We start from the raw sequence: 56,712 nt of genomic DNA on the forward strand, positions 1-56,712 counted from the left end.
ATCCGTCCACCGAGATCCGGTTCTCCGAATACCTGGAGCTGGACCTGTCCACGGTGGTGCCCTCCATCGCCGGGCCCAAGCGCCCCCAGGACCGGGTCGCCCTGACCGAATCCAAGAGCCAGTTCCGTGAGGATCTGCGCACCTACTCCAACGACCCCGACCTCGAGATGCACAAGTCGGCCGCTGGAACAGTCGACGAAGCCTCGGAGCTCAGCTTCCCGGCCTCCGACGCTCCGAGCTACAGCGCCGACAGTGGCACCACCGTCGACGAGAACGCCCAGCCGCGCGAGACGGTGCCTGCACAGGCCGACCCTGAGAGCCGGCCTTCGAAGAAGGTCAGCGTCAGCATGAAGGACGGGCGCGAGTTCGAGCTTGACCACGGTGCCGTCAGCATTGCGTCGATCACCTCCTGCACGAACACCTCCAACCCCTCGGTCATGCTCGCCGCCGCCGTGCTGGCACGCAACGCCGTGGAGAAGGGCCTGAGCTCCAAGCCGTGGGTGAAGACCTCCGTCGCCCCGGGCTCGAAGGTCGTCACCGACTACTACGAGAAGTCAGGCCTTATTCCCTACCTCGAGAAGCTCGGCTTCTTCATCGTCGGGTACGGCTGCGCCACCTGCATCGGCAACTCCGGGCCGCTCGAGGATGAGATCTCTCAGGCCATCCAGGACAACGATCTCGCCGTGACGGCAGTGCTTTCGGGCAACCGGAACTTCGAGGGCCGGATCAACCCGGACGTGAAGATGAACTACCTGGCCTCCCCGCCGCTGGTGGTCGCCTACGCCCTGGCCGGCACCATGGACTTCGACTTCGACAACCAGCCCCTGGGCTCCGACAGTGACGGCAACGACGTTTTCCTCAAGGACATCTGGCCCAACCCCGTCGAGGTGCAGTCAGTCATCGACTCCTCGATCAATGAGGAGATGTTCACCTCGAGCTACGGGGCCATCTTCGAGGGCGACGAGCGCTGGCAGTCCCTGCCGACGCCCGCCGGCGCCACTTTCGCGTGGGATCCCGAGTCCACCTACGTGCGGAAGCCGCCATACTTCGAGGGCATGACCCTCGAGGCCGAGCCGGTCTCCGACATCGACGGCGCCCGCGTCCTGCTCAAGCTCGGCGACTCGGTGACCACCGACCACATCAGCCCGGCGGGTTCCTTCAAGTCGGACACCCCGGCCGGACGATACCTGCTCGAGCACGGCGTGCAGCGCAAGGACTTCAACTCCTACGGCTCCCGCCGCGGCAACCACGAGGTGATGATCCGCGGCACGTTCGCGAACATCCGCATCAAGAACCAACTGCTGGACGGTGTGGAGGGCGGCTTCACCCGCGACTTCAGCCAGCCCGATGCGCCGCAGGCAGCCGTCTACGACGCCGCGGAGAACTACAGGGCGGCGGGGATTCCCCTGGTCGTCCTGGCCGGCAAGGAATACGGCTCCGGGTCCTCCCGTGACTGGGCGGCAAAGGGCACCGCGCTGCTGGGCGTTCGGGCGGTCATCGCCGAAAGCTACGAGCGGATCCACCGCTCCAACCTCATCGGCATGGGCGTGCTCCCGCTTCAGTTCCCGCAGGGCGAGAACGCCGAGAGCCTTGGGCTGACCGGTACCGAGACGTTCTCGGTGAGCGGAGTGACCGAGCTGAACGAGGGCCGCACGCCGCGCACCGTCACGGTGACGGCGACGCCCGCCGACGGCGGCAAGCCGGTCTCCTTCGACGCGGTCCTGCGCATCGACACCCCGGGCGAGGCCGACTACTACCGCAACGGAGGCATCCTTCAGTACGTCCTCCGGCAGCTGGTGGGCTGACCCGGCCCCGTGACCGAGTCCACGGACGTGTCAGCGAAAGTTGACGGCGAGGCGATCTTCCGGGTCCTCCGGGGGGAGATCCTCGCCGGGGTCCACCCGCCGGGCACCGCCCTGCGCGAAGTGGTCATCTCCGAGCGGTTCGGCGTCTCCCGCACTCCGGTGCGGGAGGCGCTCAGCCGGCTCCAGCACGAGCGGCTCCTGGAGCGGGCGGCGCGTGGCCTTCAGGTGCCGCAGATCGACCCGCAGGAGGTCATCCAGATCTACGACCTGCGCGTGATGCTCGAGGAGGAGGCCGCGGGCCAGGCCGCCTCGGAACGCCGGTCGGCCGATATGATCCGCCTCGAGGCCCTCGTGGAGCGGGATAAGGCCCTGCCCGACCCGGACGACCAGACCAGGATCAACCTCAACCAGGAGTTCCACGTGGCGCTGTGGGCGGCCTCCCACAACCCCGTGCTCACCGACCTGCTGGCGAGACTCTCCACGCACCTGATCCACACCCCGCGCTCCACCCTGTCCGTCGGCAACCGCTGGCAGGAGTCGCTGGAGGAGCACGAGGCACTGGTGCACGCCGTGGCCGACCGCCGGGCCGAGGACGCCCGGCGGATCGCCCGCACCCACATGGAGACGGCCCGCGCCCTGCGGCTTGCGCTCTTGCGGACCTCGGCGGCCGGCTAGTGGGCCCGACCAGGTTGCTGCTCGACGTCGACACCGGCATCGATGACGCGGTGGCGCTGCTCTACCTGTGTGCAGTGCCCGAGGTCCGCCTCGAAGGCATTACCTGCACCGCCGGAAATGTGGACGCGGCGCAGGTCGCGGCGAACAACCTCGCCCTCCTCGAACTCGCCGGGCAGAGTGGGGTCGAGGTGGCCATCGGCAGCGAGGTGCCCCTCGTGGTGCCGCTGGTGACGACCGAGGAAACCCACGGGGACCAGGGGGTGGGCTACGCCGTGCTTCCGGCCGCCCGGCAGCAGGTCTCCGACCGTTCCGCGGTGGAGGTATGGGTGGAGGCGGCCCGGGCGAACCCCGGGGAGATCACGGGGCTGATCACCGGGCCGCTGACGAACTTCGCCCTCGCCCTGCGCGCCGAGCCGCGGCTGCCGATGCTCCTGAAGGGCCTGGTGATCATGGGCGGGGCGTTCAACTACCCCGGCAACACGACGCCGGTCGCCGAATGGAACATCCATGTCGATCCGCATGCGGCCAAGGAGGTCTTCGCGGCCTACCGCGGCCTGCCGGCGGACCGGCTGCCGGTGGTGTGCGCCCTGGAGTCGACCGAGCGGATCGAATGCCGCCCGGAGCACCTCGAGCGGCTGTCGCAAGCCGCCGGTGCGGGCGCAGAACTGCTCAGCCCCGCCGACCCCGAAGGGCTGCGCAGCACCAACCCCAACCGGATCATCGCCTGCGTCTCGGATGCGCTGCGCTTCTACATGGAGTTCCACCGCCGGTACGACCAGGGCTACCTCGCCCACCTCCACGACCTCTTCGCCGCCATGATCGCCACCGGGGAGGCGACCGCCACCACCCGGCCCGCGACGGTCGACGTCGAAACGGACTCGCCCCTGACCTTTGGGCAGACCATAGGCGACTTCGCCGGGTTCTGGAAGCAGCCGCACAACGCCCGGGTGGTGACCGCCAACGAGCCGGAAAGGGTCTTCGAGACGCTCATCGACCGCCTCGCCCGGCTGGCCGCCGAACGGGGCTGACCCGCCCCTGACCCTGCGGGTACACTTAGCTACTGCCCGCACCGCCGCGGGCCGCGCCGAGGTGACATGAGGTGCACGCCCCTGCCCCGCGCGCCCAAGGACTGCAATGAGCTCACCCCTGACCCTTCCCGCGACGAAGGCCACGCGCCCCCGGAGCGCCCTGGTCGCCGTCGGAGCCGCCCTGATCGCCGCCACGTACCTGTACCTCGTGCTGGTGCAGCCCGCGGAGATCGCCGAAGGGATCGGCGGAACCTCCTCGCTGATCACCCTGTTCGGCTTCCTCGGCGGCGGCGCCCTGCTGGTGGCGGGGATCCTGCCCTCCCTGAGCACGAGTTCCCTCGTCCTGATGCCGCTGGGTATCGCCCTCAATATCGCTATTGGGCAGACAGCGGGCAGCCTGGGGCTGCAGATCTACCTCGACGCCATCGGCACGGTCCTCGTCGCGGTCCTCGCCGGTCCGGCCGCGGGTGCGGCGACCGGGGCGCTGAGCAACGCCATCTGGGGTCTGTTCAACCCGCTTGCGCTTCCCTTCGCGGCCGGAGCCGCCCTCATCGGGCTGCTGGCCGGCACCGCCGCACGGTACGGCATGTTCCGGCGGGTCTACCTGGCACCGGTTGCCGGACTCGTCGTCGGTGCCGTCGGCGGCCTGGTGGCTGCCCCGGTGGCCGCCTTTATGTTCGGCGCCGCGGGCACGGTGGGCACCAACGCCCTCGTTGCCGCCTTCCGCGCCGTGGGGGACTCGCTGCTGGTCGCGGCGACGAAGCAGGGACTGACCTCGGACACCCTCGACAAGCTCGTCGTGTTCACCCTGGTGGCCCTTCTCGCCTACGCCCTGCCGCGCCGCTCGCGGGCCCAGTTCCCCTTCCTCCGGCGGTACGGGGTCCTCGCCGGGAGGACCGGGCCGGCCGCCGGGCGGTAATCAAGTGCCCCGGCGACGCGTCCTCAACCCGCTGACCGAACTCTCCGCCGCGGCGCTGCTGGTGGTGCTGGTCCTGGTGGTCAACACCTGGCAGTTCTCACTCGCCGTCCTCGTCGTCGCCGTGATGCCGGGAGTGCTGCTTTCAGGTAAACCGCGGCAGATCGCCCTGGCCATCGCGGTGACCGCCGGTCCGCTGCTGGTCTCCTCGTTCCTTCTGCACGGCTTGTTTTTTCCTGAGGGAACCACGGTCCTCGCCGAGTGGGGGCCCGCCCGCGTCACCGCCGAGGGGTTGCAGTTCGCCGCGCTCACCGGGCTGAGGCTCGCCGTTTTCACCGGAGTGCTGCTCACCGCGGCCCTGACCGTAAGCATTCCCGAGCTGGTGTCCACGCTTACCCACCGCGGCTGGAACCGCAGGCTCGTCTTCGTCGTTGGCTCGGCGGTGGGGCTGCTGCCGCACGTCGCCGAACGGGCCCGCCAGATCACCCGGGCGCAGCAGGCGCGCGGACTGGTGGTGGGCGGCAGTATCCCCTCCCGGGTACGGGGACTCCTGATGGTCAGCGTTCCCCTCGTCACCGGCCTGCTGATCGACGCCGCCGAGCGGACCCAGCTGCTTGAGGCCCGGGGGTTCTCCTCCCCGGGACCCCGCACCAGCTACCTTCCCGATACCGACACGGCGGGCCAGCGCACCGCCCGGTGGCTGATGGCCGCCGGGGTGCTCGCGTTCGGCTGCGCCTGGTACGCCGTGGGGGCCGGCCGGTGATCCGGCTCGAGTGTTCAAGCTACGCGTACGACGGCGGTCCCGTCGCCCTTTCCGGTGTGGATCTCGCCGTGGAACCCGGAGCCCTGGTGCACGTCGTCGGGCCGTCGGGGTCCGGAAAAACCACCCTTGCCCGCCTGCTGGCAGGGCAGACCGGGGCCGGGAGCGGAGCGCAGTTCCGCGGTGCGCTGACCCTCGGAGGGGACCGGCTCGGGTTCGCGGGCGGCCCGGGGGATCCGCTGATCGATCCCGCCGCGTGGAGTTCCACCGTGGCGTATGCGGCGCAGCGGACCGAGGGCCAGCTCTCCATGATGTCGGCCACCGTCGCGGAGGAGATCGCCTTCGGGCCGGCGAACCGGGGCGTGCCCGCCGGGGAGCTGCGGGCGGCCGTGCAGGCCACAGCAGCCCGGCTCGGGCTGACGGACCTCCTGGACCGGGATCCCCGCCGGCTCTCCGGCGGCCAGCTCCGCCGCACGATCATCGCTGCTGCCGTCGTCGGGAACCCCCGGGTGCTGATCCTCGACGAGCCCTTCCAGGGGCTCGATGCCGGCTCCCGGGCCGAGGTGGCCCGGACCCTTGAGGTGCTGCGCGCGGCTGGCACCGCTCTGGTGATCTGCGCCCCGATGCTCCCCGGTTCGGCCCCGCAACGTTCCCGGGTCCTGGCGCTTGTGAGCGGCCGGCCCGTGTTCGACGGCTCTGTCGCGCAGGCCCGCACTGCGGGGCTCGAGCGGTACGCCATCGGCACTGAAGGCTCAGCCCCGGACCTGCGGCGGGTGCCCGCCGCCCCGGCGGCCCCGGACGTGCGGCAGGTCCAGGCCGCGGGTCCGCTCGCCGAGCTCGCCGGCGTCTCCTTCTCCTACCGCGGAGAGGGTGCCCGCGGGCGGGCCGAGGTCCTCCGGCGCGTCGACCTGAGGGTCAGTCCGGGCGACATCGTCGGACTGACGGGGGCGAACGGGTCGGGCAAGTCGACGCTCCTGCAGCACCTTAACGGGCTGTTGAGGGCGTCGTCGGGCACGGTGACCGTCGCGGGGCAGCCGCTGGGGCGCCGCACTCCCACCGGGCAGCTGGCCGGTGCGGTGGGATACCTGTTCCAGGACACCGACCAGCAGCTCTTCGAACGGACCGTGCTGCGCGAGGTGACCTACGGGCCCGCTGCGGCCGCGGCCGGCCGGGAGGCGGCCCAGGAGCGGACCCGGACGGCACTGGCGGCCGTTGGGCTCGGACACGCCGCAGGAGAACACCCGTACGAGCTGGGGTTCGTTGAGCGCCGGCTGGTGGCGTTTGCCTCCCTGATCGCCTCGGGACCGGCGGTGTGGGTGCTCGACGAACCGACCGCCGGCCTTGACCTGCGGGGCCGCAACCGGGTGGCGGAATTGCTCCTCGGCCACGCCGCGGCAGGCGGCGCCGTGGTGCTTGCCACCCATGACGGGGCGTTCGCCGACGCCCTGTGCACCCGGATTCTCGAGCTGAAGGACGGCAGGATCCTCTCCGGCGGGGCCCGCCGGGGAGCGGACGGGGCGTAGGGTTGCCGCATGGAACGCCCCGACGCCTCAGGCCCGAACGCCGGTCCGTCCGGTGCGCCCGCCCCGGCCGCCGGCCGGAGCGGCAGTCCTGCTAAAAGAAGCGGAGACTCCAGCGACGTCCGAGACACCGCCCGCCGCCGCACCGTGGTCGTCGGAACGCCGGGGCAAGGCGCGGAACTGGAGGTCTTCGAATACGGCAGGGAGCCGGGGCCGGGCGTGCCCACCCTGGTGCTGGTGCACGGCTACCCCGACGACCACCGCGTGTACCTCCCGGCCATCGCCCTGCTGGCCGCGACCCATCACCTCGTCGCCGTCGATACCCGCAACGCCGGCCAATCGGTGGCCCGTTCGAGGGACTACCGGATCTCCGTCCTGGTGGATGACCTCTTCGCGGTGCTCGACGCCGTGGCCGTTCCCGGGGTGCACCTCGTCGGCCATGACTGGGGCTCGATCCAGGGCTGGGCGGCGGTGGCCGACCCCCGCTCCGAGGGGAGAATCGCCCGCTTCACGAGCATCTCGGGGCCCGACCTCGGGCACTTCCGCCGCTGGACGCGCGAGCGCCTCCGGACCCCGGGCCGCTGGCCGGAACTCGCCGGGCAGCTGCTGCGCAGCTGGTACATTGCGGCCTTCCAGCTGCCGGTCCTCCCCGAACTCTTCTGGCAGGTGGCGCTGCGACGGCGCTATGAGCGAACGGCGCGGCGCCGGGTGGGAGCCGATCCCATCCGGGGCCTCGCCCTGTACCGGGCGCTGCGCTCGCGCTCCGGCCTCCGGCCGCGGCTGCCGGCCGTGACGGTGCCCGTTCACGTCGTGGTGCCGGTGAAGGATCCCTTCCTTTCACCGGCGCTGGTCGAGGGGCTCGGGGAGTGGGTGGAGCACCTGAGGGTGACGAGGGTCGACGCCGGGCACTGGTGGCCGGAAACCCGGCCAGCCGACTTCGCCGACCTGCTCCGCGGAGAGCCGTAGGAGCGGCCGGGCGGCGGACTCAGGAGAGGGTGAGCCGGTGCCAGGACCGCAGCGTGAGGCCCGCGGCAAGACCACCCAGCGGCAGCGACAGCAGCACCTGGACCGCAGTCGTGACGTCCGCGCCGGCGCCGCGCTGGCTCGCCCACAGCCCGGGGGCGGAGAACGGGAACCAGCCGCCGAGCCCCACCATTGCCGCCAGCTGTGCCAGGACAACGATGACGATCACCGCGCCGATCGCGGAGAGGTAGCCCCGGCCCAGGGTGGCGGCCCACGCGCAGGGCAGGGCCAGGAGGGCCGTGGCGGCAGTGATCAGCAGGAACTTGGCAGCGAGGGCAGGAATGCCCGGATCGCCCGGATTCCCGGCCGTTCCGGTGAGGAGCCCGGCCGCGACCAGGGTGAACGTCAGTGCGACGGCGACCGCACCGGACCAGGCGAGGATCAGCAGCAGCTTCGCGGCGGCCGTGGCCGTCCTGGAGACCGCCGCAAGGAAGAGGGAACCGACGGTTCCGTCGGTGAACTCCCTGCCGAATACCCATCCGGTGACCACCCCAAACCCGAGGAGGCCGCCGACGGCACTGATGGTGCCGGCTCCCGTGAAGAACCCCTCCCAGCCTCCGGCACCGATGACGCCTTCGGCCTTGACCGCCAGCAACGGGTTGGCGCCGTTCAGGGAGAGTACCGATGCCACCGTCATCACCGGTACGCCGAGGACGAGGAAAAAGCTCGTGAACACCACGGGGCGGGCGCGGCGGAACTTGAGCCATTCCGCGGCGAGGGCCGCCCCGAGCTGCGCCGGGCCGGTCACTGCCCGATCCCGGAGTCGGCGTAGATCATGTCGAAGAAGCGCCGCTCGAGGTCCATGGCATCGGGCGGGAGGCTGCCGATGATGCGTCCTGCGTTCAGGACACTGATGCGGTCGGCGACCCGCGCCACCTCGTCGAGATGGTGGCTTGAGACGAGCACCGCTGCGCCGCGCGTGTGGGCGCGGTCCAGGAGCATCCGGCGCACGATCATGACCCCGGCAGGGTCAAGCGCGTTCGTGGGCTCGTCGAGCAGAATTGTGCCCGGCGAGGCGGTCAGGGCCGCCGCGAGGCCGAGGCGCTGCTTATTGCCCAGGGACAGCCTGCGGCCCTGCGTGGATTCCCATTTCGTGAGCGCGAACTCCTCGATGAGCTCAAGGGCCGCGGCGCGGGCACGTTCCGGCCGCAGCCCGGCCAGCCGCCCGGCCAGCGTGAGGTTCTGCAGGACGGTGAGTTCCGGATAGGCAAGCGGGTGTTCAAGCAGGTAGCCAACGCCGGCGCGTTCGCCCGATGACAGCATCGAGGGTTCGCGGCCCGCCACCAGGACCGACCCGCCGTCGGGCCGGAGCATGCCCAGGAACAGGCGCATCAGCGTCGTCTTGCCTGCTCCATTGAGGCCCACCAGGGCATGGATTTCGCCCCCGCGCACCTCGAGGCTGACCCGCTCCAGGACCGGCTCGCCGCCGAACCGCTTGGAAGCGCCGGCGCACTGCAGCCGGGCGGTGCCGGCCGCTGCTCCGGCGGCGTCGTGCCGTTCCGTCTCCACCGCCACCTCCATCCGCCCGGGGACTGCAGCGGAGCCCGAGCCCGCCTGCTGTTCATTGTGGACGCTGCGGCCGGGGCTGGGAAGCTCAGGCCTCGAGCAGGCCGCGGATGTCTTCGGCGGTGAGTGCCGAGCTGAACACGGCGTCGTCGTCCATGACGGAGCTGAAGAGCTGGGCCTTCTGCTCCTTGAGCTTCATCACCTTCTCCTCGATGGTGCCCTTGGAGACCATCCGGTAGACCATGACGTTCTTTGTCTGCCCGATCCGGTGGGTCCGGTCGACCGCCTGCGCCTCGCTGGCAGGGTTCCACCAGGGGTCCAGGAGGAAGCAGTAGTCCGCCTCGGTCAGGTTGAGGCCGAAACCGCCGGCCTTCAGGCTGATCAGGAACACCGGTGCCGAGCCTTCCTTGAACCTGTCGATCACCTCGCCCCGGCTGCGCGTCGAGCCGTCGAGGTAGGCGTACTCGATCCCGCGGGCCTCGAGCTGCTCGGCGGCCTTCTTCAGGTAGGACGTGAACTGGCTGAACACCAGCGCGCGGTGGCCTTCGGCAAGGACGTCCTCGAGCTGTTCGAAGAGCACTTCAAGCTTGGCCGAGGGAACGTCCGAATGGTCGGGGTCGACAAGTGAGGCGTCGAGGCTCAGCATGCGCAGCAGCGTCAGCGACCGGAACACGATCATGCGGTTGCTGTTGAGGTCATCGATGAGGCCCAGCAGCTTCTGCCGTTCCCGCTGCAGATAGGTCGAATAGATGTGCCGGTGCTCGGGGGTGAGCTCGACCTCGAGCACCTGCTCCTGCTTGGGCGGCAGGTCGGAGGCGACGGCCTCCTTGGTGCGGCGCATCATCAGGGGGCGGATGCGCCGGCGCAGCCGCGCCAACGGGCGGTTGTCGCCGATCTTCTCGATCGGGGTGCGGTAGTCCTCGGTGAACCGGCGGGCCGAGGGGAACAGCCCGGGGGCGACGATATTGAACATCGCCCACAGCTCCATCAGGTTGTTCTCCATGGGCGTGCCCGTGATCGCCAGCTTGAACGGGGCGGCGAAGTCCTTGGCGGCCTGGTGGACCTTCGAGGTGCGGTTCTTGACGAACTGCGCCTCGTCGAGGATCAGTCCCGCCCACTCGGTTTCTGAGTACGCCTCAAGGTCGAGCCGGAACAGGGTGTAGGAGGTCACGACGACGTCGGCGCCGCGCACCTGCTCGCGGATCGGCACCCCGGAGGCGCCCTGGGTGTCGGAGATGCCGACGACATGGAGCCCGGGGGTGAAGCGGTGGGTCTCGTTGATCCAGTTGGGCACCACGGAGGTCGGTGCGACGATGAGGAAGGGCGCGTGCGGCCCGCCGGCCTCGTGGGCGTGCTGGATCAGGGTCAGGGCCTGAAGGGTCTTACCGAGGCCCATGTCGTCTGCGAGCACACCACCGAGCTGATGCCGCCAGAGGAAGGCGAGCCAGTTGAACCCCTCCTTCTGGTAGGGCCGCAGTTCGGCCTTGACCCCCAGGGGAACCTCGACCGGCGCCAGGTCGGGAAGCTCTAGCAGCCCGGCGACGGCGTTCCGCCAGGACTCGGCCTGCTCCGTCTCATCGGCGAGGTCTTCGAACTCGGCCCACAGTCCGGCCTGGTAGCGGCTGATCTGGAAGCCGGTCTCCCACTCCGTGAGGCCGCGTGCCTCCTCGATGAGTTCGCGCAGCTGGTCAAAAACGGGCTGCTGGAGGGACAGGTAGCTGTTGTCGACGAGCTTGAGCTTCGTCCGGCCCTGCGCGAGGGCGCGGAAGATTGAGTCGAAGGGGATCTTGCGCCCGCTGACCGTCACCATCACACCCAGGTCGAACCAGTCCCGGTCCTCGGTCTCGACGGTGCTGATCACCAGCTGCGGGGTTTCGGTCAGGTGCTCGTAGTCGGGTTTGTCCCCGACGACGTCGACCTCAAGGCCCGGCTCCACCTCGATCCGCGGAAGCACCGACTCGGTGAACTCCACGGCCTGCATGTCCTCAAGGATGGTCTTCCGCAGCGGCAGTGGGCTGATCACGGCCCGGGCCGCCGCTTCCAGGGCGTCCTCGGCGTCGGCGTCGCGGTAGCCGTCAGCGGCCGCCGGGCCACCGCCCAGCGGGTGACGCTGCACGGCGGTGCCGAAGGTGTACCGGAAGTCCCAGGAGAGGGTCACCGCGCCGTCGGGCCGGTAGGCGGCAGTGAGGACGAGCGCCGGCGGCTGGACCTCGGGCAGGTCTACACTTCCATCGCTGCTGGCCACCTTGAGCGACCGGCTGAGGCGGGGGTAGTACTCCTCAAGGAAGATCGAGGTCTCCCCGGCCGGGATGTGGAGCGGACGGGAGCGACGGAGCAGTTCAAGGTCCTGTCCGCTGAGCTTCCTGCCGGTCGGGGCGAGGGTGATTGTCGTGTCCGGTGCCACCGCGTAGATCCCGTGGTCGCTGATGATGTGGGCGGTCTCCGGCGGGTGGATCCGCCCATCGATCTCCAGGACGGGGGAGAGCTGGACCGAGTCATCAGCCGCCGCTGTCGCGTCAAGGCGCAGGGTGGCCCGGTGGGCGAGGACGACGGTCACTGACTTCTTCGATCCGACAAACTCGATGCCGAGCCGCCCGGCTTCCTCGAGGAGGTGCCAGAGCAGGGGATTGCTGAAGTCGTCGAGGTACAGCCACGAGTCGTTGTTGCCGAAGTAGTTGACGCCGGTGCCCCGGTGCAGGGCAGGGAACTGGGAGAACCAGCGGTGCTGGTCGGGGTCGAGCCGCAAACCATAGGTCTGGTAGCTGATGCTTCCCCAGGAGAGGTTGTTCTTCACCCACTTGCCCTTGGAGTTCTGGCTCACGGGACGCACCCCCAGCCGGGCGTTGAGGGTGCGCAGGCCCTGCCTGTCGGCGGCTGATCCCCAGCGCTGGACCGCCACTTCGGGGGTGCGCACCTCGAATTGCAGGCCCAGTGGCGTCGTCGGCGCTGCAGGCACTTCGGCAGTGCCGGGTGCCGGGGCGAGCAGTTCGCTCAAGGAGGCCTGCCAGCCCGCCGCCGGCCGCGGAGGCGGCGGTGCCGCGGTGGTCTCCTGGCGGGCCAGGAGGTGTTCGGTGTTGCTTTGGAGGGCGGTGGCGGCAACATGCTTGCAGTCCGAGCCGACGGGGCAGCTGCAGAAGTTTTCGAGCGGACGGAAGCGGCCGTCACCCTTGAGGCCGAGGCGCAGCTTGGTGCGGTACTCGGTGGGCGCGCTTCCCCGGACCCGGCCGGTGAGAATCTTCGCGCTCGCGTCCCAGGCGAGGGAACTGACGGCGCCGTCCTTGGCGTAGACCTGTCCGCGTTGGAACGACGCACCGCCCACGATGCGGATGATGTCGGTGACATCGATCAGGGGGTGGGACGAAGAGGGCATACTTTCATGCTCTCACGCGGCGGCTGCGCGCCGTGCCCGGGAGGTGGTGCTGTCCGCTGTCGGCCATACCGTCCGCCGCGCGGACCTCCATGCGGCGGGGACCGGCCGGGTTCCGGTATCCGGTGCACGGGTGCAGCACGTAAGGTACGAAAGGGGCTGTCCGACGTCGTCCGGAGAAAGGGTGCCGGTGTTCGAAGCGCCGAGTTTTATCTACGCTGCCGCCGGGCTCGCGGTTTTTGCCGCCGCCCTGCTGCCTCGCCTGCTGATGCGGGCGCCCATTTCCATGCCCATGGTGTTCCTCGGGGCGGGGGTGCTTGCCTTCTCCCTGATGGATACGCTGCCCACCCCCGACCCGGTGGCCCACGGCGACTTCACCACCCACCTGGCCGAGGTCTGCGTCATCATCTCCCTCATGGGTGCAGGGCTCGCCCTGGACCGCCGGGTGGGCAGGAAACGTTGGGCCACCACCTGGCGCCTGCTGGGCATAGCCATGCCGTTGTGCATCCTGGGCCTGATGCTCCTCGGCCTCTGGGTGCTGGGCCTGGGCCTCGCCGGGGCACTGCTTGTCGCCGCGGTCCTCGCGCCCACCGACCCGGTGCTCGCCTCGGAGGTGCAGGTGGGCGAGCCTGCCGAATCGGAGGAGGAACTCGGAGGCGAGGACGAGGTGCGCTTCGGGTTGACCTCGGAGGCGGGCCTCAACGACGGTCTCGCCTTCCCCTTCGTCTATCTCGCGATCGCCATCAGCCTCGTGGGGGCGGCTCCCGGCGCCTGGTTCCCCGAGTGGATCGCGTTGGATGTGGCGTGGCGCATGGGTATCGGCTGCCTCTTCGGGTTCGGCATGGGCATGCTGCTCCGGCGGTTGTTCTTCTCGGCCCGGATCGAAACCGTCCGGCTGGCAAACCACTCCGAAGGGTTCGTGGCGCTGGCGGCGACCTTCCTGACCTACGGCCTCACCGAAATCGCCGAGGGGTACGGCTTCATCGCCGTCTTCGTCTGCGCCGTCACCATCCGCACCGCGGAGCAGACGAGCGGCTACCACGGTGTCCTTCACAGCTACATCGAGCAGCTCGAGCGGCTGCTCACGGTCGTGGTGCTCGTCCTGCTCGGGGGTGCCGTCTCCCGTGGCCTCTTGATGGGTCTCACCTGGCAGGAGGTCCTTGTCGCCGTCCTTTTCCTCCTGGTGATCCGTCCCGTTGCCGCCTGGGTCAGCCTCGCCCGGGGACGCACCGGACCATGGGAGCGGGGTGTGATTTCATTCTTCGGTGTCCGCGGCATCGGCTCGATCTACTACCTGGGGTATGCGCTGTCCAAGGGGGAATTCGACGCCGAGGAAGCCTCGCTGTGGCGGATCGTGGCGCTGGTGATCTGCATGTCCATCGTGCTTCACGGAATGACCGCCGCCCCGGTGATCAATGCGCTCGACCGTGCGCGCGAACGCAAGGCGGTGCGTGTCAGCGGTGACGAGGGACAGGCGCCAAAAACGCCCATCTAGTTGTGCAGCTGAGGGAGGCCCTCCCCGCGGCCGAACCTCAGCGGAGGTGCTCGAGCCGGCGTTGGATGGCCTCGAGTTCGGTGCTCAGCGAGGCAAGACCCCCGGCGCTGTTTTCGGTGGCAAGGGCGCGTACCAGTTCGTCCTGCCGCGCCCGGAGCCCGGCCTCGGTGGTTGGAAGCTCGAAATCAGCGGTCTCGAAATCAGCCATAGTTCCATCCTGCCAGACGCCATCCTGCCAGACGCCATCCTGCCGGATGCCCAGCCGGCACCGGCAGCCGCGCTGCCCGCGGGGTGAATGTCCCGGATAGAGGACGCTCGAAATAAGTAGCCCATTCCTGCCGTTGCCTAAAGCATGCCCGGTCTCCACCGTGACGGCCGGGACCCGCGATAGCACAGCGCGCACCTCCAGGGAAGGCTTTTCTTGATATCTGTTCCTTTGTCCATCCTCGACCTGGCACACATTCCGCGGGGAGGCACGGCCGCCGGAAGCCTCGCCTCGAGCGTGCGGCTGGCTCAGAGCGCGGAGAAGTGGGGGTACCGGAGGATCTGGTACGCCGAGCATCACAACCTGAGCAGCATCGCCTCCTCGGCGACGAGCGTGCTGATCGCCCACGTCGCCGCGGCCACCACCAGCATCCGGCTGGGATCCGGCGGAATCATGCTACCGAACCATTCACCCCTGACGATCGCCGAACAGTTCGGGACCCTCGAGACACTGCATCCGGGCCGGATCGACCTCGGCCTGGGCCGCGCACCGGGAAGCGACGGCAACACGATGCGGGCGCTGCGCCGCGACCCCGCCGCGGCCGACACGTTCCCGCAGGATGTCCTCGAACTCCAGGGCTACCTCTCCGGCGACACGCGCATTCCGGGAGTCCACGCCACGCCCGGACGCGGGACGAACGTTCCCCTGTACATCCTTGGCTCCTCGCTGTTCGGGGCGGGCCTCGCCGCGGCGCTCGGGCTGCCCTACGCGTTCGCCTCGCATTTCGCCCCGGCGGCGCTGCAGGAGGCTGTGGCGTTGTACCGGCGGGAGTTTCAGCCCTCCGCCCAGCTCGAGCAGCCCCACGTCATTGCCGGCCTCAACGTACTTGCGGCCGATACCGAGGATGAGGCGAGGGCCCAGTTCCAGGAGGGCCAGCGGAGGATGGCCGAGCTGCTGCTCGGCCGCGGCCGTGCCTTCACCCCGGAGGAGGCCGATGCACTCCTTGCCTCTCCAGGAGGCCAGCAGGTGGCGCAGATGTTCACCTACTCGGCCGTGGGGACCCCGCCCCAGGTTCAGGACTACCTTGAGGGCTTCACCAGGCACGCCGATGCGGACGAACTGATTATCGCCACGAGGGCGAGTTCCGAAGCGGCCTGGCTGCGCTCCTTCGAGCTGGTTGCAGGCCTCGCGCGGCCGGTGGCCGCCTGAGGCCCAAATATTTATAAAGAAGGTTTGGATTCCTGCTTGCCATCACCCATGGTGGTGCTGTTAGGTTGGTAACGGTTGTAGTGTTGCGCATTTGTATTTCACGTGGTGTAGCTCCTCGGGGCCCACGCCGCATCTCTGAAAGAGCGGACAAGCACGCCGCGACTGGGGCTTTCCGAAAGTCGGAGAGCGTCTGAATTTCAGAAGGATAAACAAAAATGGCAACAGGTACCGTGAAGTGGTTCAACGCTGAAAAGGGCTTCGGCTTCATCGCCCCCGACGACGGAAGCGCAGATGTGTTCGCACACTTCTCCGCCATCAACGCCAGCGGCTACCGCTCGCTTGATGAGAACCAGAAGGTTAGCTTCGACACCGAGCAGGGCCCCAAGGGTCCCCAGGCGTCAAACATCCAGCCTCTCTAAGGTCCGGATCTAAAGCAGGGCGGGATTTTCCCGCCCTGCTTTTGTTTAACCCCTTTTCGGGTCCGACGTGCCGGGGCTTTGCGTCGAAGACGTCGAGCCAGGCTCAGGCTCCGCCGGCGCACAGGCCGATGAACGCGCCGAGTTCCTCGAGCGCCTGCGGACGCGACGGGACGTGATGGGTGAGCCCCGGTGCGCGGACGATCACGGCACGCCACTGGCCCCGTGACACTGCCACGTTAATGCGGTTGCGGCTGAGCAGGAACTCAATTCCCCGCGGCGCCTCGGCTGCACTCGAGCAGGCCATCGACACGATCACGACGGCCGCCTCCTGGCCCTGGAACTTATCGACAGTTCCAACCCGGACCCCCGGGTGGCCCGCGGCGTCGAGTGAGGTCCGGATCAGCTGGACCTGCGAGTTGTAGGCAGCGACAACGAGGAGGTCCGCCTCGCCCAGGGGCCGCACTCCGGCGCCATCGCCCGGCGTCCAGTCCCGGCCGAGGTGCCGCACGACCTGGGCCATCACCTCCGCCGCCTCCTCCGGGGAGGAGGTGCTCCGCCGCTCGGTATGGTCAACCATCACGCATTCGACGCCCGGGGCGAGTCCGTCGAGGTGCCGGAGTGCGGCCGACGGCGTGGATTCAAGCCGTCGATCGTAGGAGAGCCGGGAGACAAAGGCGCACAGCGCCGGCTGCATCCGCCAGCTGTCGGCGAGGAAGTACCCGAACCTTTCGGGGAGCGTCGCGTGCCCGTCGGAAAGCCAGCCGAGGGCCGACTCATGAACCGGTTCGGGGTGGCTGCCCTGGGTCACTTGGGGGAGCTGCTGCGGATCCCCGAGCAGCAGCAGCCGCCGGGCCGAGCGTGCCACCGCGAGCGTGTTGGCAAGGGAGAACTGGCCGGCCTCGTCGATGACCAGGAGGTCGAGCGAGCCCGCCGGAACCTTGCTGCCGGTCATCGTCCAGGCGGTGCCGCCGACCAGGCAGCCGGCATCCTCGTGAAGCAGCGCGGCGACGCCGTCGTCGGTGGAGTTAAGCCAGGGAGCGGCGGCATCCGCGGTTTTCTTTGCAACCCTCTCCGGGGGCACCCCGGCCCGGAGAGCGGCCCTGAGCAGGTTCTCGACGACGGCGTGGGACTGGGCGACGACGCCGACCTTCCAGCCGCGGGTGACGAGCCGGGTGATCACCGCGGCGCCGACGAAGGTCTTGCCGGTTCCGGGCGGTCCCTGGACGGCCAGATAGGACGAGTCGAGCCGTTCGACCGCCGCGGTGATGGCGTCAACATACCCGGTGGGCCCGGGAAATGCCGGAGGGAGGGCGCCGCTCGTCAGCCGCGGCGGAGTCCTGCGGAGCAGGTCAAGGCCGGCTCCGTGGGGAAGCTGCGGAATGGCCGATCCGACCTCGGCGGCCACGGCGAGCAGGGCCGCCTCAATGGAAGGGGTGCGGATGGGCTGGTCGGGGGCGAGCGCCACGGGCAGATACGGGTGGGCGGGCGCGCCGGCCCGCAGCCGTTCCTCGAGGAGGATCACGTCCTTCCCGCCGTCGGTTCCGGCAGTGAGCACCTTCGCACCGAACCACCCGCCCCGCCCCGAGTCTGCGGAGTCGACCCCATCGGGCAGGGGCTCCTCGTACACGCTGAACCAGGTGGAGTCCTTCCGGAAGTCCGCACCTTCGGGAAGGACCCCGGTGAGGCGGAGGGTCCGGGAGAGGGAGCGGGCGCGCGGGGTGCGCAGAGCCCAGTCCGTCTCCACCTCGACGGACTCAGGAAGGAACATGTCCCGGGCCTGCGTCCAGTTCTCCGGCGCGGTGCCGAGCCGGTCGAAGTGCTCCCACCAGAACTGCTTGCGCTCACGCCGGTGATAACCCACCGCCGCCGCCACCATCGCCACGGCCTGATCATCGGAACCCTGCGCGGCCCCCGGGAGGGAGCCGAGGTACGCCAGCAGGTGCGCCTCCTCCGGCCGCGGCTCGGACACAGTGCGCTCGCGTTCCGGCGGGTCCGCAGAGGCGGGCCCGATCCCGCGTTCGCCGGCCCGCTCGAGGAGCCAGTTGCGCAGGTGCAGGGTGGAGCGGCAGTCGTACTCGTTGTAGTCCCGGATGCCGGCGAGCAGTTCGGCGGCCCGGGCATCATCACCGGCGTCGCGGACCGCGCAGTACTCGGAGTAGGCGACCACCGAGGCCCCGGCGTCGGTGATCGCTCCGGTTCGGAGGTCGGCCCCCATATAGAGGGGTTCGAGGGCCTTGATGCTGTAGGACTTCTCCGAGATGCGCAGGCTGCGCCGAACGACTTCGTAAAGGTCGATCAGCACCCCCTCGCGCAGCAGGGTGTCCACCGCGTCCTCGCCGAGAATGTGGGTCATTGACAGCCGGCGCAGGGCGCTCTTCTCGTAGGCGGCGTAGTGGTAGATGTGGAGGCCTGGATACCGTGCGCGGCGCTCGGCGACATAGTCGAGGAAGCTGCTGAAGGCCGTCCGCTCTTCGGCGCGGGAGTGGGCCCAGAACGCCCGGAACGGCGGCTTCGAACCGGCATCGCGGGCATTCTCGACGACGCCGAAAAGGTACTCGATTCCCCAGGATCCCGTTCCGGGGTCTTGCCACAGCGGGTCGCCCTCGAAGTCGAAGAAGACATCCCCCTCGTTGGGCGGAGGCAGCAGGCCCAGGGCGTGGCCGGGCAGAACCTTGTACCCAAGGCGTCGGGACGTGCCGTCGGCGCCGGTGTAGTCGACGCCGCCGTCGGCTTCCTCGAGGCCCGTCTGCATCCGGGCCTGGTCGCGCAGCCGCGCGAGGGCCGGGGACCCCCCGGCCGCTTCGCCCGCCGCAAGCTGGTCGATCGTGAAAATGCCTGCTTTCCGCAGTTCGGCGCGCTGGGCGAGGCTCAGGTTCGCCACGAGCAGCAGATCCCGCGTTGACTCAACCATCTGCTGGCAGTAGTCGCACCGGCCGCAGGCGCTATGGCCCGGGCCGTCCCATTCGACGGGGTCGGGTTGGGCTCGGTGCGCCGCCAGCAGGTCGAGGAACCGTGCCCGGCGTTCCCGGTAGACCGGGATGAGATCGTCGAGGCTGTGGACGCTCGAGGTGCTGTCGCCGAGGACGAGGGTCACCTGGGGTGCCGGGGTGAGCCCGGCGCGCAGCAGTTGGTCGCCGTAGGCTGCAAGCTGCAGCAGGGCGCCGACCTTCGCGTGCCGGGCGAGCTTGGTGTCCCACACCGCGTAGCCCTCGCCGGTGTGGACCAGGAAGTCGGAGCGGCCGTGGAACACCCCGTCGAAGAAGGAGGCCTGGAACACAACGCCGGCCCCGGCGCGCAGGGCCCCCAGCGATTCCTCATGCTTCGCCGTCAGAGTGGCGCGGTCCATGGTGGCCGCCGGAACCACCTCGTACACGCCGCCCGGGTTCCCGGGGGAGTACGTGCCGAGCTCGGCGGTGAACTTCTCGAGGACCAGGTGCTCGTGCACGTCGCCCAGGGTTGCGGCACGCTGGAGCATCTCATCGGCGGCGAACTCGGCCGGCGGAGTGCGGCCGAGTTTCTCATCGAGGATCCGCAGGACGCGGTACTCGCACTCGGCGGCGTTGACAAGGTCGCTGGCCGAGAACACCAGGTCGGCCCCGGTGTCCGGTGCGGCGTTTTCAAGCAGGAACACTGGGCCTCCCGGCGGCTGGGCGATCAGCAACAATCTACCAAGGGGGATGCGGTAGCGTGGAAGGGCCTGTTTACCCTTCGGATGGTCCCGGCCCGAGGCGCTGCCACCAGCAGCTGGGGTGCGCCTTCAGTTTTTTACCGGCTCCGCCCGAACATCCACTGCCTTTGGAGATTCATGAATCCGCTCACCCTGTTTCGGACCGTCGCCGTGGCCGAGGCTCTCACCTGGGCGTTCCTGCTCACCGCCATGTTCTTCAAGTACGTCACCCAAAGCACCGAAGCGCTTGTGCCGCCGGCCGGCGGGATCCACGGGTTCGTGTTCCTCTGCTTCGTCGCGACCACGGTGTTCGTCTGGATCAACTCGAAGTGGTCATGGCGGACGGGCGTGCTCGGACTGGTCTCAGCAGTGGTGCCCTTCGCCACCATCCCCTTCGAGCTGATGGTTCAGCGCAGGGGGTTGCTCAGCGGCCCGTGGCGCCTCCGCCCGGGCGGGGAAGCTCCCGGGAACCCCGTCGAATCCCTCCAGGCCTGGGTGCTGCGCAGTCCGGTGCTCGCCGCGGCGCTCGCCGTCGTCGGCATCGGGGTCGTCTTCACGCTGCTGCTGATCGCCGGTCCGCCCGTCGCGGCGGGCTGAGGTGCACCCCGGGCGGTGCGGGGTGCGTCGGCGGCCCTACCTGCCGGCCAGGTCGGGGTGGTGCAGTTCGGCGACGTCCGGGTGGGCGCGCAGGCGCCCCTTGAGGACGTTCTCCCCGTAGGAGGAGAGCATCGGGTTCTCAGGATCGTCGGTGATGCCGGTCGCTGCCGCCGCGAGCTCCGCGGGGAGCACCACCGGTTCGATGACGGCGTCAAGCCGGGGGGACCAGAAGAACGGGACCGCATACCGGTCCACTCCGGGCGGAGGAGAGGCCACCCGATGGACGGTGGCGGCGAGGTATCCCTGGGTGGCTACTTCGAGCATCTCCCCGAGGTTGACAACGAGCGCCCCGGGAATCGGTTCGACCGGCACCCACTCGGAGCGTCCCCGGGGAAGCACCTCAAGCCCGCCCACCTCGTCCTGGAGCAGGAGGGTGACGAACCCGTAGTCGGCGTGGGAACCGACGCCCTGTCCTCCGGCTTCGCCGTCGCCCCCCACGTAGTGGACAAGCTTCGCCATCCACGCCGGCGTGCCGTCGAAGGGTTCGGCGAAGTGCTCCTCGGGCAGGCCCAGGGCCACCGAGAGGGCGCCGAGCAGTTCGGCCCCCACGGTGGAGAGCAGTTCCGCCCAGGCCATCGCGGAGCGTTCGAGTTCGGGAAGGGCCTCGGAGGGCCACTGGTTGGGCCCCTGGAGCAGCCAGTACGGCTGGTCCGCGGGGTAGCTCTCGAGGGGCGCGCGGTCCGGGGAGAAGTCGATCTGTTCGCGGGCATCGGGTCTGCCGCGGGTGATCTCGGTGCCCAGCCGGGCGTAGCCCCGGAAGTGAGGGGACTGCCGGTTGTCGAGCCGCAGGCGCTCCTCGAGCGGCAGGTCGAAGAACCGGCGGGCCACCGACAGCAGGTCCTCGGCCTGGGTGGCGGAGGCTCCGTAGTTGGTCACCTGGAAGAAGCCGACGGTGTGCGCGGCGTCGCGGAGCCGGTCGATGAACCGGGGATCGAAGGAACCATCGGGGCGGCGGGCCGTGCCGAGGTCGAAGACGGGGATTGTGCTTGAAACCATGCCGGGAGACTACGCCCGGTGCGGGCCCGGCCGTGCGCCCGGGTTACGTTTCGTGTCGCCGGGCCGCCTAGAGGCCGGCCAGCCGAAGGAGGACCGCGAGTCCCTGAGGGCTCCCCGGCCAGTGGCGCTCAACGGCCCCGGCGCCGGCACGGCGGACGGTGAGGCGAAGGACGAGGGCGACCAGGAGGACGTCGTCGGCATAGCCGATGCCGGGGAGGAAATCCGGAACCAGGTCGATCGGCAGCAGCAGATACGCGAGGAGCAGCAGGAGCGCCACGCGCACGCCGGCGGGGACCGTCCGGTCGGCGGCGAGGCGCCGCAGCAGGCGGAGCAGGTCGGGCAGGAACCGTAGGGCATCGGTCATGGTGAGGGTCTCGGGGTGGGCCCGGGCATACGCGGCGAGGCCAAGGAGCAGCAGCGCATAGGTCCCGAGCGCCACCGCCAACCAGCCAAGGACAACCGTTCCGTCCATGAACCTCCTGTCGGGGATGAATCTCTGCCGCCTCAGATGCAACATGCGTATCTTCCCACTGGTGAGTCGGCGGGCTATAGTTCTCATGCCGCCTTACACAGATCGCATCGATGGGGGAACCTTCCACGCGGGCTCGGGCCGGTTCGCAGTTCTATCAGCGAGGTGCAGCACCTCAACCGCTTTTCCCTGGAAGGAATCTCCGATGTCCCAGTATGCGCACCAGAGCAGGCCCGCGTATCCCAGCGAGCAGCCCTTCAGCGGCGGAGGGCAGTTCTACCGCGGGGCAGGTACGCCGGCGGACTCGCTGGCCGGCAAGAAACACATGCAACTCTCCCTGGCCTTCGGGTTCCTGAGCTTCTGGATTCCCATCGTCTTTGTGCCCCTGGCCCTGATTCAGGCGGGTAGGGCCGAGCGGCTGGACGAGCCCTCCACCGCGGGCAAGATCCTCGCCTGGACGGCCGTCGGCTACTGGATCCTCTCGGCGATCTGGGGGTTCATCCTTTATGCCTTCATCGCCAGCCAGCTTCCGATGCTCCTGGATTCCGTACCTCCGGTGTACAGTCCACCTGTCTAGCCAACAGCGCGGGGCCCGGTCAGGGACCGTTCGAGGATGAAGTCATCTTCGAGCCGCCCTCCCAGACGGAAGGTCTTCGTTCCGGCGAGGCGGAAGCCGCTGCGCGAGTAAAACCGGATGGCCCGTTCGTTCTCCTGGTTGACGCCGAGCCAGATGCCCGGCATTCCGGTGCCGGCCGCCGTCTCCAGTGAGGCCTCCATCAAGGCCCGTGCGGCGCCGGCGCCGTGGTGGGCGGGATCGATATAGAACTTGCTGAGCTCCACCGCAGGAAGTACGGTCAAGGCCTCGCGGATCCGGGCATCCTCCGGCTGGGCTCTCACCAGCATGCTGTAGCCGCCGAGCCCACGTTCCGTCGAACCCGCGGCGTCCGATCCATCAACGGCCGGTGGGAGGTCTACGCACAGGATCATCCGGTCGGGGTCGCCGAGATGCTCCGCGAAGCGGGTCTCCGACAGTTCGGTCTCAAGGAAGCGCTGGATATCCCGGGGGTCCGAGCTCGGAGGACAGGCAAGGGGGAAGGTCACGGCGGCGCAGGCAGCCAGCGCGGCGGCGTCGGCGGGAACCGCTGGGCGGACGGTGAAGCTCATCCCGTCATTATTGCCGTTGCAGGGCGGTGCCGTCCGCCGGGCCGATTGGGAGAACGTTCCGGATTGGGTGATCCCGGCTGAACCGGACACCCCCGTGAACGGGACAAGCCCCGGTGGAAGGAACCCATCCACCGGGGCTTGTGCTTCATTTCGGGCGCATCGGCGCCTCTAGGTGCGTTGGTGCGTTCTGCGCCCCGGGTCAGGCAGCCGTGACGGAGCCCGGCTTGTGGGTGGTGTGGACCGGCTTGTCGGGCACGTGCGCGGGGCGGCGCTTGGCGAACTCCGCCCGCAGGTCGGGAAGGACAAGTTCGCCGAAGAGATCGAGCTGGTTCAGCACCGTCTTCAGCGGCAGGCCCGCGTGGTCGATGAGGAACAGCTGGCGCTGGTAGTCGCCGAAGTATTCCTGGAAGGAAAGGGTCTTTTCGATGACCTCCTGCGGGCTGCCGACCGTCAGGGGAGTCTGGGCCATGAAGTCCTCCATCCGCGGGCCGTGGCCGTAGACCGGGGCGTTGTCGAAGAACGGACGGAACTCCTTGATCGCGTCCTGGGACTTCCGGGCCATGAAGAACTGACCACCGAGGCCCACGATCGCCTGGTCGGCTGCGCCGTGGCCGTAGTGGGCGTAACGCTCGCGGTAGAGCCCGATCAGCTGCTGGTAGTGCTCCTTGGGCCAGAAGATGTTGTTCGCGAAGAACCCGTCGCCGAAGTAGGCGGCGATCTCGGCGACCTCCGGGGTGCGGATGGAGCCGTGCCAGACGAAGGGTGCGACGCCGTCGAGCGGGCGCGGGGTCGAGGTGAAGTTGCGCAGCGGAGTGCGGAACTTGCCCTCCCAGTTCACCACGTCGTTGTCCCACAGCTGGCGCAGCAGGTTGTAGTTCTCGATGGTCAGTTCGACGCTGTCCTGCTGGTTCTTCCCGAACCAGGGGTAGACCGGCCCCGTGTTGCCGCGCCCAAGGATCAGGTCGACCCGGCCGTCGGCCAGGTGCTGCAGGGTGGCGAAGTCCTCGGCGATCTTCACCGGGTCGTTCGTGGTGATCAGCGTGGTGGAGGTCGAGAGCTTGATCCGCTCGGTCTGCGCGGCAATGTAGCCGAGGATCGTCGTCGGGGAGCTGGCGTAGAAGGGCGGGTTGTGGTGCTCGCCGGTGGCATAGACGTCCATGCCGATCTCTTCGACCTTCTTGGCGATGGCGACGGCTGCCTTGATGCGCTCGCCCTCGGTGGGGGTCTTGCCGGTGAGCGGGTTGCGGGTGACATCACTAACAGTGAAAACGCCGATTTCCATGATTTTTCTCCAAAGGGTGGTGCTGGTTTTTGAGGGGTTGGCTTGTGTGAAGCGCGGGCGCCGGTTTCAGGCGGCTACGCGCGGTGACCGGCGGTTGACGATCCAGGCCGCGGCGGCCAGGACCATCACGACGGCGATCACGAGAGTTGTTGACGTGGTGAGCCCGAGCGGGCCGGTGAGGGCGCCGATCGAGAGGACCGGGATGGCCAGGCCGCTTTGGGCTGCGATGAAGTAGGCCGCGACACTCTTGGCGTGGCTCTCATGCGGTACAGCGCGCGCAAGCTGTCCCAGGCCTCCCATGAAGGTGAGGCCGGCGCCGAACCCGCCGATGACCGTGCCAAGACCGAACACTCCGAGGTTTCCCGTGAGGAACCCGGTGAGGACGAGGGCGAGGGCCGCGATCAGCAGGGGAAGTCCGCGGAGGATTGACCACCGGGGTGCTTTCGCGCGGAAGGTGAGCTGGGCGATCACACCGATCTCAAAGAGGATGAAGGTCGCAAGCCCGGCGATCGCGAGGTTGTGCACGTCGAGGGTCTGCGAGATGAAGCGGGGAGTCAGGCTCGAGAACAGGCCAAGCAGGGTGAAGGTCGGAATGACTGCCACCGCCGACCTGCCATAGATTCCCCTCGCGGAGCGTGGCACTCCAACCCGGGGCGCCCAGTTGATCTTGCCGGCCGTGCGCGGATGGGTTTCGGGAACGAAGAACGTCAGCAGGAATGCTGCCGCCACAAGTGCGCCGAAGACGACGAAGATCAGGGCCGTCGGCGCCGGGAGGTACTGGGCGAAGACGCCTGCGACCAGCGGGCCAAGGCCCAGCCCACCCATGTTGGCGGCGGTTGAGATCATCGAGGGAAACGCCTTATTGGAACCCCGGTACAGCTCCGCGAGGGCCGCGGTGGCTGCCGACGTCATCAGGCCGACGCCGATACCGCTGAGGAACCGCCCCGCGAGCAGCATGGGGACGTTTGCGGCGAAGAGGAAGAACAGCGTGGAGCCGATGGTCAGCGACAGCGCTGCGAAGGCCAGCGGCCTGCGGCCGACCTGGTCGGAGAGACCTCCAAAGAAGATCAGGGCGAGCAGGGTTCCCAGGACGTAGACGGCGAACACCCAGGTCGTGGTTTCGGCGCCGAATCCGAAGTCTTCACCCCAGAGGGTGTAGAGGGGGATCGGCAGGGTGCCACCGGTGGTGAGCAGCGCGAAGGTCGTTGCGATGATAGCGAATGAGGCGGTGTAGCGGGTCTGCGGTAGCCGGGCCATGTCAGATGTGCCTTTGGTCGGGTCGGTTTACTGGTGCGGTGTGGAGCAGGACTCGAACGATGAGACCGGAGGCTGCGCCTAGCAGAGGGAAAAGGATGCCTGCCCAGGGCGGCAGGTCGGCGATGCCGAACAGGGCATCCACCGAGAGCGCGCCCGGGCCGGTGAGGCTCAGCGCGGCGGCGATGACGATCAGCACCAGCGGGTACTCGTACCCGTCGTGCTGGACCCAGAGTCCCTTCCGGGCTTTGACCGTCACGGCGACGGTCATCACTCCGATCGCTACCATGCCCGCAAGCGGGGTCAGGGCACCGAAAGCGAGAAAGAGACCGGATCCGAGCTGCCCGAGACCCGCGGCCAGTGCCGTGTAGGCACCGCCGCGAAATCCATCGGAGCGGAACTCGTCAATGCCGCCCTGGAGCCCCGAGCCTCCCAGCCGGAAGGAAATTTTCTGCAGCCCGTGGCCGGCGATTAGCAGCCCGATCACCACCCGCAGCAGCAGGATTCCAATATCGGCATTCATGAACCGGTCTCTTTTCTCGTTTTACCTGGGTTTGTCGTTGTGCCTGGTGCTGACCGGCCGGGCGGCCGGTCAGCGGGGCGTGCTTTTCAGCCGGGTGCTGGTCAGCCGGCGTTTCCGCCGATGAAGTCACCGGCGTAGTGCATACCCAGGCCGTAGACGCCGCCGTGGGCCTTGACGACCTCGGTGACGGGCAGGTAGGTCTCGCCGCGGGCCCAGTCGCGCTGGAGTTCGAGCAGGACCTGGATCCAGGTCACGGGAACGGCGCCGGCGCGGGTCATGCGCTCCATGGCGTTGTCGTGGGCTTCGGTGGTGACTCCGCCGGAGGCGTCGGAGACGACGTAGACCTCGTAGCCCTGGCCCAGCGCGGAGAGCGCGGGAAGGACAAGGCATACCTCGGTCCACAGGCCGGACAGGACGATCTTGGTGCGGCCGGTGGCCTTGATCGCCTCGACGACGCGCTCGTCTTCCCAGGCGTTCATGGTGGTGCGGTCGATGATCTCCTGGCCCGGGAACACCGCGGCCAGGTCCGGGACGATGTTGCCGGAGAAGGACTGGGCGGCCACGGTGGTCAGGATGGTGGGCACGTTGAAGGCCTTGGCGGTCTTGGCCAGGCCGATGGTGGCGTTGATGATCGAGGTGCGGTCTCCGCTGCCGACCCCGAAGAACATCTGGGGCTGGTGGTCAACGAAGAGGAACACGCTGTTATCGGGCGTGAGCAGGTCGTCACTGGGGGTGGCGGTGACGTTGGCGAAATCGATGGTGGTCATTTCTTCTTTTCCTTTGAACTGGTTTCTGCTGAATGTCGTGCGAATGATGTCGTACAGGTTCTGCTTATTCATGGGGGCTTAGTGCGCGTGCGTTTCGAACGCGTTGTCGGCAATGGTGGGGGCCGCGCCGTATCGGGCTGCGCGCCACTGCCTCTGCTGCTCGGACTCGGCTGCGGCCTGGGCGAGCAGTTCGGCCTGGCGGCCTCCGGCCATCGAAGGCTTGGGGGTCGCCTGATAGCCGCCGTAGTGGGCCACTGGACTCCACAGCGGGGACACCCTGGGCATTTCCTCGTCCTGGCCCTGGTAGTCTCCGGCCGCGTACACGATCCGGCCGCCGACGACGGTGAACAGGGACTCGATGTGCGGGATATCCCGCTCGTCGATAGTGAAGAAGTCGTCCGAGAGGATCGAGAGGTCTCCGTAGAAGCCCTCCCGCAGGACGCCCTTCACGTTGTCCTCGCCGGTCAGCTTGGCGCCGGCGACGGTGAACATCTCGAGCGCCTGCTCGCGGCTCACGCGGTTCTCGGGCGGGTAGATGAGGGTGTCCCCGACTGTTCGTCCGGAAACCAGCCAGTGCAGGGCAACCCAGGGGTTGTATGAGGAAACGCGGGTGGCGTCGGTTCCTGCGCCGACGACGAGTCCGCGGTCGAGCATCTTGCGGATCGGCGGCGCTTCGGCTGCCGCACCGGCGCCGTAGCGCTGGACGAACGCCTCCCCCTGGAAGGACATGCGGTTTTGAATGGAGAGCGCTCCGCCCAGGGCCGCGACCCGGTCGAGGCTTCGGCCGCTGATCGTCTCGGCGTGGTCGAAGATCCACCGGTTGTCTCCGGGAAACAGGCCCTCGGCGGCAAGCTTCTCGAAGACCGCGAGGTCCCGCTCGATGGTCTCGTTGTAGGTGGCGTGGAGGCGGAAGTTCCAGCCGTTCTCCATCATGAGGCGGACGGCCTTCTCGAACTCAACCTCGTAGTCGGGGGAGAGCTCGGGACGCGGTTCGGTGAAGTTCTCGAAGTCGCCGGCGGCCCAGGTGAGGTTCTCACCGGCACCGTTGAGCCGGAGCCACTCGTCGCCGTCGCCCGGGCGGACCGTCTCGGTCCAACGGCGGAGGTCGTCGACTTCCTGTCCGGCGACCTGCGGGAAGAGATGGTAGGCGATGCGGAGGGACAGCTTGCCCTCGTTCGCCAGGTCCATCACCGTGCGGTAATTGTCGGGGAAGTTCTGAAACCCGCCGGCCGCGTCGATCGCGGAGGTCAGTCCAAACCGGTTCAGTTCCCGCAGGTACTGGCGGGTCGAGTCTTTGCGTTCCTCAGCGGGCAGCAGCGGAGCCTTGGCCAGGGTCGAGTAGAGGACCAGTGCGCTCGGCGCTGCGAGGAGGAGTCCTGTGGGCTCGCCGTCGCGTCCGCGGACGATCTGTCCGCCCTTGAAGTCGGGCGTCTCCCTGGAGTAGCCGGCGGCCTTCACTGCGGCGCGGTTGAGCAGCGCGGAGGAGTAGAGGTTGAGGATGAACACCGGGGTGTCGGGGGCTGCCGCGTTGAGCTCGGCGAGGGTGGGAAGGCGCTTCTCGGCGAACTGCTCCTTCGTGAAACCGCCAACCACGCGGACCCACTGGCCCTTTGGGGTGCGGGCCGCCTGCTCGCGGAGCATCTGCATCGCCAGCTTCAGGGTGGGCACCCCGTCCCAGCGCAGCTCGAGGACATAGTTGAGGCCACCACGGATCACGTGGAGGTGCGAGTCGTTCAACCCGGGGACGACCCTGCGGTTCTGCGCATCGACCACCTTTGTGCCGGGTCCGGCGACCTTGGCGATGTCGGCGTCGTCGCCGATGACTGTGATCTTTCCATCCCGGACGGCGACGGCGGTCGCCTGCGGGCGTGCCGGATCGCCGGTGAAGATCTTGCCGTTTCGAACAATCAGATCAGCGGGTTCGACCGCATCTGCGCGGGGGGTAATCCCGGCTACAGGCATTGTGGGCATATCTGCCCACCTCCAATCGACTAACAAACGTGTTCGCTCGGACCGTGGCGGTCCGGGTGCGGTGTGTACAACTTCGCTTCCATGTAATTTATTTCCATGGAAGATATTTCCGGACAACAGACGCCACGCTGGTCAACAGGAGCGGCTTTCGGTCGAAAAAAGACGCAGCCGGGAGGCCCGACGGCGTCTTCTGGAGGTGACGGCTTCGCTCAGCCGACCGGTGTGGACCGCGGACCCGAGGCGGTCAGCGTTCCCCGACCGTCGGAGAGGTCCGCATCCGGTGCGGAGGCGCCCTTGTCCGGAGCCGACGGATCCGCGTTCGGTGCGGAGGGACCTGCTGCTGATGGGGGTGTCGCGGCCGCGGGTTGAATGTCAACGGTGCCTCGCAGCGCGGTTTCCTTGATGAACAGCACGCTGAGCAGAGCCAGGACGGCGATGCCGGCGGTGATCAGGAAGATCAGGGCCGTACTTTCAGCATAGGCGGCCCGGATGATGTCGCCCACCGCTGCGGGCAAGCCGGCCGGGTTGAGGGATGTGCCGGTGTCGGTAGTGCCGGTCGAGAGCCCGGCTGCCCGAAGTCCCTCCGCCGTCCGGGCCGCTGTCGAGTTTCCGAGGACTGCCCCCAGTGCGGCGACGCCGGCCGCTCCGCCGATGGTGCGGAAGAACGCCACCGATGCGCTGGCGGAGCCGACATCCTTCACCGACACCGTATTTTGCACGGCGAGCACGAGGTTCTGCATCAACATCCCGAGGCCCAGCCCGAAGAGGAAGATGAAGCTGCCGACGAACCAGAGGCTGGTGAGTTCGTCGATGGTGCCCGCGAGGGCGAGCCCGAGGACCAGCAGGACCGCCCCGCCGACAAGGAAGCGCTTCCACCGCCCGAACCGGGTGATCAGCTGGCCGGAGGCGACGGAGCCGATCAGGTTTCCGGCGATCATGGGGAGGGTCAGCAGGCCGGCGTCGGTCGCGGTGAAGCCGCGTGCCACCTGGTAGTACTGGCCCAGGTAGGTCGTCGAGGCGAACATGGCGACTCCCACGGCTAGGGAGGCGAAGATCGCCAGGGCGGTGGTGCGCTCGGTGATGATCTTCAGCGGGATCACCGGCTCGGCGGCCCTCGACTCCACGAGGACCAACAAGCCCAGGAGCAGCACGCTGCCGCCGACCATCAGCCCGCTCTGCCAGGAGACCCACCCGAAGGTGCTCTCCTTGCCGACGAAGGAGACCCAGATCAGGAGGGTGCTCACTCCCGCGGTCAGCAGTACCGAGCCAACCCAGTCAATCGAGACGCGCCGGGCGGTGGAAGTGAGCCGAAGGGTCAGTTGGAGCAGGATGAGGGCAATAACTGCCAATGGCACGACGACGAAAAAGGTCCAGCGCCAGCCCAGCGGCGAATCCACGATGACTCCGCCGAGCAGCGGCCCGGCCGCGGTGGCGGCGGCGATTACTCCGCCGAGGTACCCCGAATAGCGTCCCCGTTCCCGGGGTGAGACCATGGCGCCGATGATCGCCATTGACACGGCGGTCAGCCCGCCCATGGCTATGCCCTGGATGGCGCGGCCCGCCAGCAGGACGGGGATGGTCGAGGCGAATCCCGCAAGCACCGAACCCGCCACGAAAACGACAATGCTCAGCTGTACCAGGAGCTTCTTGTCGAACAGATCCGCCAGCTTTCCCCATAGAGGAGTGGTCACCGCGCCGGCGAGCAGGGCTGCGGTGATGACCCACGCGAAGTCCGTCTGTGAGCCGTTGAGGTCCGCAATGATGGCCGGCAGGGCGTTGGCCACGATGGTGCTGCTGAGGATTGCCGTGAAGAGTCCGGCGAAGAGGCCGGTGAGCGCTTGGAGGACCTGCCGCTGGGACATTGCGGCACCTGCCTGTGGTGGCCGGGTGGGGGAGGGGGCTGGGGGAGTGGTCATTGTGCTGCCTTAGGTGGGGGTGGGGTGCGCGGTGGGGCGGGCCGGTCAGCCGGCGGCCCGATCGAGGAGTTCCTGGAAGGGGACCGGGTCCTGGCTGGTCCGAAAAGTGCGCGGAGAATTGCGGAGTATTCCGCCGAGTTCCCGGGCTGCGCGGTGGATCCGCTGTTCCAAGGGCTGTATTGACGCCTCGCCGGAGCCCCAGTCCTCCGGTGAGGCGTAGACGGCGGTGGGGACGACAACTGCTCGGAGGTAACTGAACAGGGGGCGCATCGCGTGGTCGAGCATCAGGGCGTGGCGGGCGCTTCCCCCGGTGGCTCCCATCAGCACCGGCATCCCCTCCAGCGCGGTGGGGTCCAATACATCGAAGAAGGACTTCAGCAGGCCGCTGTAGGAGCCGGAGAAAACGGGGCTTACAACGATGAGGGCGTCGGCGTGGGCAAGGCGATCGATGACCGAGGCAAGCGCAGGCGCGGGAAAGCCGGTTAGAAAGTTGTTGGCGATGTCCACGGCGTGGTCCCGCAGTTCCACCGCCTCGACCTCGACCGGCTGGTTGCGGAGCGCCATTTCCGCTCGAACCCCATCGGCCAACTGATCGGCGAGCATCCGGCTGGAGGACGGAGACCCCAGTCCTGCAGACACTGCCAGGATCCTTTGCGTAGTCATTTCGAACTTTCCTTCCACTCACTCTTTTATGTTGCCGGGCACGTATCTACAACCGGCTCCGGGACCCTTCCATTCCCCGGCACGCCGTAGCCGAACGGGGAATAGCCAGCCGCGTCCGTCAGTTGTGTGGTTGGCAACCTAAAGGCGGAACCAGAGACGCCGCCCCCCACGCCGGTGACGGCTGCGGTATCGGCGCCATGAGATGGAGGAATCATGCAGATTGGCATTTTCAGCGTCGGCGACCGCACGGCGGATCCCGCAACGGGCCGGCTTCCGACGGAACGTGAACGCATCAAGGGAACTGTTGAGATGGCGCTGCGCGCGGAGCAGGCAGGCCTCGATGTGTTCGCCACCGGGGAACACCACATCCCGCCCTACATAACCTCATCGCCCACAACGCTTCTCAGCTATATCGCCGCCAAAACCAGCACCCTCCACCTGTCCACCTCGACCACCCTGATCACTACGAACGATCCCGTGAAGATCGCCGAGGACTACGCGATGCTCCAGCACCTGGCGGACGGTCGCCTCGACCTGATGCTGGGCCGCGGAAACAGCGGTCCTGTCTACGGGTGGTTTGGTAAGGAAACTCGCAAGGGTGTCGACCTGGCGATCGAAAACTATGCACTGCTGCGGCGGTTGTGGGAGGAGGACCTGGTGACCTGGGGTGGGAAGTACCGCACGCCGCTGCAGAACTTCACTTCTACCCCGCGCCCGCTCGACGGCGCCGCCCCCTTCGTCTGGCACGGCTCGGTGAAGACGCCCGAGATCGCCGAGCAGGCTGCCTACTATGGGGATGGCTTCTTCGCGAACCACATTTTCGGCCCGCCGCAGCGCACCGCCCGGATGATCGGCCTGTACCGCGAACGGTTCGAGCACTACGGGCACGGACCCGCGGACCAGGCCATCGTGGGCCTTGGGGCGCACGCGTTCATCCGGAAGAACTCCCAGGATGCCGTTCGTGACTTCCAGCCCTACTTCGACAATGCACCGATGTTCCCCGGCGGCTCGGCACTTGCGGACTACATGGCACAGACCCCCACTATCGCCGGCAGCCCCCAGCAGGTCATCGAAAAGACGTTGTCCTTCCGTGAGTATGCAGGGGACGTCCGGCGCATCCTGTTCGCCCTGGAAATTGGGGGAGTGCCCCTGGAAACCACGCTTGAACAGATCGACCTGCTCGGAGAGTACGTGGTCCCCGAACTCCGGAAGGAACTCGCCTCCGACGCTGCCTGAGCGCCTCCTGCCAAGGGAGCCGTGCGTTCCCCGTTCCGGGGCCGCCGGGAATAATCCGCACACCGAATCCGCTATACATGTGGCTGGCAACGTAAGTCGTCATTGACACACCTTGGCCCGAAGCCATCCCAACCCCAGGCTTCGGAATATCTCCGGAACGTTATCCGCTACACATGTGGTCGGCAACCTAAAGGGAAGCCACCGCCCCCGATCCACCACCCCCAGCGGCCTCAGGGCCGCAAACCACGCAGCACCGACACCTATCGATTGGACAAACATCATGACGAACCTCTGGGATCCCATCTCCTTCGGCAACATCTCCCTGAACCACCGACTCGCGATGGCTCCGATGACCCGGAGCCGGGCCAATGAGGACGGCACGCCCGGACCGCTGACGGCTGAGTACTACACCCAGCGGGCCTCCCTGGGACTGCTGATCACCGAAGGTGTCCAGCCTTCGGATGACGGCCAGGGCTACTTGAACACCCCGGGCATTTACACCGACGCCCACGTGGAGGGCTGGCGCGAAGTGACCACCGCCGTGCATGAGGCCGGCGCCTCGATGTTTTTGCAGCTGATGCACGCAGGGCGCATGTCACACCCCGACAACACCCCCCACCACCGCACCGCGGTGGCCCCGTCGGCCATCGCTCCGGGCGTTCCGATGTTCACTCGGACCGGAGCGCAGGACATCCCCACGCCCAGGGAGCTGAGCGTTGAGGAAATTGCGGCCACAGTGCAGGACTTCCGCACCGCGGCCGCGGCCGCCATCCGTGCCGGGGCCGACGGCGTCGAGCTCCACGGCGCCAACGGGTACCTCCTGCAGCAGTTCTTCGCCCCCAACGCGAATGTGCGCACGGATCAGTACGGGGGATCGATCGAGAACCGCGCCCGCTTTGCCCTTGAGGTCGCCCGCGGCGTTGCTGAGGAGATTGGCGCCGAGCGCACCGGCATCCGCCTCTCCCCGGGCCTGACCCTTGGTGGACTGGATGAGGGCCCTGAGTCGGCCGATCTCTACCGTTACCTCGTCGGTGAACTGGCCAAGCTCGACCTGGCCTATGTGCACGTGCTGCACATCGGTGATGAGGACCTGCTGCGCGACATTCGGGCCGCCTTCCCCAATACGCTGCTGGTGCTGCGTGCCGGGCGGGCCCGTGAGGACGTGGCCGTTGACGTCGAGGCCGGGCTGGCCGACATTGCCCCGATTGCTTCGTGGGCCTTGGCTAATCCGGATGTCGTCGAGCGCCTTCGGACGGGTGCGGAGCTCAATGAGGGCAACCCGGCAACGTACTACGGTGGCGGTGCTGCCGGTTACACCGACTACCCCGTCCTGGAGACTGCCGGCAAGTAATCCGCGCAGCAGGCGACCTGGGCGCAATCGCGCCGAAGTAATCCACACCGAGGGGTGGAGGGGCTCAGTGCCCCTCCGCCCATCCGTGTGCTGCTAGCCGGGCTCCGGCGGTACGCACGTAGCGTCGGCAACGCTAAATCACACGCAAGGAAACCCATGAGCACCAGCACCAACCCCTCAGAACCACCAACGACATCAACCGCGCACTATCGCCCAACACCGCCGACCAAACATCAGCTGGCGTTGATGATCTGGCTGGCCGTCTTCCCCACGCTGACCATCCTTAACCTTGTCTTCGGTACCTGGCTGGGAATGCTTTCCCCCGTTCTGCGCACCTTCGTCCTGGCTACTGTCGCGGTTCCCATCGTGATTTATGGCATCATGCCTCACCTTCACCGCCTTCGCGGTCGGATCCTCGCGCGGAAGCATCGAAGGGCCTGATCGCGGCAATAGCACAGGCAACGCACGGCACATACGTGCTGGCGCCGGCCGCGCCGTGGGGGTGGAGGGACTCACCGCCCGTCCACCCCCACCGGAGGTGTACAGGCCTCCTGCATCACGCCAGCGGGGGCGGAATGCTAGGGTTGACCCGCTTGGGCGCGGGAGGTCCGACCGGATGTGCCGCCCGTTCCACACCTCAGGAAACGAACCAAAGGCAGCAATCGTGAAATCCCCGAACGGATCTGTGGAGACCCAGTCCTCCATAGCGCGCGACTTTCCCGCAAGTTGGGCGATCTACAGCCTGGCCCGCTCACACCGCGCGCTGGCGGCTTCCATGCTTTCAGATCTTGGACTTTTTCCCAGCCAGGAGTTAATCCTTATGCAGCTCTGGGACGAGGATGGCCAGTCCCAGAAGGCCCTTGGTCAGACCCAGCGCTTCGACCATTCCACGATCGCCAAGTCCGTGCGTCGTCTGGAAACCGCGGGCCTGGTCCGCCGGGAAAAATCCACAGTCGATGGCAGGGTCACCCTTGTCTTCCTCACCGACGTCGGCCATGCACTCAAGGACCGCACCCTGGCGACCTGGGAAGAGCTCGAACGCAGAACCGTGCAGCGCCTCACGGCCGAGGAGCAGGCGCAGCTCGTCGCCCTCGCGTGCAAGATCATCCCCAACCTCGAATAGCAGGTTCGGCGCTCCCGGCCCTTGACTGCGGTTAGCACGCGCCGGGCCCGTCGACGTCGATCGGGTGCCTTCACCGCATCAGCCCCTGCGGGCGGAATTCCTCTGCGCCTGCAGGGGCTGATGCGTGGGCGGGACCCGCAGATCGCTGATGCGCCGATGTCCCCCTTCGGCCGGGGCCGGTTCGGAACTACTGCCGGCACGGTGCAGCTAGGGGCACTGAACCTTTGCGCCATTGACCTCGACGGGTGCGCCCGAAGCCAGGCCCTGGCACTGTTCAGTCAGCTCGACGAAGTTCGGCACAAGTGACATGACGACGAAGGCACCGACCACCAGGATCGCCGTGCCGAGAAGCCCAACGATGATTCCGGCGACGGCCAATCCGTTGCCCGTGCCGCTCCTGCGGGCCTTCACCAGTGCGACGATGCTGAGGATAAGTCCGACCGGGCTGATGAGGAACGCGAGAACAAGGCCGGTGATGCTCAGGGTCCTGCTCCCGGAGGTGCGCTGGACGACCCCTCCTTCACCGGACGTCCGGTTGCCATTCTTTGTTTCGGTGTCCTGAAACTGATAATTCGACATATTTTCCTAACGGCCGGAGATGGCTTTGTTGATTGTGCGGCGATGGCATTTTTGAGCCGGCCGCTGATTCCTTTCCAGCCTAGCCTGCCGGAACTTCCGGGAACCGCCGAAAGGGTGAATATCGTCCTCAGGAAGTAGTAATGTCATCCAATGTGCTGAGGGTCGCGGGTGCGCCGCTCAGATGGGCTGACCGCTGCCGCTGCCGGACGATCACTGATCCGAGCGCCGAAAATAGGTGGGCGCATGCGCGAAAGGCAGGAGTTGCTAATTTATCCCGCCCATTGTTCCGGAAAATGCATTTCCGCCGGTTGGCCGGCAATGGCGATATGTTTCCCGATGAATTCCAAAGATGCGATTGCCGTGTTCAGCAGGAATCACATAGCTGGCTCTCCGGCGGTTATTGCGCCTTCCATGCAACTGCCGGGCCCCTTCTGCCGGTTCGTTCCTTCCGTCGGCGCCGCGGTCGGCTGCAGCAGGTGCGCGCCCGCGTCGCAGAGTGCCTCGACCATCTTCGTTCGCTTCCGTGGAATATGCTTGCCGGAAGCAGAATTGTCGGCGGCGACCGAGCAGGAAAGGTTCGAGATGTCATCCCGCGAAGCGAGCTCTACACCGGTGCCCAGCGACGAGGAGGTCATCGCCGAGTGGGGCCAGGTGATCCGGGGATTCTCCGTCACCAACAAGAAGCTCCACCTGGCGGTCGCCGCAGCGTTCAATCTTGACGAACCGGAGACCGAAACCATGCTCCGCCTTGGGGGCAACCCCCTTCATCGGGTGCCGATGACGGTGCTGGCCCGGGAGGCTGCGTTCAGCTCGGGAGGTTTCACCAAGGTTGCCGACCGGCTGGCGCGCCGCCAGCTCGTTCAGCGTTCACCGGGTGCGGATGACCGCCGGATCACCTATCTCGAGTTGACCCCTGCTGGCTGGGAGATGGCCGCCGGTCTCCAACGCCTGGTGGCCGACGTCGTGCGCTCCATCTACGTCGACATCCTGGGCGCCGAGCGGGCCGCTGTTGTAGCCTCGGCCATGCGCGACCTCCGGAAGGCCCACCGCGAAGTCGCCTGACTGACGCCGCCTGACTGACGCCGCCTGACTGACGCCGCCTGCTTGTCGGGAATCCAGGCGCCGGCCTTACCGCCTCACCTCATAGATGAGTTGGGCGAACTGCCCCTGTTGGGTCGCTTCGCGCAGCACCAGGGCGTCGGGATTGACCCGTCGGGGAAACAGGGGGGCGCCGCCGGTCAAAGCCGCCGGGGCGACCGAAATCTGGATCTCGTCGAGATGTCCGCTGTCGAGGAACTGCCCGGCGAGGTCGCCGCCGCCGACAATCCAGATGTCCCGGTCGCCGGCTGCCTCGGTCAAGCGCTCCAATACCGTGTCCACCGCCCCGCTGACGAAGCGGACGTCCGCTCCCTCCGGGACTGGCAGGGTCCGGGAGGTGAAGACAAAGGTGGGTCGGGGTCCAAAATAGGTCGGCCACTTCTCGGGCGCCTCCAGCAGATTCTCCTCCCGGAGAACCCACTCGTAGGTTGTCGAGCCCTGGACCAGCACGCCGATCCCGGAGAGGAACCGTTCATGGCCGGCCGGGTCGGGGGCTTCGGCGGCGAAGAGCCAGTCAAGCGAGTTGGACTCATCGGCGATGAACCCGTTGAACGAGGTGGCGGTGTTGTAAATGACGCGCGGCATGACAGCAGGGTAGTTGCTTTGCCCGGGCAGGGCACCCTTCCCGGTCCGGTCGGTGCCGCAGGTCCGGCCGATCCTGCCCCGAACGCGCCGGACCGCTGGCGGCTCAGGGCGCCCCGGTCGCCCTTTCGACAGGGTTCTCCTGCACGTAACGGTAGTACTCGCGCAGCGTGAGCTGCTGGGCCGCTTCCTCGTCGATGACCAGGGTTGCCCGGGGATGAAGCTGCAGCACCGACGCGGGACACATGCTCGACACCGGTCCCTCGACCGCCCGTGCGATCGCCTCCGCCTTGGCCGCCCCCTGTGCCACGAGAAGCACCTCCCGTGCCTCGAGGATGGTGCCCAGCCCCTGCGTTACGCAGTGGCTGGGCACCTGGTGTTCGTCGGTGAAGAACCGCGAATTATCGACCCGGGTCGCGGACATCAGCGTCTTGACGCGGGTCCGGGAGGCAAGGGAGGAGGTCGGCTCGTTGAAGCCGATGTGCCCGTTGCGTCCGATCCCAAGGATCTGCAGGTCGATGCCACCGGCGGCGGCGATGGCGGCCTCGAATTCGGCACATGCCGCCTGCAGGTCCGGCGCGTTGCCCTGCGGCACGTGGACCTTCGCCGGGTCGAGCCTGAGCCGGTCGGTGACCTCCCGGCGGATCACCGAGGCGTAGCTTTCAGGGTGGCCCGGAGGCAGCCCGACGTACTCATCGAGCGCGAAGGCGTTGAGGGAACCGAGCGCGGGTGTCCACCTGCGCTCAAGTTCCTTGTAGAGGGACAGCGGCGAGGACCCGGTGGCCACCCCCAAGGTGCGGAGCGTGCCGGCGGCTAACCGCTTGAGGATTCGGTCGCTGGCGTACCCGCCGATGTCGGCGGCGTTCGCGAGGATGACGATGTGCATGGGGAGCCAATCGTTACGGCGGATTCGGGTGTCGGTCAGAGCGGGGCGGGTGGGGCGACGATCACCTTCGTGCCGCCGGCTTCGAACGCTTTTTTCTGGGCGGCGGTGATACCGCTGTCGGTGATGAGGTTGTTGAAGACAAAACCGGTCATGGTCGCGAAGCTCCGCATCCCGATTTTCGATGAGTCCGCGACGATGTAGGTCTCGGAGGCGCGGCGGGCCATCAGGGCGTTGACCGCCGCTTCGCCCTCGTCGTTGACGGTGGGGCCGACCTCGGGATCGAGGCCATTCACCCCGACGAAGGCGATGTCGAGCGCGACGCGCTGCAGGATCACGTCGGTGTAGGGCCCCACCAGCTCGTAGGAGCGTGGGTTCACCACCCCACCGGTAACCATGATGCGGATATTCGGCCGAACCACAAGCTGCACTGCGATATTGATGGCGTTCGTGACCACGGTGAGGGTCGGTTTGTTCGAGGGTTCGAGCAGGTCGGGCCGCATGCCCAGGGCCTGGGCGATGGCCGTGCTCGTGGTGCCACCGCAGAGCCCGATCACCGCGCCCTTGGGGACCAGGGCGCTGGCGGCCTGGGCGATGGCCTGCTTCTGCGCTGTGTGGTCGTCGCGGTTGTACCGGGTGGGAAGGTCGTAGGCGACCGACTCCATGGTGGCCCCGCCGCGGGTCCGGGTGAGCAGGCGCTGGGTGGCCAGGCTGTCGAGGTCCCTCCGGGCCGTCGCGGGGGAAACCTTCAGCTCCCGGACGATATCTTCGACCTGCACGTGGCCGTCGGCGGCGAGCAGGTCCAGGATGGCGTTGAGCCGCTCGGTCTTTTCCATCGCTCAGCTCCCACCCTCTGAAAGGGCGAGCAGCCGCAGGAGGCGCGCCGCCTCGGGGGCCAGGGCCCGCCGTCCGGCACCCAGGTAGTGCCGTGAGTCCACAAGGTTCGGCTGCTCCTCGAGTACACCGCGCACCGCCCGGGTGAAGAAGCCGTTCAGGTGGGTTGAGACGTTGATCTTCGTCATCCCGGCCCGGACCGCCGCGACGAGCGTGTCATCCGGAACCCCCGAGGAGCCGTGAAGCACGAGCGGAACCTCAAGCACCGCGCGCAGTTCCCGCACGAGGTCGACATCGAGGGACGCGGTCCGCTCGGTCATGGCGTGCGAAGATCCCACGGCGACGGCGAGGGCATCGACCCCTGTCGCCTCGACGAAGCTGCGCGCCTCGCCCGGATCGGTGCGGACCCCGGGGGCGTGGGCTCCGTCCTTGCCGCCGATGCGTCCCAGCTCCGCCTCCACCAGCACGCCGGCGTCGTGGGCCCGCCCTGCCACCCGGGCCGTGGATCGAACATTTTCGGCGTAGGGAAGGGTTGAGCCGTCGTACATCACCGATCCGAAGCCCAGCTCGATGGCCTCGTCGACGAGCCGTTCGTCCTCGGCGTGGTCGAGGTGAAGTGCCACCGGCACATGGGCGCCTGCCGCGACGGCACGGCAGGCGAGGGCGAGGGGCGCGAGCGCACCGTGGTAGGCCGAGCAGTTCTGGGAGATCTGGAGGATCACCGGGAGCCCGGCGGATTCGGCGCCTTCAACGATTGCCTCTGCCGTCTCGAGGTGCAGCACGTTGAACCCACCGATTCCGGTTCCCGCGGCGAATGCCGCAGTGAGAAGGTCGCGCGTCGGAGTCAGTCCCATGGCGTGTCCTTCCGGCCGGCCGGGGTGCCCGGCGTGCCGACGCCCCCGGTGCGCCGGGTGACCACGAGGGTTTCCGCCAGCCGGCGGTGGTCCTCATGGATTTCACCGGCCGCGGGCATGAGCACGGCGGCCGCCGACCATGCGGTGGCGGTGCGCAGGAGCTCCTCGGTGTCCCGGTGGCCGGAGACGAGAAGTGCGGCGAGTGCGGCCACCGCGGCGTCACCGGCACCGGTTGCATTGCCACGCAGCGGCCGGGGGAGGGCGGCATGAAGGTGGCCGTCGGGGTCCTCGGCCGTGACGGCGAGCATCCCGTCCTCCCCGCAGCTGACGAAGACGCGGCGTGCTCCGAGGCCGATCAGGAGCCGCGCGCCCTCGACCGGGTCCCGGGTGCCTGTCGCTTCACTCAGTTCGGCGGCGTTCGGCTTGAGGGCGTCAGCCCCGGCTTCGGCGGCACGCAGCAGCGCGGGCCCCGAGGCGTCGATGATCGCCGGAATCCCTGTCCGCCCGGCGCGCCGCACGAGTCCGGCGTAGAACTCATCGGGAGCTCCGAGCGGCAGGCTGCCCGAGCCGACGACGCAGCCGGCGCCCGGGACGGCAGCGTCGATCTGCGCCTGGAGCGCCGCCCATTCGGCGCCGTCGAGAGGCGGGCCCGTCTCGTTGAACAGGGTGGTGTCACCGGCTGCGGAATCGTGGAAGGCGAGGCTCCGCCGGGTGGGCGCTGCGATGGGGACGAGGGCCGCCGGGATGCCGCTGGCGGCGAGATCGGTGCGGTACTGCCCGCCGGCGGGCCCGCCGACGGGGGCAAGGGCAAGCACCGGGACGTCCTGCTGGTGGAGGACCCGGGCGACGTTGAGGCCCTTGCCTCCGGCCCGCACGAAAGGGGTCCCCACCCGGTGGGTGGCACCGGGGACGAGTCCGGCCACCGTGTAGGTTTCGTCCAGTGCCGGGTTCGGCGTCACGGTGAGCACCCGTCCGGCGGGAGGGGCTTCCGTCACGGCCCGGCCACCAGGTCCCGGGCCCGAAGGCCTGCCCCGATCAGCCCGGCATCCTGGCCGAGCACCGAGGTGGTGAGGTGCGGAACCCGGTGGAATGACAGGCCGGACTTCACCCGTTCGCGCAGCGGATCCAGGAGCGCAGGGCCGGCCTGGGCGAGCCCGCCGCCGAGGATTACTGCCTCAGTGCCAAGGACCGCCGAGAGCTGGCAGATGCTGAACGCCAGGGCGCGGACGGCGTCATCCCAGACCTGGACGGCGTGCGGGTCGCCGCGGCGGGCCGCCTCGAGGACGCCCTTCGCCCCGGACACCGGCGAACCGGAGAGTTCGCTGTACCGACGGGTGATCGCTCCGGCGGACCCAACGGTCTCGAGGCAGCCGGTGGCACCACAGGGGCAGGCGAATCCGCCGGGCACGGCCGCGTGACCGATCTCGCCGGCGTACCCGCCGGCGCGCACCCGGCGGCCGTCGCAGAAGACCGCCGCGGCGATGCCCGTGCCGATGACCATCATGACGACGTCGCGCAGCCCGCGCCCGGCGCCGGCCCGCATCTCTGCCTCTCCCGCGATACTGACGTCGTGCCCGAAGGCCACGGGCAGGCCGGTGGCACGGGTGATGTTCTCGGTGAAGGCATAGTCCCGCCAGCCGAGGTTGGCCGACATGAGGCCGATGCCGGCGTCCTCGTCAACGAGCCCTGGCACCACGAAGCCGATGGATTCGATGGAACAGTCCGGGAACCGTGCCCGGTACTCCCCGGTCAGGGCGGCGACCTTCGCCACGATGGCGTCACCAGGATGCCGCTCGTCGCGGGGGGTGGGGATTCGGACCAGGGCGTGGAGGTCTCCGGCGTCGTCTAGCAGGGCGGCCTTCATGTCGGTGCCGCCCACGTCGAAGGCCAGGACGCCGCGGGCGGGCGGGGGCTTGCCGGTGCTGCTGCGCACCTCCGGTTCGGGTGTGGGCTCCACCACGACGCTCACGGGGATTCGGCCCCGAGAATGACGGAGCGGGACAGGTGCCGGGGAACATCGGGGTCGAGGCCGCGGGCGAGGGCCCGTTCCAGGGTCAGTTTGTGCACCCGGACCAGGCCGGCCAGCGGATGGAGGTCCGGGGCGGCAAAGAACGCTCCGGTTGCCTCGACCTCCGTCGCCAGCCCGTCCGGGGACGGGCCGAACAGCCAGGTGACGCGGCCGGGGGCGGCGATGGCGATGGGGCCATGCCGGTACTCCATGGCGGGATAGGACTCGGTCCATCCCTGCACGGCCTCCCGCATCTTTAGGGCCGCCTCGTGCGCGAGGCCCACGGTCCAGCCCGTGCCGAGGAAACTGAACTGTTCGGCGTCGAGCAGGTCCTGGGCAACCGGCTCCTCAAGGGCCCGCCGCGCATCGGCGACTGCGCCGGTCAGGTCGTGCCCGAGGGTGGCCAGCAGGTAGGCAAGGGCGGTGGTGGCGAAGCGCGTCTGCACCACCGAGGACTCGTCGGCGTAGGGAAGGGCGACGACGGCGTCCGCCAGTCCGGCGGCGGGGGAGGTGGGGTCGCCGAGGATCACCAGGGTGGGAACCCGGCCCTTCAGCTGCGTCAGCAGGGTCAGGATCTCGCTGGTCGTGCCGGAGCGGGTGATGGCAACGACCGCGTCGTAGGCCCGGGTCTCCAGCACCAAGGCTTCCGATGCAGCGAAGGCATCGGTTTCACCCCGGCCTGCGGTTTCGCGGGCGGCGGCGTAGGACTGCGCCATGAACCAGGACGTCCCGCAGCCCACGACGGCGACGCGCGCGCCGTCGGCCGGAATCGGCGACTGTTCCGTCCCGGCCTGAGCGATGGCGCGCTCCCACACCTCGGGCTGGGAGTACAGCTCGGCGGACATGTGCCGACCGGGCAGGGCGGCCGGAGGCGTGGACGGGTCGGCGGGCTGTGCCATGGGTGGCTCCTTCGGGCGGTGGCGCCCGGTGCGGGAAACGATGGGGGTGCGTGCTCCCATGATGGCTCGTGATCGATCCAGATGTCCAGTGCTCAACCTCGATCAGTGTCGGGACTCCCCCTCGGCGGCGGCCGGGGACGGGTCGACCGCCGGAACCGACCCTTCGATCCGCCGTTACCCGCTGCCCGGGCCCGGCGAGTTTCCCTTGACGTGAGACGCACATCACGTCATTATTTTGGAATTGGGTGATTCCTTGTGATTGGGGAGCGCCTTCAGGTATCACAAAACACCACTCTGCAACCTCGAGCCGCGCTTCTGGCCGTCCAGCCCGTCGGGATCAGGACACCCCCTCGGTGCTCTCACTCGAAACATCACCTGAAAGAGGATTTCATGAAGAACAGACTGCGTAGCGGCCTGGTGGCAGCTGTTGCCGCTGGGACCCTGATGGTCACCTCCTGCGGATTCGGCGGAGGCGGCTCCGAGGGCGGGGGCGAGGGTGGAGACACCACCCTCAACATGCTCGTGCCGAGCTATTCCGACGGCACGAAGGCGCTGTGGGAGGGCGTGGTCGAGGAGTTCGAGGCTGCCAATGACGGCATCACCGTGGACCTCCAGATCGAATCCTGGGAGAACCTCGAGTCGGTCCTGCAGACCAAGATCCAGGCAGGCGAGGCCCCGGATATCTACAACGGCGGTGCCTTCTCCGCCTTTGCAGCAGAGGGACTGCTGTACCCGGCCGAGGACATCGCCTCGGAGGACGTCATCAGCGACTTCCAGGAGTCCTTCGCCGAGAATGAGTCGTTCGAAGGCACCCAGTACGGCCTTCCGCTGATCGCCTCGGCCCGTGCCCTGTTCTACAACAAGGACCTGATGGAGGAGGCCGGCGTCGCCGAGCCGCCGACGACCTGGGACGAACTCTACGACGCGGCCAAGAAGATCACCGACACCGGTACTCCCGGGTACGGCATGCCGCTGGGCTCGGAGGAGGCCCAGGGTGAAAGCCTCATCTGGTTCGCGGGCAACGGCGGCGGCTTCGGCGACGAATCCGAGATCACCGTGAACACCCCGGAAAACATCGAAGCGGCCGAGTTCATGAAGAAGATGATCACCGACGGAGTCACCCAGCCCGACCCCGGAGCAACCCAGCGCACCCCGATGATCAACGTCTTTGCCCAGGGCCAGATCGGTATGGTCTACGCCCTCCCGCAGACCGTCGGCCAGATCGAGAAGGAGAACCCGGACCTCAACTACGGGGTGGCCAACGTTCCCACCAAGAGCGGTGAGCCCGCCACCCTCGGTGTCGCTGACCGCCTGATGGCCTTCAAGAACGACGACAACAAGCAGGAGGCCATCACCGAGTTCATGAACTTCTTCTTTGAAAGCGACACCTACGTGAACTGGGTGGAGACCGAAGGCTTCCTTCCCACCACCAAGAGCGGCGCCGAGGCCATGGCCTCCAACGAGGACCTCAAGCCCTTCCTGGAGATGCTCCCCGACGCCAAGTTCTACCCCACGTCCAACCCGGCGTGGAACGCGACCGACGGCGCCTTCAAGTCGCTCATGGGCCAGCTTGAGGACCAGGACGCCAAGACGGTGCTCGACCAGATCCAGGCCAAGGCCGACGCCGCCTGATCCCGTGCGGTCCGTCACCGGAGCGCATCTCTAGTCCGCCAGCAGGGGAGCCGGCCCATTCGGCCGGCTCCCTCGCGTTCCCCAAGGAACGAACCGCACATGAGCACATTTTCAGCCCCGATCACCCGGGGGCGGAGGCCCGGCGGCCTCCAGAACCGGGACAGCCTGTGGGCGGCCCTGCCCTGGGTCGGTCCCGTCCTGCTCCTCATCTTCGGGGTGGTCCTCTTCCCCGCCGGCTACATGATCTACAACTCCACCCGCAGGATCAGCCAGGCCGGAACCAATGTCGAAGGCGTCGGGTTCGACAACTTCGCCTCGGTCTTCGCCGATCCCAACCTGCCGCGCATCCTGGTGAACACCCTGGTCTGGGTGGTCGTTGTGGTCTCGGTGACGGTCGTGCTGTCGCTGGCGCTGGCGAACTTCCTCAACAAACCCTTCCCCGGCCGCACCCTGGTGCGCATGGCCGTCGTCGTCCCGTGGGCGGCCAGCGTCGTCATGACGACGACCGTCTTCTACTATGGCCTGGACCGTGACTACGGCATCATGAACGCCTTCCTCGTCGACATCGGCATCCTCGATTCCAGCTATGGCTTCACCAAGAACGTGGCGACGGCGCTCGGCGCCGCGATCGTCGTCGCGGTGTTCGTCTCGATCCCCTTCACCACCTACACGATCCTCGCCGGCCTTCAGGCCGTTCCCGGTGACGCCCTCGAAGCGGCCAAGGTGGATGGCGCCGGCCCGGTCCGCACCTACTTCAGCGTGGTGCTGCCGCAGCTGCGCGGGGCGCTCGCGGTGGCCGTGCTGATCAATGTCATCAACGTCTTCAACAACCTGCCTATCCTGCGCATCATGACCGGGTCGATTCCCGGCTACAGCGCCGACACCCTGATGACCTACATCTTCAAGGTGCTCCAGTTCGACCGGCGCCTCGATATCGCCAGCGCCCTGAGCGTGGTCAATTTCGCCGTCGTCGTTCTGATCGTCGCGGCGTACGTGAAGCTCGTTAAGCCCATGAAGGAGACCTGAGGTGTCAGTCAGTACCCCGGTCGAGGCCGTTCCGGCCCCTCCCCAGCAGGTCCGCGTCCGCAGGTACGGCCCCGACGGAATCAGCGGACGGCGGCTCGGACTGCGCGTTGCGGTCGGCGTCATCATCGCGTTGGTTTTCCTGACGCCGTACCTGATCATGCTCGTCGGGTCGCTCAAGACGCGTCCTGAAATTCTCGGGGTGCCGCCGCGGTACTTCCCGCAGGACGGACTCCAGCTAGGCAACTACGTCTCGATGTGGTCAACCCCGGAGACCCCGCTGCCCTACAACCTCATCTCGACGCTGATCATCTCGATCTTTGCGACGCTGCTCGTGCTCCTGGTCGCCACGCCCGCGGCGTACTACACGGCGCGTTTCCGCTTCCCGGGAAAGCTCGCCTTCCTGTTCCTGGTGATCGTGACCCAGATGCTGCAGCCGGCCGTCCTGACTGCGGGGCTGTTCCGCCAGATGCTGGTCCTCGACATCAACGACACGTGGCTGGCGATGATCCTGATCAACGCAGCCTTCAACCTTTCGTTCGCGCTGTGGATCATGCACAGCTTCTTTGCCGGCATCCCCAAGGAGATCGACGAGGCAGCCCAGCTCGACGGTGCCGGCCGGCTCATGGTCCTGTTCCGGGTCAACCTTCCCCTCGTCTGGCCCGGCATTGTCACGGCGATCATCTTTACCTTCGTCTCCTCCTGGAACGAGTTCGCAGCCTCCCTGGTGATCATGTCCACGGCCGAAAACCAGCCGTTGTCGGTGGCGCTGACCAAGTTCATCGGTCAGTACGCAACGAGCTGGCAGTACGTGTTCGGCATCTCGGTCGTGGCGATCATTCCCGTGATCATCCTTTTCGCCCTGATCGAAAAGAGGCTGATCGGTGGGCTGACTGCGGGAGCCGTCAAGTAACCGGGCCGAAGCATCGAGGACGCTTCCAGTTTTTCGTTGTGAAGCGCCTCCTGCGGTGCTATCCCTAGAAGATGTCCGCAGCGGAGCGTTTCGAAGGAGAAGCGATGACAACGAGTCCCGACGCAGAGGAACGCGAGCTCAGCGACTGGAGCCGCACCCTGACCCAGGCGCTGCAGATCCTCGACCTCGAGGTGGACTCCGCCAAAATCCGTGAGGTGGCCGATCGGTCTTCGGCCGCGGTCTCGCCGAACGCGGGAGCCATCAGCGCCTTCCTCGTGGGGTATGCGGCCGGCACCGTCAACACCAAGGGTCGTAAGGGCGCAGACGAGGCAGTGCAGAAGGCCGCCTCCACCGTGCTGCGGGTGCTTGCCACGGGCGACGAGCGCGAAGAAAAAGGCTGGACCGGCACCGCGCAGTAACCACCGCCGCGAGTGTGCAGTACACCACCGAAAGCCCGTGTCAAAGGGTGGTGACCTGCAGTCTCGGCGGGAGGATGCGCCGGACGTGCAGCCGAAAGGGCCCTCGGGGTGCTCCGCGTCGGGGGTGGCGTCGGGGTTTGGCTTGGCGTTGACTAGGCGGAGTCGGCTGCCGGCGGCCCGGGGGCCGAGAGGCGCTGCAGTGCCTGCTCGAGGAAGCCTCGCAGCGCCGGATCGGTCGTCAGCGCCAGGGCCCTGCTGTAGGCCGCGGACGCCTCCGCGGTGCGACCCGCCTCGGCCAGCAGGTGGGCTCGGGTTGCCCAGGCTGGCTGGAAATCATCGAGAGCCGGGGCCTTGGCCGCGTCGAGGAAGGACAGGCCCGCGTTCGGGCCGGATGCCTCGCCCAGGGTGGAGGCGAGTGAGACGATCCCTCCGAGGGTCGGTGTAAGGGCCACCAATGCCTCGTTGAGGCGGAGCAGCGCCTGCCAGTCGGTCCTCCCCGTGCGGGCCCGGGCGCAGTGGACCGACTGCATCGCGGCCTCGAGCTGGAACCTTCCGATTCGCCCCAGGGTGTGGGCGTGCCGCAGGTGTTCCTCCCCGCGGGCGATCAGACCACGATCCCAAAGGCTGGTGTCCTGAAGGGCGAGGGGCACGAACCCACCGGCCGAGGCAGTACGTGCAGTTCCTCGGGCCAGCGACAGGCAGATCAGCGCGGCCAGTCCGTGCGCCTCCGGCTCGTTGGGAAGCAGTTCAGTGAGAACCGTCGCAAGGTACAGCGCCTCGGCGGCGAGGTTCTCGGGAGGGCCGGTGTCCGGCCCGGCTTCGTTGCGGGCCCCGGCGTCCGCGTCTGTTTGGGAGCGGGCCTCGGCGTCCATTCCTGCCGGGGAAGGAGCCTCGGCGTCCGTCCCGGCTGGTTCACCGATCCCGGCTGCTGCCTGAACCGTTCGCGTTCCCGGCAGGGCGTGCCGCCAGTCGAGGGCATACGCGCCGTACACCGCCTCGAGCACCGCGGGCAGGCGCTCCTTCAGCACCGTTGTATCGGGCAGGACGAAGGGAATGCGGGCCTCTTGGATGCGCCGCTTGGCCCGCACGAGGCGCTGTGCCATCGCCGGTGCCGGCACGGCGAAGGCCGAGGCGATCCGGTCCGACGGAATGCCGAGGACCACCTGGAGCATCAGTGGCGTGCGGACGCCCGGGGCGATGGCCGGGTGGGCGCAGACGAAGAGCAGGGCGAGCCGTCGATCCGGAATCGCCTCGACATCGACCTCGTCCCAGTGCACGGCACCCGGCAGTGCGGAGCCGGACCCGACCGGTGAGGGGACAACCCCCAGGGAGCCTGTTCTCCGGGATGTGACACCCGGGGAACCTGCTCCGGAGGAACCGGTATCGGGCTCCAACGGCACCGAGGTGCGGTAGGCCGCCGACCGGTAGCGGTCCCGCTGCCGGTTGCGCGACACCGTGAACAGCCAGGCTTCGGGGTTCTCCGGGATGCCTGAATCCGGCCAGGTCGTCAGCGCGCGGAGGAACGCGTCGGCCAGCGCGTCCTCGGCGGCCTGGAGGTCGCCGGTGGGTGCGGCGAGCAGGGCGAGCAGGCGGCCGTAGGAGGCGCGGGCCACGGACTCGGCTCGAGCCCGCGCCTCGGCAGTGCTCAGCCCAGTTCCCGCCACTGTCCCTCGCGGAAGGAAATCGCTGACGGGCGGATCTCGATCACCCCGTACTGGGCACCCGGGCACTTGGAGGCCCAGGCGAGCGCCTCGTCAAGGTCCGGGACGTCGATGACGAAGGCGCCGGCGAGCTTTTCCTTGGTGTCGGCGAACGGTCCGTCCTGGATGGAGAGGGTGCCCGTCCGCAGCGTCACCGTCGTGGTCATCTCGGCCGGCTTGAGGATCTCCGCGGCGACGAGGATGCCCGCGGCGTCCAGCGACTTCGCATACGCATCGAAGGCCTCCCGGAAGGGGGCCATGTCCTCTTCGGTGATGCCGGCGTCGGCAGGCTCGGGGTTATTCAGGAGCAGGGAGTAACGCATGGTTTCGGCCTTTCACATTCGGCGGGCGCGGGGTGCGTCCCGTATCCCCATGACGGCCCATGCAGCCCCGAATCGACATTTCCACGGGGGAAATCCCACAGAATTTTCAGGCCGGCGCCGCCGCGGAACCGGCCTTCGCGCGCGCCGCATCACCGGCCTCCTCATCCGCCGCGTCACCAGCCGTCGGCTCGAGCCGGATCAGGACCGCCTTCGACACCGGCGTGTTGCTTCCCTCGGCCACCGAGTCCAGCGGGACCAGGACGTTGGCCTCCGGGTAGTAGGCCGCGGCGCAGCCCCGGGCGGTGGGGTAGGACACCACACGGAAGTCGCGCAGCACCCGCTGAATCCCGTCGTCGTAGACGCCGTGCAGGTCGACCTGCTGGCCGTCGGACAGCCCGAGCTCGGCAATATCCTCGGGGCTGATGAACACCACGTGGCGGCCCTTCCGGATGCCACGGTAGCGGTCATTGTGCCCGTAGATGGTGGTGTTCCACTGGTCGTGGGAGCGTATGGTCTGAAGGATCAGGCTGCCCGGCGGACGCTCGAGGGGTTCCAGGTCGTTCACGGTCAGTACCGCTCGCCCGGTGGGGGTGCGGAAGGTCCGCGAGTCCCGCGGTCCGTTGGGCAGCACGAAACCGCCGTCCTGGCGGATCCGCTCGTTGTAGTTCTCGCAGCCCTCAACGACGTGGGAGATGTGTTCGCGGATGAGGTCGTAGTTCTTCTCGAAGCCGGCCCAGTCCGCCTTCACCCGGTCGCCGAGCGTCTCGCGGGCCAGCCGGCTGATGATCGCCGGCTCGGAGAGCAGGGTGTGCGACACCGGCTCCACGCTGCCAAATGAGGGGTGGACGGCGCATACGGTGTCCTCGACCGAGACGAACTGGCGCCCGCTCTCCTGCACGTCGATTTCGGTGCGCCCCATGGTCGGCAGGATCAGGGCCTCCTCCCCGGTGATCAGGTGGGAGCGGTTGAGCTTGGTGGAGATCTGCACGGTCATCTCGGTCTTGGCGAAGGCCGCCTCGGCGACCTGTGTGTCGGAAATGGCCGAGACGAGGTTGCCGCCGAGGGCGACGAGCACCTTGATCTTCCCGTCCCGCATCTGGTGGATGCTTTCGACGGCGTCGACGCCGTGGTCCTGCGGCGCCTCAAAGGAGAACTCCTTGCCGAGCGCGTCGAGGAAGGTCGACGGCATCTGCTCCCAGATGCCCATGGTGCGGTCGCCCTGCACGTTGCTGTGCCCGCGGATGGGGGAGGCCCCGGCACCGGGCTTGCCGATATTGCCGCGCAGCAGCAGCAGGTTGATGATCTCCTTGATGGTGGGGACCGCCTTTTTCTGCTGGGTGATCCCCATTGCCCACGTGATGATGACCCGCTCGGCCCGCAGGTAGCGTGCGGCGAGCTCGTCGATCTCCTCGCTGCGCAGTCCGGTGGCCTCAAGCACCGTCTGCTCGTCGAGCTGGGCGAGGTGCTCGCGGAGCTCGTCGAGGCCTTCGCAGTGCTTCTCGAGGAACTCGTGGTCGAGGACCGTGCCCGGATTCTTTTCCTCGGCCTCGAAGACCCGTTTCGAGACGGCCTGGAGCAGCGCCATGTCGCCGCCGAGCCGGATCTGCAGGAACTGATCGGCGATCTCGGTGCCGCGCCCGACGATGCCGCTGACCCGCTGCGGGTTCTTGTACCTCCGCAGGCCCGCCTCTGGCAGGGGGTTCACGGCGACGATCTTCGCGCCGTACTCCTTGGCCTCCTCCAGCGCGGTGAGCATGCGCGGATGGTTGGTCCCCGGATTCTGGCCGAGGATGATGATCAGGTCCGAGCGCGCGAAGTCGTCATAGGTGATGGTGGCCTTGCCGATGCCGATCGTCTGGCCCATGCCCCAGCCCGAGGACTCGTGGCACATGTTTGAGCAGTCGGGCAGGTTGTTCGTGCCGAAGCCCCGGACGAACAGCTGGTAGAGGAACGCTGCCTCGTTCGAGGTCCGCCCGCTGGTGTAGAAGGCCGCCTCATGCGGGGAGGCCAGGGAGTTCAGTTTCCGGGCAACGATCGAAAACGCCTCGTCCCAGCCCACCGGGCGGTAGTGGTCCTCGCCCGCGGCCTTATAGACGGGCTCGGTGAGCCGGCCCTGCATGCCGAGCCAGTACTCGGTGCGTGCGCGCAGGTCGGTCAGCGAGTGTTCGTCCCAGAACTCCGAGCCGATGACGACGGGCGTGGCCTCCCAGGTGACCGCTTTGGCTCCGTTCTCGCAGAACTCAAAGGCCTTGCGGTGGTTCGGGTCGGGCCAGGCGCAGCTGGGACAGTCGAAGCCGTCCTTCTGGTTCAACGCCAGCAGGGTCTTCCGGGTCCGGTCCACCCCCATGTGTTCGAGCGCCGGCTTCATTGAGTAGTAGACCCCCGGCACGCCGGCGGCCCAGTCTTTTGGCCGGTCCTTGACCTCGACGTTCTTCTCGTCGGGTTCCTCGACCGGAGGGTTGCTGCGGACCACGGTGCACTTCCCTTCTTCCGGCACCGCTCGTCCCTGGGCGCATGCCGGTTCCTCTGCGGAACACCTTGTCCCTCAGGACTAGCAGGCCCGCGGAGCCGCCGCAACCCTTTGTTGGCCCCTAGAGGGTGTGGATGCTCCAGCGCGCCTCGTGGGAGTCTCCGGGAGCCAGTACGACGAGGTCGGTGCCCGAATTGAAGGCATCCGGCGGGCACGTCATGGGCTCGACGGCCATGCCGATGCGGGAGACCGCAGGGTCTGGCTGGTCCGCGGTGTGCACCTGAACCCAGGGGCAGTCCTGGCCGAAGGTGATGCCCGCACCGCGGCCGTCGGTGCCGGTGACGCCCACGGTGACCCGCCCGTCGGCGTCGTAGGCAAGGTCCGTGAAGGCATGGTCGATGAAGGTTGTGTCCACCGGGCGCGGAGCGCGGAAATCGAACTCCGGGTGCACCGGGTCGAGGGTCGTAGGGATCAGTCGGTCCTCGGTGACGTTCAGGACGGAGTCCGCCGGCAGGGAGAGGGTCCATTCGTCGACGCGGCCGCTCCCGCCCACGAGGTACGGGTGCGGTGCAGTGCCGTAGGGGGCGGGGGAGTGCCCGGTGTTTGTCGCCGTCACCGTGGTGTGCAGGCCGCCGTCGTCGAGCACGTAGTCGACCTGGACCAGGAGGCGGAAGGGGTATCCGTCCTGGGGGACCACCTCGGCGCGGAGCCTGACGGAGGACTCGGTGTGCTCCTCGGGAAGCCAGTCCTGCCACGCCATCAGCCCGTGCAGGGCGTGACCGCGGTTGGGCTCGGTCATTGCGAGGAAGTTTTCCTTCCCGCCGAAGGTGTACCGGGCGTCGACAATCCGGTTGGGCCAGGGCGCCAATAGCGCACCGCGGAAGAAGGGGCGGACCTCGGATTCCTCGTAGGGCACGACGAGGTCCCGGTCCTCGAAGCGCAGCCGGCGGACCGAGGCTCCGACGCTGGCGATGTCGGCGGTGTAGCCGCCGGCGCGAAGCGTGTACTGGTGGCCCGAGACGGGCACTGCGGGGTCCATCGGTGTCATGAGTTCCTCTGGGCTGGGTGCTGGGTGCTGGGTGCTGGGTGCTTGCTTGGAGGGCGCCTCCGCGGGAGGTGCCTCCAGAAGTCTAGTGCGCAGGGATCGGGTTCCGGCCGTCCACTGACGTGGCGATTAACGGGCGATTCCCCCCGGCGCGTGTGCCAGGGGGAATCGGGAACCGTTGTCAGCCCTTCGGGGGTCAGCCCTTCAGGGGTTAGCCCTTCACACCGGAGCGTGAGACTCCCTCGATGATGAACCTCTGGAGGAAGACGAACAGCGCCAGGACCGGAAGGCTTGCCATCACGGCACCGGCCATCAGCAGGTCGTACCTCACCGCATTGGCCGACTGGAGCGTCGAAAGGCCCGCGGGCAGGGTTTGCACATCAGGGCTGAAGAGCACGTAGATCGGCCACAGGAAGTCGTTCCAGTTGGTGAGGAACGCCAGCAGCGCCAGCGTGGCCATTGCGGGCTTCGCGAGCGGCAGGATGATCTTGGTGAACATCTCGAACCGGTTCGCCCCATCGAGCCGGGCGGCTTCCTCAAGGTCTTCAGGCAGCGCTCCGAAGAACTGCCGCATGAAGAACACACCGAAGGCGGACGCCGCGGTCGGGACGATGATCGCCACCAGGGCGTTGAGCCAGCCGAGGCCGCTCACGATCAGGTAGTTCGGAATGATCAGGATGACCGGGGGCACCAGCAGCGTGGCGACAATGACCCCGAACACGATCTTCTTGCCCCGGAACTCCATCCGCGCCAGCGGGTAGGCGGCGAGGGCGGAGATGACGACGACGAGGGCCGCGTGGAGCAGCGCGGCCACCATGCTGTTGAGGAACCAGCGCAGCACCGGGGTGCTGCTGCCGGGGGCGAGGATCGACTCGTACGCCTGCAGCGAGAACGGGTCGGGAATCCAGCTCGGCGGGATGCCGGTGGCATCCGCACGCGTCTTGAAGGAGGTAACAAACATGAAGATGAGCGGGCTGATGAAGATCAGCGCCACGATGCTGAGGATGATCAGCCGCAGGACCATCTTGCGCCGCCCGGCTGGATCCTTGCGCTTGGTGGGCAGGCGTCCGCCGTTTCCTGCCCCGGATGCCCCGGATGCTGTTGACGCACCGGATTCGGTGAGCTGTGTCATTTCCCCTCCTTCTTTTCACGGAAGAGCCAGAACACGATGAGGCTCAGGAGCATGAGGAACAGGGTGAGCACGTAGCTCATGGCCGCCGCGTTCCCCATCTGGAAGTTGCGCAGGCCCGTTTCGGCGATCTGGTAGATCGCGGTGCGGGTCTCACGGCCCGGGCCGCCAAGGGTGATCAGGTAGGACTGGCCGAACATGTTCACCGAGGCGATGAGCGTGACGATGGTGACGAAGGACAACACGGGGCGCAGCCCGGGGATTGTGACATTCATGAACTGCTGCCACTTGTTGGCGCCGTCGACCCTCGCCGCTTCATACAGCTCCGCGGGGATGTCCTGCAGTGCCGCCAGGTAGATGACGGCGTTGAACCCGAGGGTCCACCACACCGTCACGCCGATGAGGGCAACCCAGGCCGCGGGGGTGGAGGTCGTCCAGGCGATGTCGTCCGGCAGGCCGATCACGCCGAGGTAGTAGTTGACGAGTCCGATGTTGTTGTCGAGCAGGTAGCGCCAGAGCACCGAAATCACTGCGACGCCAAGGACGTACGGCGCGAAGTACACGGCGCGGAAGAAGTTCCGGCCCGGGAATTTCGAGGCCATCAGCAGTGCGACGGCCAGCGGGATGGTCAGCAGCAGCGGAACGCTGAAGACGGTGAAGATGCCCGTTGCCTGCATCGAGCTCCAGAAGCTCTCAAAGTAGGGCGAATCGGGCTGGAACAGCGACACGTAGTTCGCCAGCCCGACGAAGGGCTGAAGCGGACGGGTGTAGTCCCAGGCGTGAAGGCTGATCCAGAGGCCAAAGACGATGGGGATGAGAACGAACCCGATGAAAAGGATCAGGTACGGAGCAAGGAACAGCCACGGAGTGCCTGCGGCCTGCTTGGCGACACCCTTATTCGTTTTCGGGGCCGCAATTCGTGTGGGCGTAGTGGTCGGCTGACGCCCGGGCGCCTCCCCCTTCGAGGAGGCGCCCACCTTGGATGAGGATTTCATTTTTGGCTATTTTCCAAACGAGGCTTGGTTTTCTTCCATCAGCTGGGATGCTTTCGCAGCAACTTTTGAAAGGGCTTCCTTGGGCTCCTGCTCGCCGAGGATCGCGTTGTCGACGCCGACCTCGAGAGTTTCGGCCTGGACAGTGCCCAGACCCGGGACGGGAGGCAGGAACTTCATGGAGTCGACCTTCGCAGCGATCGGTTCCTGCGGGGTTCCATCAAGTGCCCCGCCTTCGCGCACCGACGTGCGGGCCGGAATCATGCCCGAGCCGGCCCAGGCTTCGGAGTTCTCGCTCATCCAGGCGATGAAGACCTTCGCGGCGTTCGTCTTGTTCTCGTCGGGAGTGGCCTGGCGGGGGAGGAAGAAGTTGTGCGAGCTGGCCCACACTGCGTCTTCCTCGCCGATCACGGGGATCGGGGCAGCGGCGTAAGGTACGCCGGCGGCTTCGAGGTCGTTGAACTGCCAGATGCCGTCCCAGGTGATCGAGTTCTCACCGTTCTTGAAGGCGACGTACTGGGAATCGATGGCGACGTTCTTCGGGCTGTACCCCTCATCGATGATCGAGGTCTGCCATTCGAGTCCCTCGACGCCGGCCTCAGAATCGAAGGTCGCCTTGGCGCCATCGGCGTCGTAGGGCTCGCCGCCGTTCTGCCACAGGAGGGAGAGGTTCATGAGGTGGCTGGGCCACTTCGCGGGCATCCAGAACGGGTTTTCGTAACCGGCGGCCTTGAGCTTCTTCAGCGCGTCTTCGAAGGATGCGGCGTCGGTGGGGGCCTCGGTGATGCCCGCCTTTTCGAAGTGCTCGGTGTTGTAGTACATCGCCAGCGAGTGAACGTCCAGCGGGATGCCGTAGCGCTCGTCCTCGTACACGCCTGCGTCCCAGACCTCTTCGGTGAAGTCTTCGCCGGTCAGCTCGAGCTCCTCCGCGAGGTCGTCGACGGGAACGATGACGTTGCGGGCGGCGTTGGTCGACAGCTGCTCAAGGTGCATGACCCCGACATCGGGGCCTTCTCCGGCCTGCACAGCGGCGGGGAGCTTCTGGTACATGTCGGCCCACTTGATGGTGTTGGGGACGACCTTGATGTTGTCGTGCTCGGCGTTGAATTCTTCGACCATCTGTTCCATGAACGGGCCGTCACCGCCGGTGAACCCGTTCCAGTAGTCGAGTTCGACCTTCGGACCGGTGTATTCACCGGTGAACTCCGTGGCCGTGCCCTGCTGGGCTCCGCCGCCTCCACAGGCGGTGAGTGCCAGAAGTGCCGTCGCGCCGATGGCGGTGGCTGCGGATACACGGTTACGGATGAACCGCTTCGGATAGGTCATCATTGTCCTCCTCGGTGAAAGTGGTGCGCAGCGCCCGTGGCGTTTCGCATCGTTGTCAGGCGGCCCATCCGGCAAGGCGGCGTTCCGTAGACGTTGCCTCAAGATACAGCGTTGTAAAGTTGTATGTCTAGTACGCCCCAATGAGACCGATCTGTCCACTAGTATTAATTTTCCAGCGAAGGGGGTGGCAGTGAAGCGAGTAAGACTTGTCGACGTGGCCGAAGTTGCAGGCGTGTCGACGAAGACCGTGTCCAACGTTGTCCATGATTACCCGCACGTGGCGCCCGAACTGAGGCTCCGGGTGCAGGCCGCCATCGACAAGCTCGGTTACCGGCCGAACCTGACCGCCCGCCGCCTCGTTACGGGCAAAACCGGCATGATCGCCCTCGCCATCCCGGAAATCGACCACCCCTACTTCTCGGAGATCTCCCGCCAGATCGCCGAAGAGGCGGCGCGGCGGAACTACCGGGTCATCATTGAGCAGACCCTGGGCAAGCTCGAGGCCGAACACGCAGTGCTCGAGGACCGGGAAGCCGGCCTGGTGGACGGCATCATCTTCCATCCGGTCAGTATCGGCGCGCTGTCCATCGCAAAGCTCCACCACGACACTCCGCTGGTGCTGCTGGGGGAGGGGGCGATGCCGGCGACCAGCGACCACGTGATGATCGACAACGTTGCCGCAGCGGCCGAGGCCGTCCAATTCCTCCTCCGGCAGGGACGGCGCCGCATCGCCTTCCTCGGCGTCGTCGAGGACGACGTCACCTTCTCGACGGACAAGCGGCTGCTTGGCTACCAGCAGGGCCTGATCGAGGCGGGGTTGGATCCGGATCCCGGGCTCGTGCTGTCGGTGCGGGACTTCTCGTCCGAAGCGAGCGATGAGGCGGTTCGGGCTGCCCTGCAGCGCGGGGTTTCCATCGACGGCATCGTCTGCCGCGACGACAAGTTCGCCGCCGGAGCTCTGCGTGCCTGCGCCGCCGCCGGCATTTCGGTGCCGGATGGAATCGCGGTGCTCGGGTGGGACGACACAGCCATCGGA

Annotated in this window: 52 protein-coding genes (1 of these 52 only partly in view); 22 read left to right on the forward strand and 30 right to left on the reverse strand. The window is 67.6% G+C overall.

The window, feature by feature from the left end; all coding sequences use genetic code 11:
* The 7 genes from acnA to GVV86_RS12385 all read left to right on the forward strand — a co-directional run.
* Positions 1–1,805, forward strand: a 1,805-nt coding sequence (acnA, locus tag GVV86_RS12355; protein ID WP_159802971.1) for an aconitate hydratase, incomplete at its 5' end; no start/stop codon positions are given.
* Between the two features lie 27 nt (positions 1,806–1,832).
* Positions 1,833–2,480: a GntR family transcriptional regulator gene (locus GVV86_RS12360; RefSeq protein ID WP_246199875.1), complete on the forward strand. Its 648-nt coding sequence runs from the start codon at positions 1,833–1,835 to the stop codon at positions 2,478–2,480.
* The gene (locus GVV86_RS12365; RefSeq protein WP_159620181.1) at positions 2,480–3,508 is read left to right on the forward strand and encodes a nucleoside hydrolase; all 1,029 of its coding nucleotides are present in this window, start codon (positions 2,480–2,482) and stop codon (positions 3,506–3,508) included. The genes GVV86_RS12360 and GVV86_RS12365 overlap by 1 nt, the downstream gene beginning before the upstream one ends.
* A 106-nt stretch (positions 3,509–3,614) precedes the next feature.
* Positions 3,615–4,427 (forward strand): ECF transporter S component, encoded by an 813-nt coding sequence (locus tag GVV86_RS12370; protein ID WP_159620182.1) that lies wholly within the window; start codon positions 3,615–3,617, stop codon positions 4,425–4,427.
* A 4-nt stretch (positions 4,428–4,431) separates the two neighbouring features.
* On the forward strand, positions 4,432–5,187 hold the full coding sequence (locus GVV86_RS12375; protein ID WP_159620184.1) for an energy-coupling factor transporter transmembrane component T: 756 nt from the start codon (positions 4,432–4,434) through the stop codon (positions 5,185–5,187).
* Positions 5,184–6,707, forward strand: a complete 1,524-nt coding sequence (locus tag GVV86_RS12380; protein WP_159802972.1) for an ABC transporter ATP-binding protein — start codon at positions 5,184–5,186, stop codon at positions 6,705–6,707. The genes GVV86_RS12375 and GVV86_RS12380 overlap by 4 nt, the downstream gene beginning before the upstream one ends.
* A 9-nt stretch (positions 6,708–6,716) precedes the next feature.
* Positions 6,717–7,670 carry an alpha/beta fold hydrolase gene (locus tag GVV86_RS12385; RefSeq protein WP_159620188.1) on the forward strand — a complete coding sequence of 318 codons (954 nt, stop codon included), beginning with the start codon at positions 6,717–6,719 and terminating at the stop codon, positions 7,668–7,670.
* Between the two features lie 19 nt (positions 7,671–7,689).
* Here GVV86_RS12385 and GVV86_RS12390 read toward each other — a convergent pair whose 3' ends face one another.
* The 3 genes from GVV86_RS12390 to GVV86_RS12400 form a co-directional block, all read right to left on the reverse strand.
* Entirely contained in the window at positions 7,690–8,475 is a 786-nt protein-coding gene (locus tag GVV86_RS12390) for an ABC transporter permease (protein ID WP_159620190.1), read from the reverse strand.
* A complete protein-coding gene (locus GVV86_RS12395; RefSeq protein WP_246669976.1) occupies positions 8,472–9,236 on the reverse strand; it encodes an ABC transporter ATP-binding protein in 765 nt (254 codons plus the stop codon). Before GVV86_RS12395 ends, GVV86_RS12390 begins: the two co-directional genes overlap by 4 nt.
* Positions 9,237–9,321: 85 nt before the next feature.
* The gene (locus GVV86_RS12400) at positions 9,322–12,603 is read right to left on the reverse strand and encodes a DEAD/DEAH box helicase (protein WP_159620192.1); all 3,282 of its coding nucleotides are present in this window, start codon (positions 12,601–12,603) and stop codon (positions 9,322–9,324) included.
* 187 nt (positions 12,604–12,790) lie between these two features.
* On the opposite strand from GVV86_RS12400, the gene GVV86_RS12405 reads away from it, so the two are divergent.
* Entirely contained in the window at positions 12,791–14,095 is a 1,305-nt protein-coding gene (locus GVV86_RS12405) for a cation:proton antiporter (protein ID WP_159620248.1), read from the forward strand.
* Positions 14,096–14,132: 37 nt separating this feature from the next.
* On the opposite strand, the gene GVV86_RS12410 is transcribed toward GVV86_RS12405, so the two are convergent.
* Positions 14,133–14,303, reverse strand: coding sequence for a hypothetical protein (locus GVV86_RS12410; protein ID WP_159620194.1), 171 nt, complete (start codon positions 14,301–14,303; stop codon positions 14,133–14,135).
* Positions 14,304–14,519: 216 nt separating this feature from the next.
* Between GVV86_RS12410 and GVV86_RS12415 the strand changes: the two genes are divergently transcribed.
* Entirely contained in the window at positions 14,520–15,509 is a 990-nt protein-coding gene (locus GVV86_RS12415; RefSeq protein WP_159620250.1) for an LLM class flavin-dependent oxidoreductase, read from the forward strand.
* Positions 15,510–15,724: 215 nt separating this feature from the next.
* A complete protein-coding gene (locus tag GVV86_RS12420; protein ID WP_026533290.1) occupies positions 15,725–15,928 on the forward strand; it encodes a cold-shock protein in 204 nt (67 codons plus the stop codon).
* 103 nt (positions 15,929–16,031) lie between these two features.
* On the opposite strand, the gene GVV86_RS12425 is transcribed toward GVV86_RS12420, so the two are convergent.
* Complete coding sequence (locus GVV86_RS12425; protein ID WP_159620196.1) at positions 16,032–19,559, reverse strand: TM0106 family RecB-like putative nuclease; 3,528 nt, start codon at positions 19,557–19,559, stop codon at positions 16,032–16,034.
* A gap of 174 nt (positions 19,560–19,733) precedes the next feature.
* On the opposite strand from GVV86_RS12425, the gene GVV86_RS12430 reads away from it, so the two are divergent.
* Positions 19,734–20,192 carry a DUF3817 domain-containing protein gene (locus GVV86_RS12430; protein WP_159620198.1) on the forward strand — a complete coding sequence of 153 codons (459 nt, stop codon included), beginning with the start codon at positions 19,734–19,736 and terminating at the stop codon, positions 20,190–20,192.
* Positions 20,193–20,228: 36 nt separating this feature from the next.
* Here GVV86_RS12430 and GVV86_RS12435 read toward each other — a convergent pair whose 3' ends face one another.
* The gene (locus GVV86_RS12435; protein WP_159620200.1) at positions 20,229–21,248 is read right to left on the reverse strand and encodes an isopenicillin N synthase family dioxygenase; all 1,020 of its coding nucleotides are present in this window, start codon (positions 21,246–21,248) and stop codon (positions 20,229–20,231) included.
* A 67-nt stretch (positions 21,249–21,315) separates the two neighbouring features.
* Positions 21,316–21,720, reverse strand: a complete 405-nt coding sequence (locus tag GVV86_RS12440) for a DUF1232 domain-containing protein (RefSeq protein WP_159620202.1) — start codon at positions 21,718–21,720, stop codon at positions 21,316–21,318.
* Positions 21,721–21,922: 202 nt separating this feature from the next.
* On the opposite strand from GVV86_RS12440, the gene GVV86_RS12445 reads away from it, so the two are divergent.
* Positions 21,923–22,294: a hypothetical protein gene (locus GVV86_RS12445; RefSeq protein ID WP_159802973.1), complete on the forward strand. Its 372-nt coding sequence runs from the start codon at positions 21,923–21,925 to the stop codon at positions 22,292–22,294.
* Here GVV86_RS12445 and GVV86_RS12450 read toward each other — a convergent pair.
* The 8 genes from GVV86_RS12450 to GVV86_RS12485 all read right to left on the reverse strand — a co-directional run bounded on the left by GVV86_RS12450 (position 22,291) and on the right by GVV86_RS12485 (position 31,257).
* On the reverse strand, positions 22,291–22,881 hold the full coding sequence (locus GVV86_RS12450) for a GNAT family N-acetyltransferase (RefSeq protein ID WP_159620206.1): 591 nt from the start codon (positions 22,879–22,881) through the stop codon (positions 22,291–22,293). The genes GVV86_RS12445 and GVV86_RS12450 overlap by 4 nt on opposite strands.
* Positions 22,882–23,080: 199 nt before the next feature.
* A complete protein-coding gene (locus GVV86_RS12455) occupies positions 23,081–24,163 on the reverse strand; it encodes a CE1758 family FMN-dependent luciferase-like monooxygenase (protein ID WP_159802974.1) in 1,083 nt (360 codons plus the stop codon).
* 66 nt (positions 24,164–24,229) lie between these two features.
* On the reverse strand, positions 24,230–25,420 hold the full coding sequence (locus GVV86_RS12460) for an MFS transporter (RefSeq protein ID WP_159620210.1): 1,191 nt from the start codon (positions 25,418–25,420) through the stop codon (positions 24,230–24,232).
* Position 25,421: 1 nt separating this feature from the next.
* Entirely contained in the window at positions 25,422–25,940 is a 519-nt protein-coding gene (locus tag GVV86_RS12465; protein WP_159620212.1) for a DoxX family protein, read from the reverse strand.
* A 101-nt stretch (positions 25,941–26,041) separates the two neighbouring features.
* Complete coding sequence (locus GVV86_RS12470; protein WP_159620214.1) at positions 26,042–26,707, reverse strand: hydrolase; 666 nt, start codon at positions 26,705–26,707, stop codon at positions 26,042–26,044.
* 78 nt (positions 26,708–26,785) lie between these two features.
* On the reverse strand, positions 26,786–28,678 hold the full coding sequence (locus GVV86_RS12475; RefSeq protein WP_159620216.1) for an amidohydrolase: 1,893 nt from the start codon (positions 28,676–28,678) through the stop codon (positions 26,786–26,788).
* A 209-nt stretch (positions 28,679–28,887) separates the two neighbouring features.
* Positions 28,888–30,594 (reverse strand): MFS transporter, encoded by a 1,707-nt coding sequence (locus GVV86_RS12480; protein ID WP_343033077.1) that lies wholly within the window; start codon positions 30,592–30,594, stop codon positions 28,888–28,890.
* Between the two features lie 45 nt (positions 30,595–30,639).
* Positions 30,640–31,257 carry an FMN reductase gene (locus tag GVV86_RS12485; protein WP_159802975.1) on the reverse strand — a complete coding sequence of 206 codons (618 nt, stop codon included), beginning with the start codon at positions 31,255–31,257 and terminating at the stop codon, positions 30,640–30,642.
* A gap of 213 nt (positions 31,258–31,470) precedes the next feature.
* Here GVV86_RS12485 and GVV86_RS12490 point away from each other — a divergent pair, with 213 nt between their 5' ends.
* The 4 genes from GVV86_RS12490 to GVV86_RS12505 all read left to right on the forward strand — a co-directional run bounded on the left by GVV86_RS12490 (position 31,471) and on the right by GVV86_RS12505 (position 34,967).
* Positions 31,471–32,493, forward strand: coding sequence for a CE1758 family FMN-dependent luciferase-like monooxygenase (locus GVV86_RS12490; RefSeq protein ID WP_159620220.1), 1,023 nt, complete (start codon positions 31,471–31,473; stop codon positions 32,491–32,493).
* A 280-nt stretch (positions 32,494–32,773) separates the two neighbouring features.
* Complete coding sequence (locus tag GVV86_RS12495) at positions 32,774–33,844, forward strand: alkene reductase (protein ID WP_159620222.1); 1,071 nt, start codon at positions 32,774–32,776, stop codon at positions 33,842–33,844.
* 156 nt (positions 33,845–34,000) lie between these two features.
* Positions 34,001–34,285 (forward strand): putative antibiotic biosynthesis monooxygenase, encoded by a 285-nt coding sequence (locus GVV86_RS12500; RefSeq protein ID WP_201291447.1) that lies wholly within the window; start codon positions 34,001–34,003, stop codon positions 34,283–34,285.
* A gap of 223 nt (positions 34,286–34,508) precedes the next feature.
* Positions 34,509–34,967, forward strand: a complete 459-nt coding sequence (locus GVV86_RS12505; protein WP_210252879.1) for a MarR family winged helix-turn-helix transcriptional regulator — start codon at positions 34,509–34,511, stop codon at positions 34,965–34,967.
* 207 nt (positions 34,968–35,174) lie between these two features.
* Here GVV86_RS12505 and GVV86_RS12510 read toward each other — a convergent pair whose 3' ends face one another.
* Positions 35,175–35,546: a DUF4190 domain-containing protein gene (locus tag GVV86_RS12510; protein WP_159620224.1), complete on the reverse strand. Its 372-nt coding sequence runs from the start codon at positions 35,544–35,546 to the stop codon at positions 35,175–35,177.
* A gap of 582 nt (positions 35,547–36,128) precedes the next feature.
* Between GVV86_RS12510 and GVV86_RS12515 the strand changes: the two genes are divergently transcribed.
* Positions 36,129–36,608: a MarR family winged helix-turn-helix transcriptional regulator gene (locus tag GVV86_RS12515; RefSeq protein ID WP_159802976.1), complete on the forward strand. Its 480-nt coding sequence runs from the start codon at positions 36,129–36,131 to the stop codon at positions 36,606–36,608.
* A gap of 66 nt (positions 36,609–36,674) precedes the next feature.
* Here GVV86_RS12515 and GVV86_RS12520 read toward each other — a convergent pair whose 3' ends face one another.
* From GVV86_RS12520 to GVV86_RS12550, 7 genes are all read right to left on the reverse strand, one after another.
* Entirely contained in the window at positions 36,675–37,229 is a 555-nt protein-coding gene (locus GVV86_RS12520; RefSeq protein ID WP_159802977.1) for a dihydrofolate reductase family protein, read from the reverse strand.
* A 103-nt stretch (positions 37,230–37,332) separates the two neighbouring features.
* Positions 37,333–38,112, reverse strand: a complete 780-nt coding sequence (nagB, locus tag GVV86_RS12525) for a glucosamine-6-phosphate deaminase (protein WP_159802978.1) — start codon at positions 38,110–38,112, stop codon at positions 37,333–37,335.
* 35 nt (positions 38,113–38,147) lie between these two features.
* Positions 38,148–38,945, reverse strand: a complete 798-nt coding sequence (locus tag GVV86_RS12530; RefSeq protein ID WP_159620232.1) for a DeoR/GlpR family DNA-binding transcription regulator — start codon at positions 38,943–38,945, stop codon at positions 38,148–38,150.
* A 3-nt stretch (positions 38,946–38,948) separates the two neighbouring features.
* Positions 38,949–39,797 (reverse strand): class II fructose-bisphosphate aldolase, encoded by an 849-nt coding sequence (locus GVV86_RS12535; RefSeq protein ID WP_159802979.1) that lies wholly within the window; start codon positions 39,795–39,797, stop codon positions 38,949–38,951.
* Positions 39,788–40,792 (reverse strand): 1-phosphofructokinase family hexose kinase, encoded by a 1,005-nt coding sequence (locus tag GVV86_RS12540; RefSeq protein WP_159802980.1) that lies wholly within the window; start codon positions 40,790–40,792, stop codon positions 39,788–39,790. Before GVV86_RS12540 ends, GVV86_RS12535 begins: the two co-directional genes overlap by 10 nt.
* Positions 40,789–41,766, reverse strand: a complete 978-nt coding sequence (locus tag GVV86_RS12545) for an ROK family protein (protein WP_246669977.1) — start codon at positions 41,764–41,766, stop codon at positions 40,789–40,791. Before GVV86_RS12545 ends, GVV86_RS12540 begins: the two co-directional genes overlap by 4 nt.
* Positions 41,763–42,704 carry an SIS domain-containing protein gene (locus tag GVV86_RS12550; protein WP_159802981.1) on the reverse strand — a complete coding sequence of 314 codons (942 nt, stop codon included), beginning with the start codon at positions 42,702–42,704 and terminating at the stop codon, positions 41,763–41,765. Before GVV86_RS12550 ends, GVV86_RS12545 begins: the two co-directional genes overlap by 4 nt.
* Positions 42,705–43,094: 390 nt before the next feature.
* On the opposite strand from GVV86_RS12550, the gene GVV86_RS12555 reads away from it, so the two are divergent.
* From GVV86_RS12555 to GVV86_RS12570, 4 genes are all read left to right on the forward strand, one after another.
* Positions 43,095–44,336: an extracellular solute-binding protein gene (locus tag GVV86_RS12555; RefSeq protein WP_159802982.1), complete on the forward strand. Its 1,242-nt coding sequence runs from the start codon at positions 43,095–43,097 to the stop codon at positions 44,334–44,336.
* 99 nt (positions 44,337–44,435) lie between these two features.
* Positions 44,436–45,362: a carbohydrate ABC transporter permease gene (locus tag GVV86_RS12560; protein ID WP_159802983.1), complete on the forward strand. Its 927-nt coding sequence runs from the start codon at positions 44,436–44,438 to the stop codon at positions 45,360–45,362.
* A gap of 1 nt (position 45,363) precedes the next feature.
* The gene (locus tag GVV86_RS12565; protein ID WP_201291449.1) at positions 45,364–46,272 is read left to right on the forward strand and encodes a carbohydrate ABC transporter permease; all 909 of its coding nucleotides are present in this window, start codon (positions 45,364–45,366) and stop codon (positions 46,270–46,272) included.
* A 104-nt stretch (positions 46,273–46,376) separates the two neighbouring features.
* Complete coding sequence (locus GVV86_RS12570; RefSeq protein WP_159802984.1) at positions 46,377–46,691, forward strand: DUF6457 domain-containing protein; 315 nt, start codon at positions 46,377–46,379, stop codon at positions 46,689–46,691.
* A 152-nt stretch (positions 46,692–46,843) separates the two neighbouring features.
* Here GVV86_RS12570 and GVV86_RS12575 read toward each other — a convergent pair whose 3' ends face one another.
* From GVV86_RS12575 to GVV86_RS12605, 7 genes are all read right to left on the reverse strand, one after another.
* The gene (locus GVV86_RS12575; protein ID WP_246669978.1) at positions 46,844–48,355 is read right to left on the reverse strand and encodes an RNA polymerase sigma factor; all 1,512 of its coding nucleotides are present in this window, start codon (positions 48,353–48,355) and stop codon (positions 46,844–46,846) included.
* Complete coding sequence (locus tag GVV86_RS12580) at positions 48,337–48,714, reverse strand: YciI family protein (protein ID WP_159620613.1); 378 nt, start codon at positions 48,712–48,714, stop codon at positions 48,337–48,339. Before GVV86_RS12580 ends, GVV86_RS12575 begins: the two co-directional genes overlap by 19 nt.
* A 106-nt stretch (positions 48,715–48,820) precedes the next feature.
* Complete coding sequence (locus GVV86_RS12585; RefSeq protein WP_159802985.1) at positions 48,821–51,187, reverse strand: FdhF/YdeP family oxidoreductase; 2,367 nt, start codon at positions 51,185–51,187, stop codon at positions 48,821–48,823.
* A 118-nt stretch (positions 51,188–51,305) separates the two neighbouring features.
* On the reverse strand, positions 51,306–52,223 hold the full coding sequence (locus tag GVV86_RS12590) for an aldose 1-epimerase family protein (protein ID WP_159803060.1): 918 nt from the start codon (positions 52,221–52,223) through the stop codon (positions 51,306–51,308).
* Positions 52,224–52,440: 217 nt separating this feature from the next.
* On the reverse strand, positions 52,441–53,361 hold the full coding sequence (locus tag GVV86_RS12595; RefSeq protein ID WP_159620609.1) for a carbohydrate ABC transporter permease: 921 nt from the start codon (positions 53,359–53,361) through the stop codon (positions 52,441–52,443).
* Positions 53,358–54,353, reverse strand: coding sequence for a carbohydrate ABC transporter permease (locus tag GVV86_RS12600; RefSeq protein ID WP_159620607.1), 996 nt, complete (start codon positions 54,351–54,353; stop codon positions 53,358–53,360). Before GVV86_RS12600 ends, GVV86_RS12595 begins: the two co-directional genes overlap by 4 nt.
* Before the next feature lie 6 nt (positions 54,354–54,359).
* Positions 54,360–55,679 (reverse strand): ABC transporter substrate-binding protein, encoded by a 1,320-nt coding sequence (locus tag GVV86_RS12605; RefSeq protein ID WP_159802986.1) that lies wholly within the window; start codon positions 55,677–55,679, stop codon positions 54,360–54,362.
* A 187-nt stretch (positions 55,680–55,866) separates the two neighbouring features.
* Here GVV86_RS12605 and GVV86_RS12610 point away from each other — a divergent pair, with 187 nt between their 5' ends.
* Positions 55,867–56,712 carry the 5' portion of a LacI family DNA-binding transcriptional regulator gene (locus GVV86_RS12610; RefSeq protein WP_159802987.1) on the forward strand. It continues 213 nt past the right edge of the window, so only the first 846 of its 1,059 coding nucleotides appear in the window; its start codon is at positions 55,867–55,869; its stop codon lies beyond the right edge, outside the window.

The sequence above is a fragment of the Arthrobacter zhaoguopingii genome (genome assembly GCF_009828595.1).
GTDB classification, from domain to species: Bacteria; Actinomycetota; Actinomycetes; order Actinomycetales; family Micrococcaceae; genus Arthrobacter_D; species Arthrobacter_D zhaoguopingii.

What these genes read in the sequence shown, in the direction of transcription:
- GVV86_RS12370 (WP_159620182.1), top strand. Translation starts at nt 3,615, where the DNA reads ATGAGCTCACCCCTGACCCTTCCCGCGACGAAGGCCACGCGCCCCCGG.
- GVV86_RS12385 (WP_159620188.1), top strand. Translation starts at nt 6,717, where the DNA reads ATGGAACGCCCCGACGCCTCAGGCCCGAACGCCGGTCCGTCCGGTGCG.
- GVV86_RS12400 (WP_159620192.1), bottom strand. Translation starts at nt 12,603, where the DNA reads ATGCCCTCTTCGTCCCACCCCCTGATCGATGTCACCGACATCATCCGC.
- GVV86_RS12410 (WP_159620194.1), bottom strand. Translation starts at nt 14,303, where the DNA reads ATGGCTGATTTCGAGACCGCTGATTTCGAGCTTCCAACCACCGAGGCC.
- GVV86_RS12420 (WP_026533290.1), top strand. Translation starts at nt 15,725, where the DNA reads ATGGCAACAGGTACCGTGAAGTGGTTCAACGCTGAAAAGGGCTTCGGC.
- GVV86_RS12430 (WP_159620198.1), top strand. Translation starts at nt 19,734, where the DNA reads ATGAATCCGCTCACCCTGTTTCGGACCGTCGCCGTGGCCGAGGCTCTC.
- GVV86_RS12435 (WP_159620200.1), bottom strand. Translation starts at nt 21,248, where the DNA reads ATGGTTTCAAGCACAATCCCCGTCTTCGACCTCGGCACGGCCCGCCGC.
- GVV86_RS12440 (WP_159620202.1), bottom strand. Translation starts at nt 21,720, where the DNA reads ATGGACGGAACGGTTGTCCTTGGCTGGTTGGCGGTGGCGCTCGGGACC.
- GVV86_RS12445 (WP_159802973.1), top strand. Translation starts at nt 21,923, where the DNA reads ATGTCCCAGTATGCGCACCAGAGCAGGCCCGCGTATCCCAGCGAGCAG.
- GVV86_RS12450 (WP_159620206.1), bottom strand. Translation starts at nt 22,881, where the DNA reads ATGAGCTTCACCGTCCGCCCAGCGGTTCCCGCCGACGCCGCCGCGCTG.
- GVV86_RS12455 (WP_159802974.1), bottom strand. Translation starts at nt 24,163, where the DNA reads ATGGAAATCGGCGTTTTCACTGTTAGTGATGTCACCCGCAACCCGCTC.
- GVV86_RS12460 (WP_159620210.1), bottom strand. Translation starts at nt 25,420, where the DNA reads ATGGCCCGGCTACCGCAGACCCGCTACACCGCCTCATTCGCTATCATC.
- GVV86_RS12465 (WP_159620212.1), bottom strand. Translation starts at nt 25,940, where the DNA reads ATGAATGCCGATATTGGAATCCTGCTGCTGCGGGTGGTGATCGGGCTG.
- GVV86_RS12470 (WP_159620214.1), bottom strand. Translation starts at nt 26,707, where the DNA reads ATGACCACCATCGATTTCGCCAACGTCACCGCCACCCCCAGTGACGAC.
- GVV86_RS12475 (WP_159620216.1), bottom strand. Translation starts at nt 28,678, where the DNA reads ATGCCCACAATGCCTGTAGCCGGGATTACCCCCCGCGCAGATGCGGTC.
- GVV86_RS12480 (WP_343033077.1), bottom strand. Translation starts at nt 30,594, where the DNA reads ATGACCACTCCCCCAGCCCCCTCCCCCACCCGGCCACCACAGGCAGGT.
- GVV86_RS12485 (WP_159802975.1), bottom strand. Translation starts at nt 31,257, where the DNA reads ATGACTACGCAAAGGATCCTGGCAGTGTCTGCAGGACTGGGGTCTCCG.
- GVV86_RS12490 (WP_159620220.1), top strand. Translation starts at nt 31,471, where the DNA reads ATGCAGATTGGCATTTTCAGCGTCGGCGACCGCACGGCGGATCCCGCA.
- GVV86_RS12495 (WP_159620222.1), top strand. Translation starts at nt 32,774, where the DNA reads ATGACGAACCTCTGGGATCCCATCTCCTTCGGCAACATCTCCCTGAAC.
- GVV86_RS12500 (WP_201291447.1), top strand. Translation starts at nt 34,001, where the DNA reads ATGAGCACCAGCACCAACCCCTCAGAACCACCAACGACATCAACCGCG.
- GVV86_RS12510 (WP_159620224.1), bottom strand. Translation starts at nt 35,546, where the DNA reads ATGTCGAATTATCAGTTTCAGGACACCGAAACAAAGAATGGCAACCGG.
- GVV86_RS12515 (WP_159802976.1), top strand. Translation starts at nt 36,129, where the DNA reads ATGTCATCCCGCGAAGCGAGCTCTACACCGGTGCCCAGCGACGAGGAG.
- GVV86_RS12520 (WP_159802977.1), bottom strand. Translation starts at nt 37,229, where the DNA reads ATGCCGCGCGTCATTTACAACACCGCCACCTCGTTCAACGGGTTCATC.
- nagB (WP_159802978.1), bottom strand. Translation starts at nt 38,112, where the DNA reads ATGCACATCGTCATCCTCGCGAACGCCGCCGACATCGGCGGGTACGCC.
- GVV86_RS12530 (WP_159620232.1), bottom strand. Translation starts at nt 38,945, where the DNA reads ATGGAAAAGACCGAGCGGCTCAACGCCATCCTGGACCTGCTCGCCGCC.
- GVV86_RS12535 (WP_159802979.1), bottom strand. Translation starts at nt 39,797, where the DNA reads ATGGGACTGACTCCGACGCGCGACCTTCTCACTGCGGCATTCGCCGCG.
- GVV86_RS12550 (WP_159802981.1), bottom strand. Translation starts at nt 42,704, where the DNA reads ATGGCACAGCCCGCCGACCCGTCCACGCCTCCGGCCGCCCTGCCCGGT.
- GVV86_RS12555 (WP_159802982.1), top strand. Translation starts at nt 43,095, where the DNA reads ATGAAGAACAGACTGCGTAGCGGCCTGGTGGCAGCTGTTGCCGCTGGG.
- GVV86_RS12560 (WP_159802983.1), top strand. Translation starts at nt 44,436, where the DNA reads ATGAGCACATTTTCAGCCCCGATCACCCGGGGGCGGAGGCCCGGCGGC.
- GVV86_RS12570 (WP_159802984.1), top strand. Translation starts at nt 46,377, where the DNA reads ATGACAACGAGTCCCGACGCAGAGGAACGCGAGCTCAGCGACTGGAGC.
- GVV86_RS12580 (WP_159620613.1), bottom strand. Translation starts at nt 48,714, where the DNA reads ATGCGTTACTCCCTGCTCCTGAATAACCCCGAGCCTGCCGACGCCGGC.
- GVV86_RS12590 (WP_159803060.1), bottom strand. Translation starts at nt 52,223, where the DNA reads ATGGACCCCGCAGTGCCCGTCTCGGGCCACCAGTACACGCTTCGCGCC.
- GVV86_RS12595 (WP_159620609.1), bottom strand. Translation starts at nt 53,361, where the DNA reads ATGACACAGCTCACCGAATCCGGTGCGTCAACAGCATCCGGGGCATCC.
- GVV86_RS12600 (WP_159620607.1), bottom strand. Translation starts at nt 54,353, where the DNA reads ATGAAATCCTCATCCAAGGTGGGCGCCTCCTCGAAGGGGGAGGCGCCC.
- GVV86_RS12605 (WP_159802986.1), bottom strand. Translation starts at nt 55,679, where the DNA reads ATGATGACCTATCCGAAGCGGTTCATCCGTAACCGTGTATCCGCAGCC.